The sequence below is a fragment of the Vreelandella sedimenti genome, from assembly GCF_013416325.1.
Classification (GTDB): Bacteria; Pseudomonadota; Gammaproteobacteria; order Pseudomonadales; family Halomonadaceae; genus Vreelandella; species Vreelandella sedimenti.
In genome coordinates, this window is record NZ_JACCGK010000011.1 from 1 (window position 1) to 55653 (window position 55653).

Below are 55653 nucleotides of genomic sequence, written 5' to 3' on the forward strand. Positions count from 1 at the left end.
TGGGGGCTAGACACCCCCGGCTACCCGATTAGGCTTGATACCCAAGTTACGATTTAACCAACGACACATATCGAAGACATTTCATTAAGTCCTCGGTGAAGATAGGTTTTATACGCTTCTTTAACTCTTCTTCGCTAATTGATTCACTGGTCTCGATACATAACGATGAATCATTTTGAGTAACCTCAATAATTTCGTCTATTTGTGTAAGGTCGTCGCGAAGTGCACCCAAATACATATCGTAGTCATCAGCTTCGGGCAAGAAAGGGTTAGATGAGGATAGATCTTTTTCATTAACCCGACGTATGTTGAGAATGAATATCATAAATCGTCCTTTGCGCTATTTTTCAAAAAGCTAATGTCGTTTTTGATAAATCGGTAACCCCAATAAGCAATCAAAGGAGACATGAAGACTAAGGCCGCAATAGGTGCATCGCTAGAACCTTCGAATAAAACTGCGAGTGGAAATAGGAAATACAAAATACTTACCACAATAGCGATTCTGTCTTTCTTGTTCATATAAAACTCCTAACGTTGAGTTGCTGGTTCTGAAGCCTAACAGTTTTATTCATGCGCATGCGCGTTTTTCTGGGAAGCCCCACCTTGCCAACAGGTGCCTAATTTACTGATAGAAAAGGGGTACATGCTTTTATTCTCGTAAGGCTCGTTAGAAAAATGCGCATGCGTGTTAACTTTATGACCGTTTGTTGAACGTCAACTAAACTCCCTAAAAAAGCCCTAATTCTCTTGTTTTGTTGATCATAAACCCGTACAACTATCTATGAACAAATTAGGTACCTTTTCTTATGATCATCGGTTACGCACGGGTCAGTACCCAGGATCAACACGCGGAGCTTCAGCTTGACGCTCTCAGCAAGGCCGCTTGTGAGCAAGTTTTTGAAGAGAAGGTGACGGGTAAACTCAGGGAGCGACCCCAGCTAACGCAGTGTTTATCGACCCTGCGCAAAGGCGATACCCTGGTAGTCTGGAAGTTGGATCGCCTCGCCCGGTCACTTAAAAACCTGGTTGAAATCATCGAAGATCTTCAACAACGCGGCATCGGGTTTCGCTCACTGACGGAAGCGATTGATACGACCAACGCGGGCGGCAAGCTGGTATTCCACATTTTTGGTGCGCTAGCCGAGTTTGAACACAGCTTGATAACTGAACGCACTAAGGCGGGTCTCGCTGCCGCACGTGCGCGTGGTCGCAAAGGTGGCAGGCGACCAGCGATGTCGACATCTGATACAAAAAAAGCAGCCGCACTGCTCGCTGACCCGATGATGACAAAAACTGAAGTTGCCAAACATTTTAAAGTAAGCCGAACAACACTGAACGCCTCGCTGAAACGTGAAGGCTTCTCTTTGTAATGCCTATCCCAAGAGAGAGTTTATGAACACCACGGAACAGCAATTTCTCAAGGAGCTGGATGACAAGCTCTGGAAGGCGGCGGACAAGCTCAGAGCCAACCTCGACGCAGCTAACTACAAGCACGTGGTGCTGGGGCTTATCTTCCTGAAGTATGTCTCTGACGCCTTCGAGGAACGCCAGCGTGAGCTACGCGAGCTGTTTCAGCAGGACAACGACGACAATATCTATTACCTGCCGCGTGAAGACTTCAATAGCGACGACGAATACGAACAGTCGCTGGACGAAGAGCTAGAGGTGCTTGACTACTATCGCGAAGCTAACGTGTTTTGGGTACCCAAGGAAGCGCGCTGGAACACGCTGAAATCAAAAGCCGCGCTGCCGACTGGCTCGGTGCTGTGGCGGGACGCCACTGGCAATGACGTCAAGCTGCGTTCGGTGTCGTGGCTGATTGACAATGCCCTGGAGGCCATCGAGCACTCCAACCCCAAGCTCAAGGGCATCTTGAACAGCATCAGCCGTTTTCAGGTGGAGGATGACAAGCTGATCGGTCTGATCAACTCGTTCTCCAACACCTCGTTCTCTACGCCTGAATACGAAGGGCAAAAGCTCAGCCTGCAGAGTAAGGACATTCTCGGACACGTCTACGAATACTTCCTCGGGCAGTTCGCTTTGGCCGAAGGCAAGCAGGGTGGGCAGTATTACACGCCGAAGAGCATCGTCTCGCTGATCGTGGAAATGCTGGAACCATACAGCGGGCGCGTGTATGACCCGGCCATGGGCTCCGGGGGCTTTTTCGTCTCCAATGACAAGTTCATCGAGGAACACGCCAAAGAATGGCACTACGACGCTGCTGAGCAGCGCAAACACATCTCCGTCTACGGACAGGAATCCAACCCCACAACATGGCGCTTGGCAGCCATGAACATGGCCATTCGGGGGCTCGATTTCAATTTCGGCAAGAAAAACGCCGACACCTTCCTGAACGATCAGCATCCCGACCTACGCGCTGACTTCGTGATGGCCAACCCGCCGTTCAACATGAAGGACTGGTGGAGTGAATCGCTCGCTGAGGATGCGCGTTGGAAGTACGGCACGCCGCCGAAAAATAACGCCAACTTCGCGTGGCTGCAGCACATGCTGTACCACCTTCGCCCAGCGGGCAGCATGGCACTGCTGTTGTCCAACGGCTCCATGAGCTCCAATAACAACAACGAAGGCGAGATTCGCAAGCGGCTGGTGGAAGAGGATCTGGTGGAATGCATGGTCGCGCTGCCGGGGCAGCTGTTCACCAACACGCAGATCCCCGCGTGCATCTGGTTCCTGACCAAGGACAAGACCGGCGGCTTATCACCTAACGGGGTGAAAAAGCGCGCGCGTAAGGGCGAGGTACTGTTCATCGACGCTCGCCAACTGGGCTACATGAAGGATCGCGTACTGCGTGACTTCGCCGCTGAAGACATCGCTAAGGTCGCGGACACCTTCCACGCGTGGCAACGCGACGAGAGTTACGAGGACGTCGCCGGGATCTGTAAATCCGCCAAGCTCACTGACATCCAGAAGCACGACTTTGTGCTGACGCCGGGGCGCTACGTGGGTGCGGCTGACGTGGAAGACGACGGTGTACCCTTCGCCGAGAAAATGGCAAACCTGACCGAGCAACTTCGCGAGCAGTTTGACGAGAGAGAGCGGCTGGAAGCTAAGATCAAGCGCAACCTTGGAGGGCTGGGGTATGAGCTCTAATTGGCCTCGGGTCACTATCGGCAGCTTGATTGATCGCGGTGTCATTACGGCTCATAAAGATGGCAACCATGGCTCAAAATACCCTCGTGCGGCAGAGTTTGGTAACGAAGGAGTTCTCTTCCTTACCGCAAAACTCCTTGATGACTCCGGGAATATTGATTTTGAAAGTGCGCCACGACTTTCGGAGGAGAAAGCAGACAAGTTTACTTTTGGCTTTTTGAAAAAGGGTGATGTATTGCTTTCCCATAATGCAACTGTGGGACGAGTTGCCATTGTTCCGAACATTGAGGAGAGAGTTCTCATTGGAACTTCTCTGACACATTACAGGTTGGACACTAGCAAGCTACTACCGGGGTATTTAGCTGCTTATTTTTCCGGCCGAGAGTTTCAAAACCAACTGGCTGCTGTCATGAGCCAGACTACACGAAACCAAGTTCCAATAACTTCTCAGAGGACGTTGAGTGTAGTTGTCCCAACAATTGTAGAGCAGCAAAAAATAGCTGATACGCTAGATTGCTTGGATAGCAAATTCCAGCTCAACCACCGCATCAACCAAACCCTCGAACAGATGGCCCAAGCCCTGTTCAAGAGCTGGTTTGTCGACTTCGAGCCGGTGAAGGTCAAGGCCGCAGCGTTGGAAGCGGGCGGCAGCGATGAGGATGCGCTACTTGCCGCCATGGAGGCGGTATCAGGCAAAACAACGGATCAGTTGGTCACGCTAAGCGCCGAACAGCCTGAACGCTATGCCGAGCTGCGTGCCACCGCCGCGCTATTCCCCTTAGCGATGCAGGACAGCGAGCTGGGCGAGATACCGGAGGGGTGGGAAGTCAGCCAGATTGGCGATGAGGTAACGGTTGTTGGTGGCGGCACTCCATCAACCAAAAAGCCTGAGTATTGGGAGGATGGCCACATTCATTGGACGACCCCTAAAGACCTGTCGAACTTGCCCGACAAGGTGCTGATTGATACCGAGCGCAAGATTACCTCGGTAGGACTCGCCAAAATTAGTTCAGGGCTGTTACCGGTCGATACCGTACTGATGTCCTCTCGTGCCCCTGTCGGCTATTTGGCACTGGCAAAAACGCCTTTAGCGGTTAACCAAGGCTACATTGCCATGAAGTGCGAGCATCGCCTGTCACCGGAGTTTGTTGTTCAGTGGTGCGCCGCTTTCATGCCTGAGATAAAAGGCATGGCGAGTGGCACCACGTTCGCGGAAATCAGCAAGAAAAATTTTAAAGTCATTCCGTTGGTAGTGCCTTCCGCTAATGTGGTCAAAGCCTACTCCCAGCATGTCGTACCGTTCTATTCAGCGATAGAGTCCAACTTTCGCGGGTCCCGCGCTCTCAGCGAGCTGCGTGACACCTTGCTCCCCAAGCTACTCTCGGGCGAGCTGACGCTGCCAGACGCCGACGAGGCGCAAGCCGAGCCTCAGGACGTGGCCCATGTATAAAATCGACTCCACCCAAAACCGCATCGCGCCACTGGAAGCCAAGCGCTTCGGCGAGCTGGGCTTTACCGAACGCAAACACCTGCAGGAGTGGCTGGAAAACTGCCCGCAGGCGCTGGCACAGGGCGACGGCGAAGAGCTGCTGATCATCCAGAAGGAGTTCGACGGCTTCGACGACACGCGCGAGCGGTTGGACCTGCTGGCGGTCGATAAAGACGGCAACTTGGTGATCATCGAGAACAAGCTCGACGACACCGGACGTGACGTGATCTGGCAGGCGCTCAAGTACGCCGGGTACTGTGCTAACCTGAGCAAATCGCAGGTCGTCGACATCTACCAGCGCTACCTCAACCAGAAAGCGCAGGAAACCGGACAACCACCTGCCAATGCCGCCGACAGCCTTATCGAGTTTCTGGAGGTCGATGGGCTGGAAGCCGCCCAGATCAACCGCATCAAGACCCAGCGGCTGATCTTCGTCGCGGCCCGTTACCGCAAGGAAGTCACCAACACCGCGCTATGGCTAAGCCAGTTCGGCATTGCCTGCCAGTGCTTCAAGGTAACGCCCTATCAGGCCGGTAACGAGCTGTTTCTCAACGTTGAACAGATTATTCCGACTCCTGAATCCAGCGAGTTCATGATCGGCATGGTCGCTAAAGAGGACGAAGAGAAAAGTGCTGACACCGAACAGAAACAACGCCATACCTTACGCTTGGCCTTCTGGGAGCAGACACTAGAGGCCTTCAGCCACAGCAACTGTGCGTTGTACAACAATATCAGCCCTGCCAAGGATCACTGGCTTAGCGCAGGCTCCGGTATCAGAGGGATGCCGTACCAACTGATCTTCGGAAAAAACGAGGTTCGCGTCGGCTTGAGCCTGCAAAACAGTCAGGCCGAGGCTAACACCTTCGTTTTTGAGCGCTTGGAAGCGCAGAAGGACGAGATCGAGGCGGCCTTTGGCCACCTATTGGTCTGGCTTCCGTTGTACAACAAGAAAGCCTGCCGAATTCAATACGCCAAGGCCGTGGACGGCTACGACAAGGCCAACTGGCCGGAGATGATCCAGTGGCTGGTTACCCACATGACGCAGCTCGAAGTCGCACTGCGCGATCCGCTTAAAACCATCAACCAAAAGCTCAAGCACAAAACATTCAAGGCCGTTGAGGTCGCTAACGACTGAGACGCGGAAAACGCTTAAGAGACAAAAACGAGAACCGGCGCGTACACAGAAGACTGTGAAGAGGCGCCGAGCATATTTCCGACAAGCATAACGCCGCTTCAGGGCATGTCCAATGATAGATATAACCCGTGCTGAAGGCGGTAGCAACGGAACAGGGAGCAAGGGATGACCGAGGATCAACTGGAGCAAACGTGCCTCGAATGGTTCGCCGATAACGGCTGGGACGTCGTCAACGGGCCGGACATTGCCCCTGACGGGACGCAACCGGAGCGCCGTGATTACCGGCAGGTGCTGCTGTTAGGCGACATTGAGCAGGCCGTAAAGCGTATTAACCCCCACCTACCCGAGGATGCGTTGGAACAGGTGGTCGCGCAGGTCAGCAAACCCGAAAGCCTCGACCTCACCATTAGCAATCGCGCTTTCCACCGCTTGCTGCTCGATGGTGTGCCGGTGAAGTACAAAGATGGCGATGACGAGGTTCACGACCGGGCGTTTTTGATCGACTTCACCCATATAGGTGAAAACCGCTTCCGCGCCGTCAATCAGTTCACCATTGAAGGCACCAAACAACTGCGGCGGCCTGATGTCGTGTGCTTCATCAACGGCCTGCCACTCGCGGTGCTGGAGCTAAAAAGCCCCAACGCGGAAAACGTCGATATCTGGGATGCCTACAACCAGATTCAGACCTACAAAGACGAAGTCAGCGAGCTGTTCGTGTACAACGAAGCTATCGTTATCAGCGATGGTTTCAACGCGCGCTTGGGTTCGCTCACCGTCAGTCAAGAGCGCTACATGCCATGGCGCACCATCAAGCATGAAGACGACAAGCCACTGCTGGAGTGGGAACTGGAGACCATGGTGCGCGGCTTTTTCGATCGCGAGCGGCTGCTGGATTACGTCCGTTACTTCGTGTTGTTTGAGACCGTCGCTGACCGGCTCATCAAGAAAATCGCCGGGTACCACCAGTTCCATGCCGTGCGCGAAGCCGTGCATGCCACCGTGATCGCGGCACAAGCACCGAAGGAGAACACACAGGGCGAAAGACGCGCCACTTATGGCGATGAGCTGAAGCCGGGCAGCAAGAAAGCTGGGGTCGTCTGGCATACCCAAGGCTCCGGCAAGAGCATCTCTATGTGCTGCTACGCGGGCAAACTGCTGCAGCAGCCGGAAATGCACAACCCGACGCTGCTCATCGTCACGGACCGCAACGACCTCGACGGCCAGCTCTTCGCCACCTTCAGCAACGCCAAAGAACTGTTGAAGCAGACACCGGTTCAGGCCCACGATCGGGATGAGCTGCGCCAAATGCTCGCTGAGCGCGAGTCGGGCGGCATTATTTTCACCACGGTGCAGAAATTTGCGCTGCTGGAAGGAGAAGTTGGGCACCCCATCCTCAACGATCGACACAATATCGTGGTGATCTCCGACGAAGCCCACCGCAGCCAGTACGGTTTGAAGGCCACGCTCAAAAAGGACGGCAGCTACAAATTCGGCTATGCCAAGCACATGCGTGACGCCGTACCTAACGCGTCGTTCATTGGCTTTACCGGCACACCCATCGCGAGCGAAGACAAGGACACTCGCGCGGTATTCGGCGACTACGTCTCGGTCTACGACATACAAGACGCCGTCGATGACGGGGCAACGGTACCGATTTATTACGAATCGCGCTTGGCCAAGCTGGACATCAATCGCGAAGATATCGAAGCGCTGTCGGACCAAGTCGAAGAGGTCTTCGAGGATGAGGAAGACGTCGGCACGCGCGAGCGCGCCAAAGGCATGTGGAGCCAGCTGGAAAAGCTAGTCGGGGCCGGGCCGCGTTTGAAGGAAGTCGCCGCTGATCTGGTCAACCACTTCGAGACGCGCAGCGCGTCTATCGAAGGCAAAGCCATGATCGTGGCCATGAGCCGGGACATTTGCGCTCACTTGTACAACGAAATCTCCGCCCTTAGGCCCGAGTGGCACGACGCCGACCCGGAAAAGGGCGCTATCAAGATCGTCATGACCGGCTCGGCGTCGGATAAACCCCTAATACAGCCGCATATTTACAACAAGCAGACCAAGAAGCGGCTGGAGAAGCGTTTTAAAAACCCTGATGACCCGCTCAAGCTGGTGATCGTGCGGGATATGTGGCTGACCGGTTTCGATGCACCTTGCTGCCATACCATGTACATCGACAAGCCCATGAAAGGCCATAACCTGATGCAGGCCATTGCCCGCGTGAACCGGGTGTTCAAGAACAAGCCGGGCGGCTTGGTGGTCGACTACATCGGTATTGCCAATGAGCTGAAGCAGGCGCTGAAGACCTACACCGACGCCAAAGGTAAAGGTCAGCCCGCCCACAGCGCGGAAGAGGCCTACGCCGTGCTATTGGAAAAGCTCGATATCATCCACAGCATGTTCGCCAAAGGCCCGAAGGGCGAAGGCTTCGACTACAGAGGCTTTGAAGACCACCCCAACAAGCTGCTGGTACCGGCAGCCAACTACATACTGGGGCTGGAGGATGGCAAGAAGCGTTTCCTCGATACCGTGCTGGCCATGAACAAGGCCTACTCCTTATGCAGCACCCTCGATGAAGCCCGCGACCTGCACAAAGAGATCGCCTTCCTATCAGCCATGAAGGCCGCCATTACCAAGTTCACCAGCGTTGACCGCAAGCTCACCGAAGACGAGAAGAACACGGCACTCAAGCAAATTCTGGACAATGCACTGGTCTCTGAAGGTGTTACTGACGTGTTTGCGCTATGTGGTCTCGACAAGCCCAACATCGGTCTGCTGTCCGATGAGTTTCTCGAAGATGTCCGCCAAATGCCGTACAAAAATTTCGCGGTCGAGCTGCTGGAAAAACTGCTGAAAGACGATATCAAGGCTAAGACCCGCAGCAACGTTGTACAAGAGAAGAAGTACGGCGACCGCCTGCAGGAAACACTGCGCAGGTACAACAACCGGGGCATCGAGACCGCGCAGGTGATTGAAGAGCTGATCGCCATGGCCAAGCAGTTCAAAGCGGAACTGGAACGCGACGCGGCATTGGGCCTGACCCCGGACGAGGTCGCCTTCTACGATGCGCTGGCCAATAACGAAAGTGCCGTGCGTGAACTTGGCGACGAGACGCTGAAAAAGATCGCGGTCGAAATCACCGACAAGCTACGCAAGTCCACAACCGTCGACTGGCAGGTACGCGAAAGCGTACGAGCGAAGCTCCGCATTCTTGTTAGGCGCACGCTGCAACGCTATAAGTACCCGCCTGACAAGGCCATAGAGGCGGTGGAATTGATACTCAAGCAAGCCGAGGTGCTGTCGAATGGATGGAGTCAGTGATCTGAACTGTTGGCATAGAGGGCACATTGGCTATCAGGTGGGATGAGAAATTACATACCATCGTACATGATGTGTAATCCATACTCTGTTGAGAAACCTATACCACTCGTGGCTTTCAGGTGTTTATGGGTCAGCTCTAAATGGTAATCCCGCCAAAAATGGGGGGATTGCCAAGCCACTGAATGCGGCGAAATACCATCATCAGCCCCTGGACTTAGTTCGTGTCCGTGGTAAATGGTTTTAGCGATGACAGACGTATTATCCTCATGCAACAGGAAGGGTCAATTTCACACCCGGCCCTCGGTTACGAAGAACTAAAATTAACACCTTCCTGCTGATATCTTCACGACAAAATAGTGCTTGGATTAAAGCGCTTACTGTCCTGCCGACGCTCTTGAAATATCAGATAGTTCTTTGCTCCATGTGTGAATTCTTCAAGAGCTCAGGCAGCGAAATGTACCGTCGTGCAGCGGAGGCCGGGGCGAGAATGCTTGCGGCCGCTTCCTCCCGATTCCCGATAAGTACGACCTGATCCACTGCACGGGTGATTGCGGTGTAGATCAAGGCCTGGTCGAGCAGGCGCGACCGACGAATCGGCACGATGACTCGCGAGAATTGTGACCCCTGCGACTTGTGAACGGTGATTGCATAGGCGTGACTGAGCGATTCAAGTTGCGTGGTCTTCAACGTGTACTCAACGCCTTCGAAATCGACCCGACAGCAGTCACTCTCTGCATCCACGACAGGCAGCGCCTCAATGATCCGGCCCAACGAACCATTGCGCAGCCCAAGCGTGTAGTCGTTCTTGGTGAAGATGACCAGATCACCGACCTTGAATGGCACATATTCAAGTGACTTGGCGGGCACTACGCCGAATTGCGGGTCGACGCAGCAAACTGGCGTGTCACCACGTCGATAGCAGTCATGCAAGCGCTGGTTCAGATGTTGAACACCGCCCTGGCCGCTGCGTGTAGTAGAGAGAATCTGAACGCTGTAGTCTGCACCATTGCCGCCAAGCTCCTCGTAGAGCCGCACTACGGCTTCATCGAGCGAATATTCCGAGCAGTCAATGAATGATACGCCACTGCCTCGCTCCTGATAGGTCGCATACTCGGGAATAGTATGCCCACGAACAGCCGCAGCTACAGGCAGAATCCCGCTTGTATCCGACTGCCGCTTGACCACTTTTAGCTCTGTTTGGGCAATGGCTGGGTGACCAGTGAGTGCGTGCAGGACAAGACCAGGGCCAATTGGCGGGAGCTGGCTTGGGTCGCCGACCAGGATCAGTCTTGTGCCCGGCGGAATGTCACGCAGGAGCCGATAGAAGAGAATGGCATCCACCATCGACACCTCATCAACGATGACCACCGCATCAATGCCGAGCGGCACTTCGGCAGCCTGCGCGAGAAAGGCGGAAATCGTGCGGCTCTCGCGTCCTGTCGCCTCTTCCATGCGTTGAGCGGCACGCCCCGCAAGTGCAAGCTGATGGATGGCAACGCCAGGCTGCACGGCCTCTAGCGCTTCGTAGAGCGCCTTTAGTACCGTGGTCTTGCCAGTGCCAGCACCGCCCAGAATTAAGCTGAGAGGGGTGCTTACGCTGCAAAATACGGCTTGGCGCTGCTCGGTTGAGAGCGCAAAGCCCTGCGCGCACTCATACTCATAAACAGCCACCTTCACTGTGTCATGATCGACCTCGTTCGCCATGAACATTGACGGTTGTTGGGCCACTTCGCCAGCGGCCATGCGCGATAGGCGCTGGACGATCCCAAACTCGATCAGATAGGTGCCGGTCGGTTGATAGAGGTCGCCAACCTTCCTGTACTGACTGCTCTCGCCGATGGCCAGCGCCTCCTCAGTCAGATCTTTGTCACCGAGCAACGTATTAAGTCGGCGCTTGACCTCCTTTTCCGGCAAGCAGGTGTGACCGTTCTTGAGGCCCCGGTAAAGTGTCTCTTCAACCGCTGCCTCAAGCCGTCTTGGATCATTTTCAGTCACGCCAAAATGACGCTGCGCCAGAGCATCAACCGTCTTCCAGTGAGCCTCAAAGCTGATCAGCGCATAGGGGTTGTCCTCGATTTTCTCCCGCGCCTTCTCGACATAACAGTCGACTACTTTCTGGCCGATCCGCCGCTGCATGCCCACTTGATCGAGCCAGACCAGCGTTTGCGCAACTTGGTATTTCTCAAGGGCATGGCACAGCAGATCTGCCGCTTCGGGGCTGACAACAGCGCTCAGGGCATCTATATCCTTCTGTTCGATGAGCGACACTAGGTCAGGCCCGAAGCAGTCGTAGAGCTTCTGCGCCTTGACCTGGCCCACGCCAGGAATGTCCGAACAGCCGGCAATCCAGGCGATCATGTTTTTGCCCGATGGTCGCAGTAGCTCGGCGTGTACGGCTTCGATTTGCTGCTCATGATTAAAGGTGCTTAGCGCACCACGCAGCTCCCAGCGCTGGCCTTTGCAAGGAAAGGATGCGTCGGATATAAGCGTCCAGCTACAGCGCGCAACGTAGCGACGCCCTTCGGTATCGACACCGGCCATAATGACGCCACCGCGCACTCCTCGACTCAGGACGGACGTGATGGTCAGTTCAACCGAAAGATCTGTCATGGCCGCACCATGCGCCCTGTCTGGGCGAGGTGGTCATCAATCAGCCGGTAGCGCTTGAGCTGCTCGCGCAGCTCTCGCACTTCAGCGCGTAGGGCAGCATTCTGCTCTTCGAGTGCATTTACGCGCTGCTCGGTGCGGTTGTTGATCGTGACAACACGCCGATCTACTGACGCCGAGGCCGCCTCATCTTGAGTCTGCGGCGATTTCTCTCCCTTGCTAGGAAGGGTGCCCTCAGCGCGCAAGCGCGCTTCCAGGGCCTCCAGGGCGGCTTTCACCGCTGGGTTCTGGCGCAGCACGGACTTAGCAAAGCCAAGCTCAGCAGCAACCTCAGTGCGGTTGAGTTGACCTTGCCGCATATAGTCGGGCCAGTCGCCGGCGGTCTGGCGTTCTGCAGCCCACACCTCGAACTTGGCTATGTTTGCTGCGGCTAGTGCTTTTCCGTTTGCCATATTATTGCCCTTACTTGGCCTAGTCGCGCCGGGCCTTAGGAAGAGGCTCCATTAGCCTCTGTTGGGAGAGACCAGCAATGCTGGCGTTGTAGATGAAGCGCTGGGCAATCTCAGCCATATTGGCTACTTCAGCCCTGAGTGCATCGTTCTCTTGCTGTAGCCGCGCAATCTTGTCCATCGCGTCCAGCATGCTTTGGGGCCTTGGAACACCCTCCACCTTGGCGATTGCGTCTTTTTGCTGCTTCTTTTTGACCTGGTAAGCGTTCTTCAGCATTAGCTTGGCGGAGAGTGCTTGGCGGGTCGGCACATAGCCCAGGATGCTTCTTGAGGCAGTGCAGATGTTGTTCCAGTTGAACGCCTCTTGCTGGGGCCAATCGCGGATCATCTTCGCCATTTTTTTTAGCTGTGAGTCGGTAATCGCCTTAGGCATTGTCGGGGCTTCTCAGTAGATCAAGGCAGGCCAGCAGCTCATTGCCGTACTCGATACCCAGCTCCTTCCTGTCCAGCAGCTTTACGCCTGCCGATGCGGCTTTATCATCAATAATTACCTGTTCATGGCTAAAGTTCGTACTATCGGTTAGCTCAATAGGGCTGCCATCAGGGATGCTAGCGTCTTCGAGGATGTTTAAAAGCTGATTGAGGCGCTCAATCTGAGGCTCGGCCACCTGCATCCAGCGCGAGGCAGTACGTTCGCCGTTGTCGACAGCAGCCTTGGCTGCATTGAGCGTCCGAACCAGATGCTCACGGTCCTTAGCTACGGCTCCCACTGCAAGCTTGTCGCCTTTGCAAATCAGTAGCTCTGAGCAATTGAGGCAGTCGGCGAAGCGGTTACACGGCCCAGCACGCCATGATCGACGACACAATCCGTACCGGCTCCTATGAAATGGCCCTTGGCTTTGAATCTCCGCCTCTTCGTTGGTGATCGGCACCTTGTGTGTCTGATCTTGTTGCATCCCCAGAAGTACGGCCCCTTTGCTTGCCGCTTCCTGCGAATCATCATTTAGATAGGTGAGGGTTGATTCGGCGGAATCGCGGCTGCTCCAGATGGTGATGGTATCAATAGCTACCCCGCAGCTACGTGCAAGGCGGTTTAGCAGGTGGCGAAGGCTGTGCGAGTTGAGCTTCGTTGCCTCATAACCATGTCGGGAGAAAAAGCACATTAACTTTTGGCGCCCCTCGGACGGAGCCTTCAAACGACCCGCAAAATAGCTTTGGTTGAAAGGGGACAAAAGGACGGGGCTAGTGCTGTTGCGAACCCCAAATTGGAAGCGTCGGCAGCACATTAATGACTCCGACATTTTGAGCGGTTTATTGCTGTTGCTATCGATTGGTTGCTGATAAGGAAAGTGAGGGTTCAGCAGTCGGTGCTCATCTAGAACGATTTTCCAAAGGGAATTAAGTGTGAATCCGGTAAGTGCGTAACTGCCTGTGCGTCTTTGCATAAAGATTTGACAGCCTTTGGTGTTCAGAAATCCTAGCGCTGCTACCATCTGATCCGGCGTTAGCTCTTGATCATCTGAAACCTCAGGGCAGTTCTCATGGCGGTAAAATTTTGTCGGATTACTTTCCATGTAGCGAGCTAGTCGGCGTCCCTCTTCTGTAATGCACTTTAGCCGCTCCACAGCCTCCACGGCGTTAGGCGCCATGATGGCTGGAATTGGCTTGGGAACGAACTCTTTGATTTTCGGTGTCCAATAGTTTAGGTGGTGCTGAATTTTACCGTCCTTATCAGTTCCATCTTGCAGGCAGTCGACTCGCAGCCTTAAGGTCTCACTGATCCGCATTGGTGTGCTTATTAAGAGACAAGTGATGCTAGTAACCATCGTGTCAACATCATCAAGCTTTTGAGTGTAGCCTCGCTTAAATACCTCTGAGATTGCAATAAGGGCATCTTGGTTAGGGAGCTTTGCCGATTTTGTCTCAGCATCTGCGTAGGCACCGTTGGTATACGCGTACGAGGATGTACCGACGTAGGGTTGAATCCAGTAATGAGCGCTGCTGGTCACTATGTAGTAGTCGGCGAGGGTTTTTAATATGTTCAGCAACTCAGTAGCGGTGGACTGGCGGTGTTTCACCGGCCGTAGTATAGACATCGCTTGATCAAAATGGCGCTGATCTACTCTAGTGATATCAGGAGTGCCCATATCTGTTCTGAGCACTACTTCTAAGATGCGAATGGCTGCCATCTCACGAGCTATGGCTTTATGCGGTTTAACCGTATGGCGGTAACGTAGATACGCCTTGGCGAGCTCAATGAACGCCGGATGCATCAATTGGTGCGACTCGGGCGTTTTACTCGGATGTAGGCTCCGGTGCTCATGGTTGATGAACCTGATATTTCCGTGAAGCGTGGGCCAACGGTTGTTTTTCCAGGAGAAGCCAGGTTGGTCAGCCCAAAGGACTAGATGGTCACGTGATAACGTGATCAAGTCTTGCAAATTTTTATGAGCGGTTAGCCCTTTCTTTGGAGTGAATTGTATTATCTGGGACATTATGCAATCCCCAGCTCTATCTTGCGTGTATTGCAACGGTCGATACAGTTCTGCACCGCGAGAATATCAGCTGAGAGATCGATGGGAATGAGCAGATTTCTTGCTCCACCGATGTGTAGCGCCCGGCTTTCTTCCTCCTGTCTTATCAGTAGCGCTTCCAACACTTCCTCATGGGGGGACGTCACCAGCGGCTCGAAATATCTGCAGCGGTAGCAGGGGATGGGGATAGAGGTGGTAGAACAAAAACTTTGCTTCCCACAGTTGCCGACATTTTTTAATTCGCTGCCTTTTGCAAATTCGAGTCGGCTTATCGGGTCGTTGTGGCGACTGGCTTGATCCTCATTATCGATAAGGTTGCCAGCGAATGCCATCGCAAGGGGCATCAGTGCCGGCGCTATCGCCTCGTCCAGTTTGCGAGCATCTTCTGCTGGATCATTGTAGTACTGAAGAAGGCTTCTCTCGTGTGTATGTCCCATCCAATGGGAGAGGACGTGCCGGGCTACTCCTTTCCGAGCCAGTTGGCGAGCGCGGGTGTGACGAAGACGCGTTGCATTAACCACGATTGGTAGGCCAGTGCGGTGGCTGAACGGTGGGACGGTCTTTCTGCGCCCTGTAGGCCGCCAAGACAGTACCTGTGAAACGCCCGCCGACTTCATGTGAAATTGCTGATGATCGAGATTAGTACGCCAGTCGAACCTATAATGTTCCGTCAGTTTGGATACGGCACCAGTTAGACGGTCTGATGTCGTAAATACAGGAAGCATCTCAATCTCGGAATCGGATAGGCAAATACAAAGTTTTAACTCGAAAAGGGTGCGTATCTCCTCGCGTTGAATCTCGAATAGCTTCCATATGTGGTCTGGCACAGGATGATGCTCGAACTTACTGCTGCGAAATCCGGTTTCGGCACTCAAATCCTTTACGCCTGGAAAGCTGACTACCATTCCACTTAAACCTGAGCTATCGTCAGGCGCTGCGATCCGAAAGTCTGAGATTTTTAAGTGAGCAAGCTGCAAAGGCCTGCGTGCGTACTGCATTGATAGCAGCAGCATGAGAGTGTCACTCGTTGAGAATAGGTCGTTCTGGTAGTTTCGCCATACGCTGGCAAGTAGCGCCTCATACTCCTCATCAGTCAGCCAACTCTTCTCAGGATCGTCTGATAGCACATTGAACCGTCGGCCCAAGCGAACCTTCACTATTGAGAGAAGCTGCAGGGCATCTTCGCTAATTGCCATAGGATCGCGCGCTTTCCAAAAAATAAAGAAATTCTTGATAGCACCGAACGCGGTCATGAATGAAGGGATTTTTATTGCTAGTGCAACCCAGGCTGTATCGAGTGAGCTTACTTCAGCGCCTTTCAACGATTTGTTAATCGCACTTACTATAGGGAGAATCATGCTCGGCGCGTAGTCACCCTTAGCCGAGAATTCAAGCATAGATTTCTTGAAGGACTCTTTTGTTTCAAAATTAAGTACGGATAGAGCCTTCGCCATTTTAACGCTTCCTTGACCTATGTGGCGAAAGGTATCTTGATCCCAAATATAATCCGAAGGAGGTAGTTCAGGGCACTTCGTTCTTTGAAGCTCGGGCACATCGTTGGGGCTTTTTGACAGTTCTAAATTCGTTTGCATTATTATTACCCTCGTTTAATGGTGTCCAACGCTATCTCTCTACCGATCTTATTTGCCTGCTCTTGGATATGTCGCTGATTATAAAGCAAAGACATAGTAGAATTCGGCTTCCAGCCCATTAACATCTCCCGCATTACTCGTTCGCTTTCAAAATCCAACCCCTCCTTGTCAGCTTTCTGTGAGAACCTGTAGTTCCAATCGTGGCGAAGAAGGTGAGGGTGTAATGGCTTCAGCATATGAAACATCTCTTTAAGCTTGTTCAAAGCTGAGTTGAATCCGGTCTCGGTGGTTGGCTTTCCTTGCGTGCGCCCAGCGCGATGGTTTACGAAGAATATGTCACTGCCCGAGTTAGGGCGCCAATGATTCAGGTAAGCAATAAGTTGCTGCTCGGCCTCAGGGGAAATATTCACGATGCGCCCAAGGGTTTTCGCCACCGGTTGTCGCACTCGCGAGTCGAACTGGTCGTGGTGGTTGCGCTCGATCCGCAACTGCGCGCTTTCACCTCCGATAGCTTCCACAAAGTTGCCGAGCTTTAGGCTGAGCAGCTCGCCTCGACGCATACCTGTCTCATATAGGATTCGTAGCATGATCACATTTCTCATGCGAGGCCCCTTATCAGCATTTTTATGCACTCCTTCAAGCGGGTCTTTGAAAAGACGTAGAAGTGTTGACTTTGTCTCATTTGAAAGCTTTAGTCCGAGGATACGTTGGGCGCTTGCCGACTTGGATCCGCTCTTACGTGAGACCGCCGACAATAAAGCATTATGTTGTTGATCAACCGCGGCGTTGATATCAGCGTTTAGCTCGGTGATTAGTTCGTTCGATAACCAGCGCAGATATTTGGCCGCGTACGCGATGTACGTATTCGATTTGTGGCGGCTGATGACCTCGCTCTTGCCCCCCCTGCGGCTGGCCGTAAGATGGTTTACCAATTCATCAATCTCGAACTGGCGTAGAAACTCTCTGCGTTGAAAGCGTACTATCATAGATATACCGCTTAGAGCCTCCCATTCGCACACACGTTTTATCGCCTCCAGGTGTACTTTCTGCGTCTCATGCGTGCAGCTGGGACGAACTGAGCGGGCGATGTAACCTGTGGGGTAGTACAATGGGAAACCACCAGTATCAACATCGAAAAGATGAGAAAAACGCTCGCCATCGGAGGCGATGAAATGTTTTATTTTAAAGGTCATGTTTACATTTTTCTCTAGTGTAATAAGAGCAATGTTGTAGTTTACACATTTTACTAACGAAAACCTCAGCTTTTAGGTGAGGTTGATTATTGAAAACATAAGGTTAAAAGGTTTTTTGATGTTATGAGTAGACATTTTTCAGGCTACCGTACCGTAATCTTAGATACTGAAACCACGGGTATCGACCCCAAAGATGGCCATCGCCTAGTCGAAATTGGTGCTATTGAGATGGTCAATCGACGCTTCACTGGTCGCACTTATCACCAATACATCAATCCTGAGCGGCATATCGATGCTGAAGTCGTCGCCGTTCACGGGATTGATGATGCCAGAGTCGCTAACGAGCCGGTCTTCGCGGCAATTGCCGATGAGTTTTGGGCATTTATCGAAGGCGCTGAGCTGGTGATTCATAATGCCCCCTTCGATGTGGGCTTTATTGACCACGAGCTGGGCATGTTGAATCGGCAGCGTAAATCCCCTGTGTTGGGGCCGGTAAGTGATCATTGCGGCATATTAGATACGTTGACCATGGCGCGGAAGATGCACCCCGGTCAGCGCAACAGTCTTGATGCATTGTGCAAACGCTACGATATCGACAATGGCCACCGGGTACTGCACGGCGCACTGTTAGACTCTGAAATCCTCGCCGAAGTGTATCTGGCGATGACCGGTGGGCAGACCGCGCTGACCTTGGACGCGGCCACTGCGGCGGAACAGGAGCAGGCGGACACCTCCAATGAAGGGATGTCGATTCAACGGCTTTCTCTAACGCCTGGACAGCTGCGCGTGGTGCGACCAACTGACGAAGAGCGAGCGGCCCATCAGGCCAAGTGCGAGGCGCATCAATTGAACTGGTTTGAGGGTGCGGCCAGCGATGCTTAGGCGAGAAATTCCCCATCACGAACAAGCAGGTCGGGTTATTCGGCTGTCGCGTAGCCTATTGGCGCCCGCACCGTTATACGGTAGTGAAGAATTGACCCCGCTGCAGCCCTATCAACCCTGGACAGAGCAGATGCAGCCGCTGTGTTACTGGGATGATGAGCCGGTGGCGCTGCTTGTAGAGTCCCAGGCTGGAAACGATTGGATTGATGGTCGGCAATGGATGAGCGAGCTTTCAACCGCTTGGTTTAGCCTGCTCTCTACGGCGCTGCAGGTAGGTGCTTGGTTAGAGAATCACCGTTTCTGCGGTCGCTGTGGTGCACCGGCCACCAAGCTCACTGCGGAATTCGCTATGCACTGCCACGCCTGTGGGCACCGCAACTATCCGCGTATCTCACCGTGTATTATCACGCTGGTGACCAGCGGGGAGGCGATGCTGTTGGCCCGCAGTCCGCGCTTTCCACCCGGGCGCTACTCCACCTTGGCGGGTTTTATCGAGCCAGGGGAGTCAGCGGAAGAGGCGGTGCATCGCGAGGTGTTTGAGGAAGTGGGCGTACTTATCGATCAACTGCGTTATCACCAAAGTCAGGCGTGGCCATTCCCGCACTCACTGATGTTTGGTTACTTCGCCGAAGCCACCACCCGGCGCATTCGCATCGATGGGGTGGAAATTAGCGATGCAGCGTGGTTTTCTCCCCGCCAGTTACCCTCTCTGCCGCCGCCTTACTCGATATCCCGGGAACTGATCGAAACCCATTTGGCACGCTGGCGCGAAGAATAAGCGGCGACGCGTGCCGATATGACGATTACTCGCTAGGGAATAAGCTAGTCAGCTTAGTGGCCAGCATGACATTACCGGTCGCTTTTAGCTTGCCGGTCATAAAGGCCGTCATGCCATTGATCTCACCGCTCATAATGCCTTTTAGCGTGTCAGTGGTTAGGCTTAAGCTGACAGAAGGATCGTCATGTTCACCCTCTTGTACGTGTAGCGTGCCATCTTGGATATTTAAGTAGTAGCTGCCCGCATCGGTAAAGTGAAACTGGAAAACTTCATCCATGCCCTTTGCCGCTTCTGGATTAAAACGCGCTTTTAGCTTCTCAAGGGTGTTGTTTGACATGACATATCTCTCGGTTAAGTAGATCAGGCTAAGGCTAGCGACCAGAGCCAAAAGAAACAATCGTAAAGGTAGGCGAGGTTATTTCATACGGGCGTTCCAATCAAGAGCGCTAGTCACTATCAGCAAACGCATATCGAGCTATAAAGGAATTAATCCTCTAATGGAGAACATCAATGAGTGAATGGGTAGCAGAAATAGGCACTTTTGTTGTGCAAACCACCATCGTGATGGCGCTGATAGGCATTGGCCTGCTGCTTATTGCGCGAACCAAACAGGACAAAGAGAGTGACCTGAAGCTCACGATCGAGCCACTTAACGATCAACGCCGCCGTCGTGACCGGCGTTTGCGGCTGGCTGCCACGCTTCCTGGTGCGCGCAAAAAACTGCTGAAACTATTTCGCAGCGAAGATAAAAAACGTCACAAGGGGCACAAAACGGAGCAAGACGGCGCCTCGGCGCCAAGGGTTTGGGTGCTCGACTTTCATGGCGATCTGAAAGCCTCGCAAACGGAGCATTTTGCTCAAGAGGTGTCGGCCATCATCGGTGTCGCCGTTAAAGAAGACGAGGTAGTGGTGCGTCTTGAATCCGCGGGTGGCCTGGTGCATGCCTATGGGTTGGCAGCGGCGCAGTTAGACCGGCTGCGCACGGCGGGGCTAAACACAACCGTCTGTATCGACAAGGTGGCGGCAAGCGGTGGTTACCTGATGGCCTGTACCGCAAAGCACATCAAGGCCGCGCCCTTCGCAGTGATTGGTTCCATCGGCGTGGTGGCACAGGTTCCCAATATTCATCGTCTGCTTAAGCGCCACGATGTTGATGTCGAACTGCTGACCGCGGGTAAATATAAACGTACCTTAACCGTTCTGGGTGAAAATACCGAAGAGGGTAAAGCGAAGTTCTTGGAGGATTTAGAGAATACGCACCGCTTGTTTAAAAGCTATGTGGCAGAACGGCGTCCCGCCATGGATATCGACACCCTCGCCACAGGCGAGATTTGGTACGGTAGCGAGGCATTATCTCTACAGCTTGTCGACAGCGTAGGGACTAGCGAATCTTATCTGGTAGAACGTATGACCGAGGCGCAAGTGTTTACAGTGAAGCTAGAAGCCCCTAAAACCGTCAGCCGTAAACTGGGATTGGCCATTTCAGAAGGCGTTGAAAAAGCAGCGCTGAAAGCGCTTGGCCTAATCGACGCCGCTGGGTGGCAGCGGCGCTGAGATTCAACCTTGAAGCGTTATGCAGCGTAATGGTGTGCCAAGGTATCGATCACGGCCTTGGCGCTTTCGCTGCTTAACGAATAATAGATGGTTTGTGACTCCCGTCGGGTATCGACGAGCTCATCACGCCGCAAAATAGCCAGATGTTGCGAAAGCGCCGACTGACTTAACGCAAGTTGTTGATTAATTTGCGTTACTGACAGCTCTTTCTCGGCAAGAAGGCAGAGTATTTGCAGCCGTTTCTCGTTGGCCAACGCTTTAAGCAGGTTAGTTCCCGCTTCAATCGCGCGACAGTTATGTTCAAGCAGACGTGTAGCGGCGCTTGTAGAAGCAGACATAATGATCTCCTTGCCTACACTGTTACATCAGCGTTTTATAAGCATTGTTTTAAAGGCGTCGTTTTAAAGGCATTGTTGTACGTTGTCGAGGCATCGTCGCGTCGCGAGGATCATGTTGTTTAATGATCAGTAATTTAGCGAGTTTTGTCCAAGCTGCTGTTTAACGGTTAATCAATGGTAGTCATTCGACACCTTGTCGACAATGTTGGTGCCTGTCTACCGCTTTGGTCGCTATTTAGCCCATAGTATGAGGGCGAAATATCGGTTTCCTTTATAAAGTGTCAACAATCCTCCGTGATCGTTACTACAAAAAAGATAGGGACACCATGAGCCGCTACCAACACACCTTCCAACGCTCCATCGAACATCCTGAATCGTTCTGGGCCGAGCAGGCCAAACGTATTCCCTGGTACACGCCGCCTAAAACCGTTCTCAGCTACGATGAGCAGAGCCCTGGGAAAGAGCATGCTCGTTGGTTCAGCGACGGCGAAATGAATCTTAGCTACGCTGCACTGGATTATCATGTCGAAAATGGGCGCGGTGATCAGGCGGCGATTTTCTGGGATTCGCCTGCCGCACAAGCCAAACTCACCCTTAGCTACCGCGAAATGCGCGATAAAGTGGCGTATTTTGCGGGAGCGCTAGCGCAATTAGGCGTCACTAAGGGGGATCGCGTGGTGATCTATATGCCGATGATCCCCGAAGCGCTGGTGGCCATGTACGCCTGCGCCCGGCTTGGCGCTATTCACTCGGTGGTATTTGGTGGCTTCGCCCCCCATGAGCTGGCGGCGCGGATTGAAGACGCCGAGCCTAAAGTGGTGGTTGCCGCTTCCTGCGGTATCGAGCTAGGCAAGGTGTTGCCCTATAAGCCTATGGTAGACCAAGCCGTTGAATTAAGCGCCCATAAGCCGGCTGCCTGTGTCGTTTATCAGCGTGAAGCGCACCGGGCTGAGTTGAGGGAAGGCGATTACGACTGGGAAGCGTTGGTTGCGAAGGCGCCGTTTGCTGAGTGCGTGCCGGTGAAGGGAACCGACCCGCTGTATATCCTCTATACCTCAGGTACCACCGGAAAACCCAAAGGCGTTATGCGCGATACGGGGGGATATGCGGTGGCGCTGGCCTATTCGATGCAGGCGATCTACGCCATGGAGCCCGGTGAAGTGTTCTTTACCGCTTCGGATGTGGGTTGGGTCGTCGGGCACTCTTACATTGTTTACGCCCCTTTGCTACTTGGTTGCACCACGCTGGTATACGAAGGTAAGCCGGTAAAAACCCCCGATGCGGGCAGCTTCTGGCGCTTGATCGAGGAGTACCGGGTGAAGAGTTTCTTCACAGCGCCCACGGCCTTCCGTGCGATTAAGAAAGAGGATCCCGAGGGCAAACTTCTACAGAACTACGATATCAGCAGCCTAAAGCACCTCTACGTGGCCGGCGAGCGCCTCGATCCACCCACGTTTCACTGGCTGGATGACCTTTTGGACGTGCCGGTGATTGATCACTGGTGGCAAACTGAAACCGGCTGGCCCATCGCCGCCAACTTGCCCGGCATTGAGGCCGTTCCAACCAAGGCGGGATCCGCAACGTTCCCCGTTCCTGGCTTCAATGTGCAAGTGCTCAATCGCGATGGAGAGCAGGCCAAACCCATGGAGCAGGGCAGTGTGGTGATCAAACAGCCCATGCCTCCAGGTTGTTTGACCGGCGTTTGGCGCGACGAGAAGCGCTTTCATAGTGCCTATATGGCGGCGTTCCCCGGTTATTATTTAACCGGGGATGGCGGTTATTTTGATGAGCAGGGCTATCTGTTCATTATGGGCCGCACCGATGACGTCATTAACGTGGCGGGGCACAGACTCTCGACCGGTGAAATCGAAGAGGTGGTCGGTGCGCATCCCGCGGTGGCCGAGTGCGCGGTGATTGGGATTCATGACGATCTTAAAGGACAATTGCCGATTGGCTTGGTGATTCCCAAAGATGGTTTTAACGGCGATGAAGCGACACTGGAGGCCGAACTGATCGCGCGTGTTCGCGAGCATATTGGCCCGATTGCCTGCTTCAAACAGGTATTAGTGGTCGACCGATTACCCAAAACCCGCTCGGGTAAGATTTTACGCAAGCTGCTGCGTACGATTGCTGACGGCAAAGAGTTTGGCATTCCCTCGACCATTGATGACCCCACCAGCTTGGCCGATGTCCACGCTGCCATGCGCGAACGCTCGGTAGGCGCTGCGGACAGAGCCACACCGCTAGATTGATGCGGCTACTTTTTTATTAGCCAAGTGCCAGGTCATGTAGATTGCCAAGGGGTGTCAGCGTCGATCCCTTGGCTTTTAATATCATGTAGAAACCGTATAATGCGCTCCCCAGAGCAGCGCCAGCTTCATCAGCGTTGATTTAGTGATGGGCTTACTACCCCGAGGGTTCCCTAACCCCTCTTATCTATTAAAAAAAGGTCTACCCGCATGTTTGCATTGAGTGAGACTCAGCACCGCCGTTGCCTAATGGTGATGGTGGCTTTCCATATCGGCATTATTGCCGCCAGTAACTATTTAGTTCAGCTGCCGTTTACGCTGTTTGGCCTTCATACCACCTGGGGCGCGTTTAGCTTCCCGTTTATCTTTCTAGCCACCGACCTAACAGTACGTCTGTTTGGTAAAGGGTCGGCGCGATCGATTATTCTGCGCGTTATGCTCCCCGCACTGCTGGTCTCCTATGTGGTATCCGTGGTATTTCCCCGCGGCAGCTTTGCCGGGATTGAGGCACTTTCGGAGTGGAACCTGTTTGTCGCCCGTATCGCCCTCGCCAGCTTCCTGGCCTATGTGATTGGCCAACTGCTGGATGTACAGGTGTTTGACCGCTTGCGCCAGTGGGCATGGTGGGTGGCGCCCGTTTGCTCAACGGTGTTGGGTAACTTGGCCGACACCTTTGCATTCTTCTCGGCGGCGTTCTATAACAGCCCAGACCCGTTTATGGCTGCCAATTGGGTAGAAATTGCCGCCGTCGACTATGCCATTAAGCTCGCTATCAGCCTGCTGTTTTTCCTCCCGCTGTATGGCTTGCTGCTTGCCTGGCTAACGCGCCGCTTGGTGGTTTGGACAGGCCAGGTGGATGCCGAGCCTCGTACGGCGTAATCGCATAAACACACAGAGTCCGCAAGGCTGAGGAGCTAGCATGACTGACGTTGCCACCGTTGATCTCCACTTTATCGATATGCCCGCCGACGAAGCCGCGGCGGATAAACCTCCGCTGGTGGTGATTCATGGCTTGCTGGGGAGTGCTGATAATTGGCGTTCGCACTTAAAAGTGTGGCAGGGCAGTCGCCGGGTGATTGCGCTGGATCTGCGTAACCATGGCCGTTCACCCCATGCAGAGGGAATGCGTTACGCCACCATGGCGGATGACGTGATAGCGCTATTGGACAAGCTCTCGATCGAGCGCGCTCATGTGCTGGGCCACTCCATGGGTGGCAAAGTAGCGATCAGCTTGGCGCGCTTGGCACCTGAGCGGGTGGCGTCGTTGATTGTGGCGGATATTGCCCCGGTGGCGTATGAGCACGGCCACGATGATGTGTTTGCCGCGCTCGATAATGTGCGGGAAGGCCAGCCCAAAAATCGTCGTGAAGCCGATGATCTGCTGGGCGAGCATGTTGAGTCGCGACCCACACGGCTGTTCTTGGCCACTAATCTGGTGCGCAATGACGATAACGTGATGGCAATTCGGGTAGGCTTAGATCAGATCAAGCGTGGTTATAGCGACATTATCGGCATTCCCGATGGTGAGCAGCCCTACGATGGACCGTCGCTGGTGCTGCGTGGCGGCGATTCCCACTATGTGGCTGACGATATGATCCCCGCGCTGCGTGAATTGTTGCCCCGTGCCCGTGTGGTAACGCTCAAAAATGCCGGTCACTGGCTACACGCCGACCAGCCGGAAGCCTTCCAGCAGGCCGTGACGGCGTTTGTAGAGGCGCAGTAGATGCGTGTTTAGTTGATAACTTAAGAAGCGCTGTTTTATCACAGTGGTGTGACCGTTAAACCGTGCTGCTCTGGGTAACGCAAGAAACGGTTCAAAATTCGGTAGCTATCCACATCAAAGCTTGCGGGTGCGTCCGCCAGCGTTTGCGCTTTGTTAAAACTTGCCGCACTGCCCAAGTAGCACCACTGTCGAACGACATGCCATGCAGGCGCTGTAGCGTCCGCTGACTGCTCCTCAATAGCAATGCTGCCTGGCCACGGCCAAACATTGACCTGAAGCTGGGTGAGGGCTTCCTGTGCCCGCTGGGTATGTGCTGCTATCGACTCCTGACCATTGCATGCTCCGCGGCACTTGCCCACCTGATTGGCAAAACAACGCCCCTTACCTTTTTCGAGCCCCAACACCCGAGGGCAGAGCTGCTGCTCTTCAGCAATAGCGCGCAATGCGCTCTTGGCTTCCCGCGCATTACGAAACAAACCATACAGCGTGCCACCTAGAGGCTGGGCCAGCGGTTGGCTCAAAGCGCTACCGCTGAGTAGCTCAGGGTGGTCGGCTTCCTCGGCCCAGTGCCAGGTCGTTAACTTACGCTGCTTGCGCAGTTGCCGGTTCATAATCGGCATTAGCGTTTTAACTAACTGCGCTTCACGCAACTGGGCGCCTAAATCGCCAGCGTCTCTTCCCATTCGATATGTTGCACCTGCTGGGCAAGACGCATCTCTTTATCGTCCTGGTGGTCGCGCTGAAAATGCCCTAGCACGCGGCTACGTAGATTGATGCTTTTGCCCACATACAGGGGCAGCCGGTTGTGGCCGTAAAACAGGTAGACACCGGGGCAGGCGGGCAACCGTTCCAGCTGCGCACTATCCAGATGGGCAGGAAGCGTGCGGTGGCGGCGCTCATCGCCCAACAGGCGCTGCCACGCTTCATCGCTGTGCTCAACCTGCCACGCTTGCCAGAGTGACCACAGCGCGTCCACATCGTCTCCGGCACGGTGGTGGCAGATGGGGGTGATAGCGTAGCGGTTAAGCAGTGCTTTCAGGTTATGTTGGCGCTCCTGGGGCGCTATCCGTCGGGATAAGCGCAGTGTGCATATCAACGATACTCGGTAATCCTGCCCGGCGCGCTTAAATTCGTTGCGCAAAAAGCTGTAGTCAAAGCGCGCATTGTGGGCTACCAACTGCCCGTCGCCCAACCACTCCCGGAGTGATTCGGCTATCTGCACAAAGCGTGGCGCACCAACCAGCATGTCGTCGCTAATCCCGGTCAACTGAGTGATTTGCGCGGGCACTTTGCATTCTGGGTAAATTAAGCTCGACCAACGATCCACTAGCTCTCCGTTGACGACTTTGAGAGCGGCTATTTCAGTAATCCGATCCCGCGTCGCCCGGGTGCCGGTGGTTTCAACGTCTATAAAAATTAAACCTGTTTCGCTCATGGGCCGCCATGGTAGTGGATGGAGAGCTATTAATGCTTGGTTATAAAGTGTGTGGATCTACCGCTAAACGCGATACGGGTAACGTTGCGTCAGTAAGGCCCATTTTGAGTAGAAAGGTTTCAAAGCCAGCGTAACGGCGGCTATCTAATGCCGCGGGGCTTAGCGCCATGCGGCGCAGGATATCCTCCCAGGCGTTGGCGTTAATGTCATTCTCGAGCACAGGGTGCGCGCTAATCAACAGCTCCCAGGCGGCGTCTGGGTTGTTGATAATCCAGTGGCTCGCTTGCTCAAGGGCAAGCACGAAGCGCGACCAGGTATCAGCGCGGCGAACAAGCGTATCGCTATTGGCCAATACCACCAGGCCGTCATTTCGGGGGATATCTAGCTCATCAAAGCGAATGACGTGGGTGTTAATGCCTTCTGTCGCCAACTGCTGGGGAAGGTAGTGGTAAAAGCCATCGGCGACCGCATCAATCTGACCTTCCCGCATTGCTCGAATGGGGTCGAAGTGCAGGTTGATAGGCGGGGTGAAATCATCTGTTTGTTGTACCGAACGGGGGAGTAAACGCGGAATGCTCAGGTCGCGGCCTTCTCCGGTGGTATAACCGTAGTGTAACCCTGCCAAGGTATTTTCAGTTTCCGCTTGCTCCTCGCCCGTCACAATGACCGCCGTCAGCGAGGTTTCAATCAGTGTTGCGATCCGGGTGATCGGCGCACCGTTATGGACTTGTAGATGAAGCAGTGGCTGGCGGGTTAGCGCCAAATCGACTTCACCTGCGGTTAGCAGCTTGATAGCGATGGAAGGGTCGGCCGGTGATTGAATCTCTACCTCAAGCCCCTGGGCAGCGTACAGCCCTCGCTCTTTAGCAATCACCAAGGCTGCGTGCTGCGGGCTCAAGTACCAATCCAGCATTAGCGTGATGTGTTTCATCGGCGGTGGTTCTAGTGGCGGTGCCGGGGTTTGCGCCATGGTGGGCACTTCCTCGACGCTTTCGCTGTCAATGGTTCGCCAAAATGCTTCCGGCACCTCAACATCTGTATCTAGCGTCAGTGGGGCCGTCTCTGAAGGGCTTTCTTCGCGCTCTTCATTTGCGTAAATAACTGAATTAGAAAACAATAAGGTAACGATGAGACTCAACAGAATAGGGTGCCAACAGCGTAAGAGGCAACGCAACATAGTCAGTAACTCCAGGGGTTGTAACGGCGAAGTGTAGCCGCCTGGGAAAGCTTCTGACCAGCCCCTTGAGCATAAGGGGGTGCTGAGAAGAGACAGTAAATTCAACGGTTACATGCAATAATAGCGCTGTATTGATGTAGAGACGGAGAGTCATGGACACAATTTATACGTTCTTTTTGGTAGGCGGTTCTCTTATGGCGCTCAGCATTTTGGCCAGCCGCTTATCGTCGATGATGGGTGTGCCGCTGCTGCTGATCTTCCTTGGACTAGGCATGCTAGCAGGTGAAGAGGGCGTACTGGGCGTCGTGTTTGACGATTACTCCATGGCCTTTGCCATCGGCCACCTCGCCCTGGCCATGATTTTGTTAGACGGTGGCTTACGTACTCGCCTCAAAACCTTCCGAGTGGGTTTTAAACCCGCGCTTTCCCTCGCGACCTTCGGTGTCTTTATCACCAGCGCCATTGTTGGCGTTATCGCGATGTGGATTTTTGACCTAACGATAGTACAGGGCCTGCTGGTTGGCGCCATCGTAGGTTCAACCGATGCTGCCGCGGTTTTCTCCATGCTCAGCGGTCGCGGTGTTAATCTCAACGAACGGGTAGGGGCGACGCTGGAGATCGAGTCGGGCACCAACGACCCGATGGCGATTTTCCTGACCCTGATGCTGGTTGAATTGCTCGTCGGTGATATTGGCGGCCCCGTTGAAACCCTGCTGTTTTTCCTTTCTCAGTTTGGTATTGGTTTGATTGTCGGCCTAGGGGGCGGTTGGCTGAGTGCCAAGCTGCTACGCTGGCTCGATTTAGCCCCAGGCCTTTACGCCATGCTAGCGCTGGCACTGGGTTTCAGTGTGTTCGGTTTAACCAGCGTGCTGGGCGGTAGCGGCTTTTTAGCGATCTATCTTGCTGGTTTGATGATTGGTAATCAGCCCGGGCGCCACCTCAACTTTATTCTGCCTGTGCACGACGGCTTGGCGTGGCTAAGTCAAATCGGCTTGTTCCTGGTGCTTGGCCTCCTGGTTACACCCAGTGAGTTATGGGACGTGGCACTGCCCGCGGGGTTGGTGGCACTGGCGCTCATCTTTATTGCCCGCCCGCTGGCGGTGCTGATCACCATCAAACCGTTCTTCAAATTCCGTTGGCGGGAAACCTTCTTCATTGCCTGGGTGGGCTTGAGAGGGGCGGTGCCTATCGTGCTGGCTATTTTCCCGGTTATCGGTGGGGTAGAAAACGCCTCGCTCTACTTTAATGTGGCCTTCGCCGTGGTATTGATGTCGCTACTGATTCAGGGTGGCTCACTGACGCTGATGGCCAAGTGGTTGAAGGTGGAAGTGCCGGTAGGCACCGTGCCTAACCGGCGCGGCCCGCTGGGCATCCTGCCGGAAAACGACTTTGAGCTATTTGTGTACGGGGTCGAAAACCAGGATTTAGAGGATGTGCCTATCCGGCTGCTGCGTTTTCCTTCAGGTGCTTTGATTTCCGCGCTGTTCCGCGACCACGCCATGCTGCACCCCAAGGGCAGCACGCGCTTGAAGCTGGGTGATGTGATTTGTGTGATCGGCCGCTCAGAGGACCTGTACGCGCTTAACCGACTATTCAATGGCGATGCCAAGCTCAAACAGGAGCGCGCCTTCTTCGGTACCTTTACCCTGGATGGTAGCGCGCAAATGCAGGATATCGCCCAAGCCTATGGCCTAACGCTCAGCCCCGGTGAACAGGACATGACGCTGGCGGAATTTATCGCCCTGCGCGTAGGTGGCCACCCAGTTATCGGGGACGACGTAGATTGGCACGGCATTCATTGGGTGGTCAGCGATATGGAAGGCGGAAAGATTACCCGCGTCGGGTTACGTTTGTACTAAAAGGCGTTGACTTCCAAGGAAAAGCTGTTAGTATACGCACCCATAAGCCGGAGGGATGGCAGAGCGGTTGAATGCACCGGTCTTGAAAACCGGCATAGGTTAATAGCCTATCCAGGGTTCGAATCCCTGTCCCTCCGCCACCTCGATACTAAAGCCCCTGATTCGTCAGGGGTTTTTTCGTTTCTAGACTTTCTTTTTCCTTCCACAGAAAACCCTCGGCGATGAAGGACAGTAGGTTTGCGCGTATCGGTGACGTCGTTTGAGCACGGCCACAGCAGACTCGCTGAGCGGTATCGTTATCGTTCGACGTTTTCCCGCTTTGCTGTCCTCTGGCTCTAAGGTAATCAGCGCATTTTTCCAATTTACACGGCACCACTACAGTTTTAACAGCTCGCCCTTGCATGCGCCTGGTTGGGCCAACTCTATAAAGTTGTCCCTGCGCTCGCCTTCGCGGATCGTTTGGCTTTCCCAATCAGTTTGCCTATCACCTTGTCGGCACCAAAGAAGTCATAGAGCTTGCCGGTACGCATCTTAATAACGGCCAATGACCGCTTATCCAGATTACCCTGCAGGTACTCGGCGACAGCTTCGGTCTGGGGTTTCGTCTCAATAGTACTGGCGGTAAACCTGAGCCTTACATTTCCTATCTGATACTTCCGCAGCTTGCTTGTCGATCATCTGAGTAGAGCGTCTAATTGGCTCAACGCCTCACACCGGGCAAGGGGATTTGCTCTGACTGGGTAAGCAGTTTCAGGATACACGTGTCGCTTGATCTGATATTAGCAAGTGGATGGATCAATCGCGTCAAAGCGTATAGATGAATCCTGACTACAAACGTCGTTAGCTTGAACGATTGCCACAGTGTTCAACCGGATTGCCGAAGTGCAGGGAAGGGAAGGGAAGGGAAGGGAAGTGTCAGTGATATGTCGAATTTTTCTCAATAACCGAGTGATCAGTTATGCTTGTAAAGACAAAAAGTTTGATTGATGTTATTAAGAACAGTGGTATAGATGCGCTTTAAAAGAGCCATTATCATCTTCCCAGATCACCAAGATACTTTTGAAGAAATATTTTCTGGTTCAGAAGATTTTATTAAGCGCATGTAGAAAAGCTTCTTAATTAAAAACAATTTTTTAGATGAGGCTAAATATGCAATATATGGTTATAATTTTGAATCTTCTGTCCAGGAAGGGTGGTTGGAGACATGATGCTAATGAGCAGCTAGCGAAAGACATAGAAAATAAGGTTGTTCAATAAATTAAAAGTAACTTTTATGAAGAAGGTGATTTGTCACCCGCAGGCTTTATCATTGAAGAGGCTTTGGAATGTTTTGGGCCATCTTTTGTGTATGAATTGATAAATAAAATATGGCAGAAATCTTATATTGACTCAATCCAAGAGTATCATGCCCATATTTTAAATGTAATTAAGAATATATCTTGTAAGATTGATGCTAGTCATTTTCTTCCGATAGCTATAGCCACTTACGCACACAATGATATTGTTATTAGAGGTGCTGGGTTGTCGTTGTTTGAAAGTTGGGATAATCCAGAATATAAATTTATGTTAGAAAATGTGGCTGATAGTGGCATTGATTGGTTAAATAAATACAAGCAAGAAGTTATAGATAATTTAGGCGAAGAACTATGACCTATCTCATTAGGAAATTTACATGTTCAAAATGGGATCCTAAAATCAACCGCCGGAAAGTGCAAGAGATCTTAATTCCGATGCTTTAACCTCTTGCTTAAGGACTTCAAGGAATACTCTTTTTGTTTGGGAAGCAAAAAGCTTAAACTGGGGCGACTTTGATAATATTCTTGCAGCGCTGTTTGTGTCTTCAGGTGGCCCTTCTAAAACTGATATGGTTTTGCTTGAAGAAGATAATATTACAAAAATAAAAGGGGTTAGTTTGGTTGAAACTGAAGCAATAACGCCAGCTATTGATGAAATAAATAAAAAACATCGTGATATTTCCAATCTGACTTTATCAGCCATAGAAAATGTAGCTGATGAGATTTTAAACGAACTCCGAAAGGGAATAACGGGAACGTCAAAAGGTATAGTGAAAAGGCAGTTTTACGTTTATTAAAAAATAAATTGATAGTGAAAGCATTAGCTCTGGAAACCTACCTATGCGATGGGATTAAAAATTAGCAGCTTTAGAAAAAAAATTAAATAATAATTAGAAGTTAGATAAAACCTTGATAAGATCGAATAATTGTTACCTACTTCGAAAATGCTGGATTGCATGTTGTTAAGTGGTTAAACCGTACAAGCAGTGGCGACGTAGTGAAGCATGGTGGCCGAACTAATAGCAGTGATTTAGCTGATTTACACATCGCGCGTGCGATGGGAACTAGGCGAGAGTTGTCTTGTGTGATTTGCTCGTTATGTCTTTGCCTGTATTTCAATAATCTAAAGATAAGCAAGCATGATAGATGGTAATCTCGTTTAACTGACATCAGGCCAGCTATTCTGGAGAGATAATCATGAAAAAGATATTAGTAGCGCTAATGCTGGCTGGGGTGTTCCTGAGTGCAGGTAACGTGTCCGCAACGACAGCTGTTCAGAGCGGGGAGGTTTTGGAACATGGCGGTCGAACCGACAGCAATGGTTGTCACCGGGATACTAAGCAAGGCACTCGTCATTGCCACTAAACTATAAAGTGAAACGCCTTCAACGATACTTTTAGTATGTGTTCGCGTTGTGACTATCAGCCTTCCCTGTGCAAGCCTCGGATTAACAAGTTGAGATTTCCAGCTAATCTTAGTAGATAGAGATCCATGCCGAATCAGTCATACTCGTTACCGCAGGGGAGATATCATCATGAGACAGCGCGATGAATTCGTTGAAGAAATGAAAGCCAGGCTCGATGAGTGGAATGCTGATATCGATAAGCTGACTGCCAAGGCTCGCCAGGCGAGCGACGAGGCGAGGGTGAAGTACCAGGAGGATATCGAGCGGCTCAAGAAGCGCCAGGCGGAGACGCAACAAAGGCTCGATGAGCTTCAGCATGCCAGCGAAGCGGCCTGGGAGACTGTCCGCCAAGGTATGGAAGACTCTTGGGAGTTAATGCGTAAAGCCTTCCGGGATGCCTCTTCTCGTTTCAAGTAGCTTATTCAACTATATGTTCAACTAACCATGCGTTTTACTTAAAAAAGCCTGAAGTTAATTGGGGTCGCGGCCCTCTTGTGATTGCGACTCGCTGCCTTCTTGAAGACGCGCGATGGACGCATTTCCCTGTTTTGCCAGGGTTGCCAGGCGGTCGATCTGCGCATCCAGGCGGGGTAGGGCTTCTTGCCGATAGCTTGATAGATCGTCGATGGCGCCCATCACCTCGCTGAAAGCCTCCTCAAGCACTTGCATGTCGAGCATTGCGGAGGAGGCCCGCTTCTGAATGTCCACGCCTTGCTGCCGCAGGGCCTTGGCAGTGCCGCCAATCATCTGCGATGTGGTCGTATTGAGGGCTTCGATGCGATCCAGCACCAGGCGCTGATTAGCCATTGCCATGGCCACCGTGACTGCGACGGTGAGCGCCGACACGGTGACGTTAATGGCCCTGTCCACACCGCGCATTAATTCCCGGTTGTTGCGAATGATCACCTCTAGCGCCAGTACGCCTTGCTGACTTACTGCCAGTTGCTGCTGTAGATCCACGATACGCTGACGCAGGGGGAAGAGCAGTTCTTCCTCAAGAAATTGACGTCGCGGATCATCGCCATCGCGAGCAGTGACCTCGTCCTGCAGGCGCCGATCGATCATGCGGCCCAGCGCAATTTGGCGGTTCAGCTCGCAAAGGATTTTAGTTAACGCCTGCTGGTCATCGTTCAAGGTGAGGTTGTCACGATGCAACATGTCGCGACCGCTTTCCAGATCCTCGATGATCGCATCCAAGGCTTTCTGGGTATTCTCGAACTTGCAAAAGTAGCGCTGCAAGCGGCTATCCAGGCCGGGAATGACCGCTAGAACACGATCCAATGTAGTCGGCGCCAAGCGATGGCGAGCGGGGTCGAGCCCTTCCATGCGCCCACGCAGATCGGTCAGTGCCTTGGCGACCGGCCCGCCTTCGTCGCCCTGGTGAGCCAACTTACGCAGCGGTGTTTGCAGCATGGCGCTGCGATGGGCGGCCTGTTGCTGCAGTTCAAGGCCCATCTCATCCACTGCACGGCGCTGGCGAACCACTGACTCCTCATCACCTTCGGCGAGGATATCCTCGACAAAGCGGTCGGCCAACGCCTCAAGCTCAGGGTCGATATTACGCTCATCAGGGGTTACCGATTCAGCCTGACGTGCACCCAATCGACTAGCTCCCAACTGGTCAGCGATCTCGTCCACCGGCGGCAGGGAGAGGCGACGTTTGTCATCGGATTGCTGAGCCATAGAGATCTCCTGGGCTATTAAAGCTATTTAAAGCTATTAAAAATGCGATGAAATAAAACGGTTTAAATACAACAGAGTGAAAATTGCACGATAGCACTGCCTGTCAGCTTAATCCTTGCGGGCATAACGATCTGCCCCTTCGACGAAGCGGCGCAGATCTTCCAGCGCTTTTTCGGTGGTGACCGACGCCTGGGGGCGAGCCGTCTCTATGCGCGCCATGGAAACGGCAGTATCGTCGAGCACGGTCAAGGCGGATTCGATGCGGGCAGAGAGCTTATTCAGCCGGTGTTCGGTCTCCACTAGCAAATCGAGGCGACGCACCAGAGCAGCACGCTCTTCATCGCTTAATCGTTTGCCCTCCCGCTCCAATCGGCCGCGTACGTAATTACCGTCCACGCTAACCACACCACGTGCTTGGGAGGCCATGGTCGTCAACGTATCCACCGCGCCGAAACAGACTTGGGTGACCAAGCCTTGCGAGCGCTCAAAGGCCAGCTCGCCAGTATGGAATCGGTCGCTCAGTACGTCCATCACATGGCGGTAGCGGCTGTAGAGGCGGTCGGTCAGGATTGCCAAATCGGGGCGGTGCACATCGAGCAAGTTCTGCTTGGCCCGGCACATGGCCATGACTAGATCGTCGGCTCCCACAGGTGGCCTTGCGGGGTCGAGTACCGACACCCCCGTTTCATAGGCGTTGCGCTCCTCTTCAGCACGGCGCTGCTGTGCTTCGGCCTCTCTTTGAGCTTTATGGCGACGCACGCGGCGACGGGCCAGCCAGCCGCGTAGCTTCCGCTCGATAGGAAGTGCTATAGGAATGGCGACGATGCCTGTCAACCAGCCAAACAGGCTGGGGCTGAAACCACCCCACAGGGAGGTCAGCCACAGCAACATGCTGATGGAGGGAACCACTAGGCAGTAGCGGGCGATTACCTGGAGACGACTGGTAGCCGACACCGGAAGTGCCAGGCCAGGATTGAAGAGGCCGACCAGTAGCCAGGGCAGGCAGGTCATAAACAGGCCATAGGAAAATCCCTGCAGGAATCCCAACATAGATACGGCTATCCTTCAGTCATGGAACGCAAATATTGTGTTTAGAATAACTGAGATAGGTCGCTAAGCACCAGCTGGGTAACTACAGGCTATTGGCTGGCTGTGAACTGCTATTTCACCTTTCTCTTAGAAATTATCCCCCATCTTTTAGCAAGATAACTTCTACAGAAATTTAACAAAAGCTTTACAGTTTAATTGCCATTTGTAACCGTATCGACTAGCTTAGTTACGACGGGTGCGCTAAATAACCCTAATGCTGGCTTACTCAATCGTTTCTGAACACCACCGACTGCGGCTTGGCTCACTTGGTGCGCTCCAATTTCAGCCCAGTCAATTTGGGTTAACCAGCAAGGAGGACATCAAATGTCGATAACATCAGAAAAGCAATTACCCGAAGCAGTAGCGGCCTGGCGTGATGCGGAAATGGACTCGGTGAAAGGTACCGAGACACCCAAAGATCCAAACAAAGGTTACATTGCCTTACTTGGATGGAGTATTAACGCGATTAAGGCGGCGCAAAAGTTTGACCGCCGTTATATCGTTGTTGCTCCCGAATGGGCTGAGGATTTCTGTGCCGCGAACAATATACCTTTTATCTCCTGGGATTTTATTCGCTTGAATGATCGTTCCATGGAGATTGCTGAAAAGTTGAAGGATGAAGGCGTAGACGTCGCCATCCCACTGTTTGAAGAAACCGTTGAGTGGTCAGGTGCCATCAACTCCGTGCTTCTCGACAGCCCACGTATGTTTGGTCAGTCAATTCTATTCCGTGATAAGGCCTTGATGAAGCGCCGTGCCCAGCTTGGCGGTATCCGCGTTGGGATATTTGAAGAAGCGCACGAAAAAGAAGACATTGTCCGCTTTATGAAGCGCGTCAATCAAACGCTGCTCAAGCTTGATGGTGATCCGGATGACCCGATACACGTCAAAGCATTCGATAAAGCCGGTTGTCTTGGCCACCGGATGATCCGCACGCTAGAAGAAATTGATAACATTCCGGATGAAGAGTATCCGCTGCTGATGGAAAGTCACTTGAGCGGCTGGGAGTTTGCCGTTGAAGCCTGGATACATGATGGCAAAATTCAGTTCCTGAATATTTCGGAATACGTGACGTTAGGCTACTCGGTGTTCGTGCCTGCTACCCAGGAGCTTGAGAGCTGGCGCAATGCGATCACCAAACAGATCGAGCTGTTGATCAAAACCTTCGACATCCAGTTCGGTTTGATTCACCCCGAGTACTTCGTGACAGCTGACGGTGAGATGTATTTTGGCGAAGTTGCCTACCGCCCACCCGGCTTCAAAGCTTTCGAACTGATCGAAAAAGCCTACGGTTTTAACGCCTATCAAGCGTCAATGTTGGTGTTCGACCCGAAAAGTACAAAAGAGGAAGTAGCGGCGTTCTTCCCCCGCGAAGTAGTCGATGCGAAGGGCTACGCAGGCTGTTTCGGTGTGTACCCACGCCGTCGTGTTGTCAGCAAGCTGGAAATGCCCGAAGAGACGATTAATCACCCGTACTTCGAGTCACACGAACTGGTCGCACCGGCAGAAGAGACAGTGCCTGACCGGTCTGCTTTCGGGACTCATTGGGGGCTCATCTTCTTCTTTGGCGACGATCCCATCAAAATGCGCGATCTGCTAAAAGCCCAAGAGGATCTGGACTTTTACGTCTAACGTTCGATAGCGCAATACGCTGAGTTATGGGCGCGTATATAAGTGTCAGGAGTACTCCATAATCCCGATACTGATATAGGCGCCCTTTATTTTGCCAACGCTGCGGGAGTGGCCCCACCAAAAGGCCAAGGTAATTATCCCAGGCACGATTTAATAGGCAGCAGACAGCAAAATGATGACGCCTACACCAGCAAGCAGGAACCCGCTGATTTGGCTAATCCGTTCTGCTTGGGGGAGTAGCTTCTCTGCTAGAAAATAAAGGGCTAGCCCCGCCATCCAAACTAGGCTCATAACGCCGCCGACAAACATCAGCAGCATCAAGGCCCAGCAGCAGCCGGTGCAGTAGGCGCCATGGCGGAGCCCCATGATCAGCGCTCCGCCGTTGCCTTCGCGCCACTCGGTCATCAGAAAGCTCAAGGGCGATCGGCACTTGTTCAGGCAAGCCTGTTTAAGGTCGCTGAACTGGAAGGCACCTGCGGTTACCAGCAGGGCGCCTCCTAACAGTGGGGTCACGTGGCCCAAGGATGAGCTTAACAGCGCACTCTGCTGCAACGCCCATTGCATGACGGCGGCTGCCCCCGCAAACGCCAGCCACACGGCAAGGTAACCTGCCATGAAAACCCAGGTGGCTGTGCTGGCACCTGCCTCTCGTTCGCGCTGCTGGTGGATGCGCAGGAAAGTAAGCAGCATGGGGCTAGCGCTGGGTAGCATCATGGCTACCATCATCACGCTCCACATCACAGTGGCCGTGACCAGCACGCTCATGTCGTCGCTTGTGCTGGTCATCTCTCCATTCATCGGCATTTGCGCGTGCATGCCGTGCATGATCAGGTAACCCCACGCCAGTATTGACACGGTTATCAGTGCTAACCAGGTCAGTAAGCGTTCCCGGGCATGGAGAGTGCTCATCGTCAGTTCCATCGCCAATGCCCCCTCAAGACCCGCTGTAAGCGAAGGGTGAATAAGATGCACTGCGTTCGCTGAGATCAACGTTGATGCCGTAAGCACGGTGTAGCAACGATTGCGACTTGGCCACCACCAGAGACTCGCCCGGCGCTATCGCCAGCGGATGGTTGTGGATGGTCACCTCAGCGCCGTTCTGACCTTCCAGAGCGGTAATTTCCGTGTTGGCGGATTGGCCAAGTTTCAAATGTCGACGCCCCTTTTCCACTTCAAACTGGATGGGAAGGTGCTCTACCGCGAGCACCTCGCCGATAAAGGTGGCCAACAGTGCTGGGTGGCCACCGGCCTGGCCGCCGAATATGCGACTTAGCGCTTCCAGCTGGGCCTCGTCTGCCCGCTGGTCGATATATAGCACGACTTTCCAGTTACCCTCAGCCATAGGGCCAGGGGAATGCAGGGCGATGGCCACATTTCTATCGTCGAGATCCACCGCTTCGAACTGGCCTTGAGTAATGTGCCAGCCCACCAGGGCGGTACATTCACCCTCGGTAGGGCTGCCGAGGTAGATACACGGACAGGCGCCTTTGCAATTGCAGCTTTCGAGGTAGTCGCCTTTCAGGCTCCATTGGGGATTCATTTCGTCTCCTCCTAACGTCGTTGGATGGCTTTGTAATATTTCTTTTGGGGGTGTCTCTTGTTATAGCGCTGAATCGCCCGCCGGATGTGAGGAGCTGATGAGAATTACGTGAGAATTGCATCTGAGTGTCATCGTTCGGCGCGCAACTAATGTGTCGGGTGGTATTTGTAGCTATGCTGAACTCAGGTATTAGCTAAGCATGACACGTTGAGAAATCAGCCATGTGGCAATGGACGTCGGATTTGACGACCAACCGGGCCTACCAGGGTTTCGTTGGCCGCACTAATGAGCTTGATACTCTTCGCGGTGTGCTTGCGACGGAAGGGCCTCGGGTGGTGCATGTCTACGGCATTACCGGCATTGGTAAGACGGCGCTGCTGGACATATTGGCGGCCGAGGCGAGGGACGCAGGCGCTAGCGTCATCCGGCTGGACTGCCGCCACATAGAGCCCACTGAACCTGGATTTCTACATGCGCTAGGCGACGCCATTGGGGATGGTGGGCCGGGGGTGGATACGCTGGTGGAGCGATTGGGCCTGCTGGGCAGCACGGTTCTGCTCGCGCTGGACACCTACGAAGTGTTCAGGCTGCTCGATACTTGGCTGCGTCAGGTATTTGTCCCGTTGTTGCCGGATAACGTACGCATCGTCTTTTTTAGTCGCCAACGCCCTTTGGATGTCTGGTTTTCGGCGCCGGACTGGGGGCGGCTGGTTCAGAGTGTGCCGGTACAGCCGTTGAGCCCAATAGAGGCACAAGCGCTCCTTAACTTGCATGGCATACAGAAGGAAGATGCGGCATCCCTGATCCGGGCTTCCCATGGTCATCCGCTGGCGCTAAAACTGGCCGCCACTGCCAGCCGGGAAAACCACGCCCGTTCGTGGCCGCAAGAGACGGTGCTACAGCATGCGGTTGATGAGCTGAGTTGGATGTTTCTTGCTGATGTGGAGGATTCGGCGAGCCGACATATGCTGCAGGGCGCCGTGGTGCTGCGACGGGTAACGGTCTCTCTGTTGCAGGCACTGTTTCCGGAACTCGCTCCCCAGAATGCCTACGAGCGGCTGCGCAGGTTGCCCTTTGTGGATGGCGGGCATGATGGGCTGATTATTCATGAGGCCGTGCGCGATCCGCTTGCCCGCTCCCTGCATGCCAGCGACCCCAGCCGCTATCTGGACTATCGTCGGGCGGCCTGGCGACAACTGGTCAGCGAGTCGCAATCCGCCGCCAGCGACGATCTCTGGCGCTATACGGCGGACATGCTCTACCTGATTGAAAACCCCGTTGTGCGTGAGGCGTTTTTCCCCACTGTGACGGCGCTTCACACCGTGGAAGCGGCACAGCCTCAAGACGATGAAGCCATTACCGGGATTGTCCGCGCCCATGATGGCCGTCAGGCCAGCGAGCTGCTGCTGCAATGGTGGCGGCGCATGCCGCAGGCGTTTTCCATCGTGCGGGGCGCGACAGGAGAAGTAGAAGGGCTGTATTGCAACCTGCGTTCAGATCAGGTTGAGCCTAGTTGGTTACTCAATGACCCGGTGACCGCCCTGTGGTATTCCCATCTTGAACAGTCGCCTATGCGATCGGGCGAGGTGGCGTTATTTTGTCGCCGCTGGCTAAGTCGCAATGAAGGTGATTCACCCAGTGAAATACAGGCGGCTATCTGGCTGGACCTCAAGCGCAGCTATATGGAGCTGCGCCCTGGGCTGCGGCGGGTCTATCTAACAGCGATCGATCTTGGCGCCTACCAACAAGTGGCGCACCGGTTGGGGTTTGAAGTCCTTGGCGGATGGGAGGTCGAGCTGGATGGTCTTTGCTATCCAAGTGCGGTGCTTGATTTCGGGCCGGCGTCTGTGGATGGCTGGCTGGCGGAGCTTGCCGCGGCCGAGCTGGGCATAAAGCGTGACCCTGCCTTGTTAGATGTCGAAGCCCGGCAACTGATGTTGGCGGAAGGCCGCGTTGCGCTGACGCCCCTGGAGTTCGGTGTCATGCGCTACCTGGTCGAACACCAGGGTAAGGCCGTGTCCCGGCGTGAGTTGTTGCAGCATGTCTGGGGTACCCGATATCAGGGAGGCAGCAATGTAGTAGATGCCATTGTACGCACCTTGCGCCGAAAACTTGGCAGCCAGTCTGCACGGATAGAGACGTTGACTGGAGTGGGTTATCGGCTGAGATAATCGATTATCGTCTATCAGTAAGTGGTTACTCATACGTCGTTTCCCCTGGGAAAACATCAAGGTTTGCTGGCCCCTTGGCGTTATCGGTCAATGACTCCTATGTTGTTGGAAAGATACGGGAGGAATAATAATGGATGCACTAGCGAGAAAACTGGGCCTCAAAACGGATCCCATCATTTTTTTTACATCCGCAGGGATCATGATCCTTTTTCTTGTGGTGCTGCTGATTGCGCCGGGCCCCATCGGGGCAGCCTTTGGTGCAGGGCGGGAATGGATTGTTACCAATCTTGGCTGGTTTTTTATTTTAGGGGTGACGAGTTGGGTAGCGTTTCTGCTGTGGGTGGCGCTTAGCCGTTACGGAGCGATCCGCTTGGGGGGCAATGATGCAAAACCTGCCTACGATAATATCTCCTGGTTCACCATGCTGTTCGCAGGCGGCATCGGAACGGTGCTGATGTTCTGGGGCGTGGCCGAACCCATCTCTCACTTTTCTAATCCACCCAGGCCGGATGTTGTGCCTTTCTCTGTGGAAGCCGCCGACGATGCCATGAGTTTTTCGATCTACCATCTGGGGCTACATACCTGGGCGATTTTCGCTATGCCCGGACTGGCTTTTGCTTACTTTATTTACCGTTATAACCTGCCGATGCGTTTTAGCTCAGTATTCTATCCGCTGTTAGGCAAGCGTATTTATGGCCCTCTCGGCAAATCTCTGGATGTCTTCGCGATACTTGGCACCTTGTTTGGCGTGGCAGTCTCTATCGGCCTGGGGACCCAACAGATCAATGCGGGGCTAACGGAGTTGTTTGGTATTCCAGATGCCGTCATCACCAAGGTGTTCATCATCGCCATACTGACGGCTGTCGCCGTGGGATCGATCGTGGCGGGGCTGGATTCAGGCGTGAAACGGCTTTCTAATATCAATATCGCCATGGCCGTCGGCCTGTTGCTGTTTGTGCTCTTTACCGGGTCGACCGTTTTCCTTTTGCGCGCGGTGGTCGAAACCTTTGGCCTCTACATAACGAACCTGCTGCCCATGGCTTTCTGGAATGATACGCTGGCAAGCTATTCCAGGGATGGCGGTGCCTGGGGATGGCAGGGTAGCTGGACGGTATTCTATTGGGCCTGGACAGTGACGTGGTCGCCTTTCATCGGGATCTTTGTGGCGCGAATTTCACGCGGGCGCACTATCCGCGAGTTCGTCCTTGGTGTGCTTTTTGCCCCCTCTATCTTCACACTGGTCTGGTTTGCAATCTTTGGTTGGTCGGCAATGGAGATCGACGGGATTGGGCCCGATGCTCGAGAAGCACTGGGAGAGCAGGCCGGTATCTTGTCTGCCGCCGTAGGTGAAAGTATTCCTCTCGCTATGTTCGCATTCTTCGAGAGCTTCCCGGCCGCTACGTTAATCCAGGGCTTGGCCGTTGTGATCGTTGCGATCTTCTTTGCCACGTCATCAGACTCTGCGTCCCTGGTTGTCGATATGCTGTGTACCGGCAGTGCGGATCCCGGCCCATGGCATCAGCGTGTTTTTTGGGGTGTTTCGGAGGGTATGCTGGCAGCGATGCTGATTGTGCTTGCTGGCGAGGCCGGGCTTACTGCTTTGCAGGAGGTGATTACCGTTGTTGGCCTACCGATGTTCATTTTGGTGTTTGCAATGATGTTCGCGTTATACCGCGGCCTGTCCCAGGAAGATCTTAGCGAAGTGCAGGTGGGGCGCCCGCCCAAACGTGAGGAGTTAGCACCGGATGAGTAGGTAAGCGGTGGATCAGAACTATCATAAGAACAAAAAACCACGTTGTTAACTTTCCTTGCTGAGGAGCTCGCTCAGTTGCTGCTGGGAAAGACGTCTATCAGCCATGTAGTAGAGTATGTCACCATCTTCAAGTGGGCGGTCGTTGGCGGGATTGAGCATATTACCTTCGCCGTCATCACTGCTATTAGCGAGCCCCAGTACGGTGGCGTTATAAACCTTTTTTGCTTGCATAAATAGGTCGCTAAAGGTGGCGCTGGCAGGCGGTTGGTTTAACCTGGTTTGGTACTGGGTAGCGCCGCGGTCGACCGCAAGCAGTTCGTTAACGACTCGCGAAATTCCCGCATCAGAGGCTGAGCGTACCAGCATTTCCAGCGCTAAGGCTTGGGTGCATTCGATGCCGGGCAAGGTGCGTCGTAACATCGCTGCGGTGTCGGGATTGGCGCAGTGGGCAACGATATGAGCGTTTTTTGCTTTAAGGCTGTACGCGCTTAGCGCTACGGTGGCCACTCGGTCATCGCTGGTGTCGTATATGATGATGCGGCTGGCGCTTTCGACACCCGCTCGCTTGAGAAGCTCGGCATTAGAGAAGCTTTCCCCTTTAATAAATTTTAAATCCGCCGGGCGTGGGTTGCTCATCTCTTTGGTAACGCAGAGCACGACTTCATCCGGCAGGCCCTTATCGGCTTTAAGAATGTCCAAAATGCGCTCGGTAGTTTCACCGTGCCAGCCAATGACAAGGGTGTGACCGGATAAGTGGCTAAAATCGCCTTTACCTTGCATCTGCAATCTCCAAAAATTTGAAAGTGTGACGGTGGCTTTACCGATCAAGGCAGCGAACAGCGAGATGCCGCCTGGAATGAGATAGATCGTAGCGATCCACTTCCCGAGCACGGTTGTCGGGCTGAAATCACCAAAACCTACGGTACTAGAAACAACGACATAAAAGTAAACCCAGTCGGTAGCGGAGTCGGCCACCGCTTCGCCGACCAGTGAGAAAAACACCCAGGTGGTGCCCATATGGGCGAGCACAATAAGAAGCAGAAATGTCCACGAAATTTGTAGCGTAGAGGCTTTAAGAACGCGGAGCAGTCGCTGAATAACAGGCATGGTGGTCTCTTACGGTGATGGTGTGTCAGCCCAGTTTTTCGGCATGGGAATTGATTGATGATCGTATTAAACAGTGACTCGGTACCTTCGCTGTCGCTAGCCCTATCACCACCTTTAAAATGAGCTGTTGAAGAGAAACAATACGCGCCTGCTAGCGTACTCTTAATAAACAAAAGGGCCGCTATTCGCGACCCTTTCATATTTGCTAACTGGATTTATTAAGCAAAGCGTTTGGCAATCCAGGAAAATGCACTATCAGTTAGCGATTTTTTTCCGTGATGTTCTCGGTGCTGGCTCCATACCATGCCGCCTGACACGACCACTAGGCTCATCAACATACCGGCAAGGATAAGTTCATTCATGGCTTATCATCCTCATCTGAGGTTTTATCACGCTCTACGTAACCATAGCCGAAAGACCCTACAAAGATCAAGATTATACCTAGACCCACACCGAGCCAAACGTTATCGGTATTCAGGCTGGGGTTAGTGACTACCCAGCCAGCAGTGAAGCAGGTCGCGACCACAATAACCCCAACGTTGCGAGTCGCCTCTAAAAACTGTTGACGAGTCGCACGAGCGCCAATTCTACGGCGATGGGCCGAGGCCCTGCGTTCTTGTAAGCTTTTCGTTAGCCTGGCACGCAGGGCCTCTTGTGGGTCTTTACCGCCATGAGGTTCTTTCAAGCCATCACCTGCCATTAATCCAGCAAAATCAACGTGAAAACAATGCGGTATTAAAACCCTGCCTTATTCACTTGGGTGCCACGTATGCAGTCACCGTAGACCATGGTGTCGCCAGCTTCCTCTGCCAGTTGGCGACAGTCTGCGGTTCTTGATGAAGTGGGGCCTGCACTGCAGCCTGCAAGTATAAAGGTACCCAGGCAAAGGGCGATGAGTGCTTTCATTGATAACTCCTTGTCAGCAAATAATCCACCCGACATTTAACCTTATAGGCGTTGCCTATGTCGATGTAATGCGAGGGAACATCGTGCTGAATCTGAATGTCATAACTGAAATTTATTTTTTAGGATAGGCATATGGATCGTGTATTCGCATGGGATCACCACCACAGTCAGGTTGTTTACCGCATTCCCGGACATCAGTATGAAGATGGCCGGGAAGATAGCGATCTCTCTCCTGTATGGCTGCCCGCGGAGGAATCAGATTTACCCGAGGGGGTAGCGATTGATGATCTGCGCAAAGTATCCGTTAAGGATTAGCCGCGGCGTGTTCTGAATTGCAGCTTTACGCGCTATTCAACGCTTTCAAACAGGGTATTTTCAGGCGCACAAAATAGATTGTGTTTGGCTAGCAATCGGCTAATATGCTGATGTTAGCCCCCATATCTGGATATGCCGCCATGTTAAAAGGTTTGATCGTTTGTTTTGCTGTTTTGTTTGCTCAACTGGCGGTACTGCATGTAATTGATGCTCGTCTCTATAATTCTCCTCAAGATGCGCGTCAAACGGCTGTGACTTCCGTTACGCCACATAAAGATGAAAAAGAAGACGAAGAAGACGTGCAAAGCTAAGCAGTGGTTATTCTCGATCCGGTTTTTGAAACCGGTGAAGATATAACCTAGCACTGCTAGCAACCCTTTGGCGGCGCTGGGCGTCGCCAAAGGGGGCGGCTTAAAGCATTTCATCCAACCAAACGTTAAAGGCTTGCCAAGAGCGCTGGTCGGCACGCTCGTGATACGCGTCGCTGCCAAACACGCTGAAAGCATGGGGCGCACCGGAATAGATACCTACTTCGTAGGTCACGCCAGCGGTTTCTAACTCGTCAGCCAGGGTGGCGACGTCTTCTAAACTCACTGAACTATCAGCGCCGCCGTGGGCAATAAAGATAGGTGCGGTTTCACGTGAGTAATCCTGGCCATCGGGCGTTGTTAGACCACCATGAAAACTGGAGTAAGCTGCTATGTCGTTAGCTTCACCGGAACGGGCCATCTCTAGCGCCACTGCACCGCCGAAACAGTAACCCATGATTACCGTTTGCTCCGCAGCGCCTTGTGCTTTTGCCTGGGCTAAACCGCCCAAGATCAGGGTGCGCATCCTTTCTCTATCTTGGTAGAGTCGATTAGTAGCCGCTCGCTTATCGTCGACTGCTTGGGGGCGCTTGCCTTCACCATAAAGGTCCACAGCAAATACATCATAGCCTTCATCGGCCAACATATCGGCACGCTGGCGTTCGTAATCATCCAGCCCATCCCAGTCATGAATGATCAATACGCTGCCCTTGGCGCTGTTACGCGCAGAGACAAAATAGCCCTGAAAATCCTCTTCATTCACGCTATAGGAAATATCTTCTCCTGCAGGGGAGTAAGCCATGGCTGGCAGTGCCAACGTAAAAAGTGTTAATACGCTGGCAGGGAGTAGAATTTTTTTCATCGTTGCGGTGTCCAAAGGAATGTTCAACAAGCATAGACAATGCTCGCTGAGCTGACTCAACGTTGAATAACCATTTACGAGGAGGTCTTTGTGAAATAGACAAAGGCTTGCGTCTGGAACTCGGTAACGGCATGCTTGTCAGTTGTTGGAAATACCATTAGGGAGCATGAACACATGGCTTACAACGATTTACGTACGGCACGTCCTCAGTCGAGTGGCGTTGCCAATAGTGTTAGCACTAACAAGGTATTGCGTAACACCTACGCACTACTGGCAATGACGCTGCTGTTCTCAGCAGTCACCGCGGGTGCTGCTGTAGCCCTCGGCATCCAACAGATGAACATCTTCGTGTTCTTCATTGGTGCCTACGGCTTAATGTTCCTGGTACATAAAACCGCAAATTCTGCAGCCGGCTTATTGGCAACGTTCGCCTTTACCGGCTTTATGGGGTTCACGCTTGGGCCGATTCTTTCTGCCTACCTGACTCTGCCTAATGGCGGTGCGTTGATTATGAACGCGTTGGCCATGACCGGTCTGACGTTTGTTGGTCTTTCCGCGGTAGCGCTAACTACCAAGAAAGACTTTAGCTTTTTGAGCAACTTCTTGATGGCGGGCGCCATTGTTTTGATTCTGGCCATGGTGGCTGGGTTCTTTTTTAACATACCGGCACTTTCACTGATGGTGTCAGCTGGCTTTGTGCTGTTTGCTTCAGCAGCCATTCTGTATCAAACCAGTGAGATCATTCACCGCGCTGGCGAAACGAACTACATTCTCGCTACGGTGACGCTCTACGTATCCATCTACAACCTGTTTGTTAGCCTGTTGTCGATTTTGGGTATTATGAGCAGCGATTGATCTAAGTAAGCAATAGACGCTATGACAGGCCCTATTTGATAGGGCCTGTCTTTTTTTAGGGTAACCGTTACCAGGTATTATGATCATGCAGTACGGCTTATTGGTGATGGGGGCGCCTTATAGCAGCCCAGCACCGCACTCTGCATTGCGTTTTGCCCATGCCGTTCTAGCGCAAGGGCATCAGATTGCCGGTGTTTTTTTCTATCACGACGGCGTTCATAATGCATCATCGCTGATGGCTCCTCCCCAGGATGAACTCAACCTCAGAGAAGCCTGGAGTGAACTGCATCAGCAGCATGCGATTCAATTAGATGTCTGTATTGCCGCTGCGTTGCGACGAGGTTTGATGAGCGAATCGGAAGCACAGCGACATGGCAAGCAGGCCTTTAATGTAGCACCTCCTTTCGAGTTGACAGGGCTAGGGCAACTGCTTGAGCTACAGCAACGCGCTGATCGCCTGATTACCTTTGCTTAGAGGAGAGCCAATGGCGACACCTGATGCACTATTAGTGATAATTCGCCACGCGACCCACAGCTCAAATTGGTTACGTGAAGGGTTGGATGCCGCATTGGTAGCGGCTGCCTTTGGCCAGCCCGTGCATTTGCTGTTTATGGGGCAGGGTATAATGGCACTGCTGAAAGAACAGGGCAGTGGTGCGCCGGGGCAAAAAGCCACGCTGCCTACCATCGACATGTTGGAAATGTACGATATTGACAAGCTTTGGGTAGCCGAAGAGGCGCTGCAAGGGATGCACCTATCCGCCGATTCACTGGTAGAGGGCATCACCCTGATAGCGGATCAGGAAATACCTGGGCTGTTACAGCAGCACACCCAGATACTTAACTTTTAGGGCCTAGTGAGAGAATTATGATCTTACACATCCTCACCAAAGCGCCTGATAGTATTGTCGCTACTCAAATGCAGCAAGCGATAGGGGGGCAGGATGCCGTGCTACTGATCGAAGAAGCGGTAACCGCTGCCCTTGATCCCTCCTGGCAGGCATGGCAGCAGTGTCAGTCGCGCATATTCCTTCTATCGGAAGACCTTATAAGCCGTGGGCTTGCCAGCATTGCCACGGATAATGAGCTGCCCACGCTAGAGATGGATGGTTTTGTGGCGCTCACCGAGCAGTATGAAAAGACAGTTACTTGGTACTAGGCATGTCAGAGACAAAAATATACCGTTATCTTGATTCGCAAAATATGTATCCGCTCGACCCAGAAGGATATCTTGTTAATCAGTCGCAGTGGGACGAATCCGTTGCTCGTTTAATGGCGGAAGAAGAGGGCTTAATGCTTACCGCTGAGCACTGGGAAGTTATCAAAGTCGTACGAGCATTTTATCAGCGTTACGAAATGGCACCGGCTATGCGGCCGCTTGTGAAAGCAACCAAAAACGCATTGGGCGAAGAGAAAGGGCGTTCTATTTACCTGATGCAGCTCTTCCCCGGCAGCCCGGCAAAGCGAATTGCCCGCCTAGCCGGTTTGCCAAAGCCTACCAACTGCCTATAACCCGTGTGAATGGCTCGCTGGTTTTCGAACAGCTTTAGGCCACATCACCGCGCGTACAGACCGACAAAACAACGGCATCGTCTGGACTGGTGGATACCAGGGCGTGGCCCATATCACTATCAAAATAGATGCTGTCGCCCTCGGCTAGCACTAACGGGGCGTAAAATTCAGTGTAGAGCATAATATCGCCATGCAGCACCATCAAAAACTCTTCGCCATCATGGCGTACCCACTGGTGATACTCGTCAAAGCTGCGTGCACGTACGATGGTTTTGAAGGGAATCATACGTTTTTGGGCGAGTTGATGGCCCAACAATTCGTGCTCGTACGTGGGCGTGGGGTGCAGTTGCCCTTTGCCTTTACGGGTTAGATCGCGCCGCCCCATGGTATAACGTTCCCGCTTGGGGGGCGTGAGCAATTGAGGCAAGTCGATGTTGAGCCCGGTGGTGAGTTTTTGCACCACGCTAAAGGTGGGGGAGACTTGATCGTTCTCAATTTTAGAAAGCGTAGAGCGGGCAAGCCCGGTGCGCTGGCTAACCTCTTCCAACGTCCACTGATTAGCGAGACGAATTTGTTTGAGCCGCTCGCCTAAACGCAATGGCTCAACAAAGGGTTTGCTTCCCGATGCAATACGCAGCGCGGCATGCTCTTCAGTCGTAGCGGTCATAGGTCGTCACATTGGCTGCGTTGTCTAACGGTGCGTGTCTATAGGCGCGCGTAAACGAACATGATATCACAGCAAAGAAGCGGCTAAGAACGGCCGACAGAGGCAAGAGCGCTGACGCTTACTTAGGGCACTTCAGTAAACGGCAGCCCCAAAAGCGCTTTTAGATGTGCCTCAACGCCACTTGCCAGCGACTTCGGGTTATAGCCGCCTTCAAGCACCGATACAATGCGGTTGTCGGCATACAGGGTGGCGATCTCCATGGCTAGATGGGTAATCCAGTAGAAGTCTTCATCCTCTAAACAGATATCACCCATGGGGTCATCACGGTGAGCGTCGAAGCCAGCGGAGAGCATCACCAAGTCAGGTTTAAAGGCGTGCAGGGCAGGTAACCAGTGGTTTTCGATGATACGCCGGAACTCTGGGCCATTGGTGCCCACTTCCAGCGGGGTATTCACAACGTTTTGCCACTCGCTGCGTAGATAGCGCCAGGGGTAAAACGGGTACTGGAAGCTGGTGCAGATCAGTATCTCAGGATCATTTTTAAAGATATCGATGGTGCCATTGCACTGGTGAACATCAAAATCCAGTATGGCGATACGCTTTGCGCCGTATTTGGCTCGCGCATGGGCCGCCCCCACGGCGATATTATTGTAAAAACAGAATCCCATTGCTTCGCTGGCTTCCGCATGGTGGCCTGGTGGCCTAACCGCACAAAAGACGTTATCCGCCTGACGCTTAAATACCTGATCTACCCCACGAATAACCGCTCCCGCTGCAACCCGTGCGGCTTGTAAGCTGTCAGGGTTCATCATGGTATCGCTATCTAGCGTAACGATGCCTTCGGTGGGCAAGCACTTCTCTAGGGAGCGCAAATGACGCAAGGGGTGTACTCTGGCAAGAGACTCCTCGCAGGCTGCCTTGGCATCGGCCTGCATGGTTTGCTGTAATAACCCAACAAGCGATAGGCGAGCGCGAATAGCCTCCAGACGCTGAGGGCTTTCAGGATGCTCCGGCCCCATGTGGTGCAATGAGCAGTATGGGTGGGTAAGGTAGGCGGTAATCATTCCAACGCTCCATTATCATTGAGGCCACCTTAATCGCCTTCAGGGCCTGGGCGACAGTGTCAATAAGTCGTACAGCCGCGATTCATGTCAGGGGAGACGCATTTTGAGTACGCGCTTTTTACACCATTTTTTCGAACCTCGCACACTAGCGGTGTTTGGCGCCTCTGAAAAACCCGCGTCGTTGGGCGGTTTAGTGCTGAGAAATATTCAGGAGGGTGGCTTTAAAGGGCCGCTCTGGGCAGTCAATCTTAAAGGCTACTCCCAGGTTTTCGGTGTGCCGTGCGTCAGCCGCGTAAGCGAGCTACCCGAAGTGCCCGACTTGGCCGTGGTCTGCTCGCCGATTGAAGGCGTGCCAAGCCTGATTAAAAAGCTTGGGCAATACGGTGTCAAAGCGGCCCTGGTGCTCTCGGGCGGCGCTTACCTGGATCGAGATAAAGGCAATCAGGGTTCCATTCGCGAACGAATGTTGAGTGCAGCACGCGTCTCGGGTATTCGTGTACTTGGCCCCGAGTGCATGGGGCTAATTGTACCGGGCAAAAAGCTTAACGCCTCTTACGCCAGTCAGCCGGTGAAAGCGGGCCGCGTCGCTTACCTGGGCCAGTCCGGCATGCTGGCCAATGCGATGATTGATTGGGCCGCCGGGCGTGATGTGGGCTTTTCGCACTTGATAACCGTTGGCGACAGTGTCGATGTGCTATTGCCAGACCTGATCGATTACGTTAATCAATTCTCGCCCGCTCAGGCCATTATGCTGCACCTTGAGCGAATCAGCGACGCCCAGCACTTTATGACCGCCGTGCGTGATGCATCACGTAATCGCCTGGTACTGGCGATTAAAAGCGGCCGCACCCCAGAATCGGATATATCCGGCATGGCACCCACACCTGGGATTGCTAACCGTGACGTGGTGTTTGATGCCGCTTTTGCCCGGGCAGGGGTGGTGCGGGTAGATGACTCTGATGAACTGCTCGATGCGCTGGAAACCCTGTCGCGCATGAAACCCCTGAAGGGCGATCGTCTGGCCATTGTGTCTAACGGTTTAGGGCCCGCCATGCTGGCCATCGATAAGCTGATTAGCGCGGGCGGCAAATTGGCTGAATTTAGCGACGAAACCCAGGCAGCGCTGCACCGTAGCGAGGTCGATATGAGCAAGCCGGGTGAGAATCCGGTGGATCTGGGCGGCAACGCCTCGCCCGAGCGGTTTGTTCAAGCACTGGAGATTGTCGCTGCTGACGCTAATGTGGATGCCGTTCTGGTGGTACACGCTCCCACCCGAATGGCGCCATCGCTGGTGACTGCCCAAGCGCTGATCGATAACCGTAAGAAATTTCGCCGCAACCTGCTCACCAGTTGGATGGGCCTAAAAGAGGCGCTTAATGCGCGCCATATCTGCAATTTAGCCGGGATTCCGACCTATATTTCACCCGAAAAGGCCGTTAAGGCGTTTATGCATATGGTGATTTATCAGCGCGTTCAAGCGCTGCTTCAGGAGATCCCACCTAGCCTGCCATTTTCCACCAGTCCAGAAATACGCGCCCAGTGCCGTACACTGATTAAGCAGGCAAAAGAGCAGGGCAGGCAAACCTTGACCCACTCTGAAACTGCCCAAGTGCTCGAGGCTTATGGTATTCCCACAGCACCCAGCGTGTATTTGACCAGCCCCGATGAGGCGCTTGCTCGCGCTGCGGAGATACCTGGCACCAAGGCGCTGAAAGTGGTTCATGAAGGCAACTGTCGCCCCTACCGCTACCGTAAGCACCCGCATAAAATTTCAGCAGGCTTACTACAGGATCTGGACACGCCAGAACAGGTAGCGGAAGGCGTTCGCCAGCTAGGTGAAAAAGTCGCTGAGAAATTTCCCGAGTATGCGATCCGCGAGTACTGCTTGCAGCCCATGCAGCGTGGCAAGCACTCGATGCAGGTTTGCGCGGGCATTACCCGTGATCCGGTATTCGGCCCACTTATCGTCTTTGGTATCGGTGGCTATAAGGTCAACGTACTGGCTGACCGCCAGGTGGCGCTGCCGCCGCTCAATATGAGCCTGGCTGCCGATGTGGTAGGGAGAACCCACGCCGCCTCATTAATTCGTGAACACTCCGCCGACCCAGAGCGTGACATTCAGCATTTATGCCAAATGCTGGTCAAACTATCGCAAATGGCCTCCGATCTAAGCGATCTACGGGGTTTGGAAGTGAATCCTCTGCTGCTGAATCGTGACGGTATGGTCGCCGTCGATTTCGCCCTGGATCTTGGTTCGCCATCGCGCTTTGCGATCATGCCGTACCCTGAAGAATTGCGTGAATGGGTAACGCTGAAAAATGGCTGGCAGGTCGAGGTAAGGCCTATTCGTGCCGAAGATGCCCACCTAATTACCACCTTCCACCGCCAGCTCTCGGAAGAGAGTATTCGTTTCCGCTATTTCCACAATAAGTCCAACTTAACCCAGCGTGACCTGTCGATCCTGTCGCATATCAATTACGACCGTCAGATGGCGTTTATCGCTGAATATTTAGGCGATGATGGCAGTAAAGAGATGCTTGGCGTTGTCCGGGTATGGAACGACCCAGACAATATTCGTACGGAGTTTTCGGTGATTATTCGCGACGATCTGCAGGGGTTGGGTATTGGCAGCCTGCTAATGAAGAAGATGATTGATTACTGCACTAACATAGGCACTCTGGAAATGATCGGCAAAATTATGGTCGATAACCATCCAATGCGGGCGCTAATGAAACACTTAGGCTTTAAATGCCGCTACAACATGGAGGAGCAAGTGATTGATGCCGTGCTGCGTCTCAACGAGCCCGAAAGTGAATGGCAGCGGCACCGCCTTGAGAGCCTACCGGATTAGGCCTCAAAAGCTTAATAATAACTATAAGGCCTGCATATTTAACCGCAGGCCTAAGCAGTAAGCATATTTCTTTCGTTATGGCGCCATGCGGAAACGGCCCCATTCACCGCCGTCGCGACGCTCAAAGCGTAGGCGGTCGTGTAGGCGGCTAGGCTGCCCCTGCCAAAACTCGATCATTTCCGGGGTGACACGGTACCCCCCCCAGTGGATCGGGCGGGGAATATCCTGGCCATTGTAGGCTTGCTCAAAGCGCTTTTGGCGCTCCTCGATCCAGTTGCGGTCGGGAATCACCACACTTTGAGTCGCAATCCATGCGCCCAATTGGCTACCCCGTGGTCGGCTGGCAAAGTACTCATCAGACTCATCGGCTGAAACCTGCTCAACGGGACCTTCTATGCGTACCTGTCGTGAAAGCGAAGGCCACCAGAAGGTCATGGCCGCGAAGGGCACATTGCTCAGCTCGCTCCCCTTATGGCTATGGTAATTGGTGTAAAAAACCATGCCGCGCTCATCAAATCCCTTTAACAGCACCACCCGAGCGTGAGGGCGGCCTTGGCTATCTACGGTGGCTAGTGTCATGGCGTTGCCATCTTTGCCCTCTTTTTCCAGGGCAAGGCTAAACCACTCCTCGAATAGCACGAATGGATCCTCGGGTGTCTGAGACTCATCAAGCCTGCCGCCTTCATAATCACGCCTGATATCGGCTATGTTACGTGTCATCGAATACTTCTCCCTGGAGTTTCATCCATGTTCGCCGGTCTGTCTTTAAAGCTCAAGTGACCGACATCAATGGATGTTTAACGCGTTGACTCACTGCTTATATTTTCGGCGGTGTTGCAACTAACCGTTCCGACTGACGATTGCGGCTAACTGTCTCGCATTCTATGAGAAAGGCTCAATTAATGCGAAGCTATCTCACCACTGGGGCTCATCACTGCTGAGAGAGGACATGTTATGCGCGACAAGCTAGCGATTGAGGTATGGGATGGTTGGATTCGCCTGTTTCACTGGGGGTTAGTGGCGGCGGTGTTGATTTCATTTTATACCACCAAGACTAGCGGAGCGCCTTTCCTATTTCCAATTGAAGTGCATGCCCAGGCGGGCTACCTGGTAATCGGTCTACTCGTTTTCCGATGGCTGTGGGGCGCCTTGGGCAGCGTGTATGCGAGATTTAAAACGTTTTTATATCCACCCGCTGAAACAGTCGCCTACGCCAAGTCACTTTTTAAGCGCCAAACCAGCGTTTATGCCAGCCATAATCCGCTCGGCGGCTGGATGGTGTTGTTAATGCTTCTCTCGCTTAGTTTTCAAGCCGTGAGCGGGCTGTTTTTAAGTGACGATGTCTTTTTTCAGGCACCGCTCTATGGCGTATTTGGCGAAGCAGTAGGTAACCAATTGAGGACACTGCATCAGCTCAACAGTGATTTGCTCATCATTTTAATTGGGCTGCACCTGGTAGGATTGATTATGCACCGGCTGCTGGGTGAACCGCTGGTAGTAGCAATGTTGGTAGGTACCAAACGCCTTCACCAGCAGCCTGTCGATGCGCGTAAGGAGCGACTGCAGGCTGCCACGCTGCGCTTACGTGCGCTGGGTGCGCTATTGATCGCAGCGGGCGCCGTACTATGGCTCTGGTTTTAAAGCGGTGTTTATTGATTCAGCTGTCGACTGCGAAAGCGCGCATAGCTCATACAGCCGGTAAATAGCACCAGTGCGACAACGGCCTCTACCACTCCACGCAAGCCCTGCCCAGGCAGAGTGACCAGCATCACACCTTGCGTGAAGTAGAGCAGGCTAACAAAGGCGAGCCAGGCGTGGCCTCGAGCACGTTTACCAATGATGGAGGGTAAAAACAGTACCAGTGGCAGCACAAACGCAACCACCGGCCGCCAGTTAAAATCGTCGTCTTGGAGTAAAAAGCCACGGTAAATAACCAGTACCAGCAGAAGAGCAAAGCTGGCTAGCACCACCTGTCGACTTCTAAGGGTAAGCTTATCAAGCCCATGTTGTTCCTCTACCTTCTCCAGCCATTGCCTCATAATGCCTCCTGACGCATGGCGTGCAGCGCTAGAGCAAGTCGTGCCAGTCGTTTGCCCTGGGCAACACACAGCGCGCGTTCATCCTCATCGACAGAGCGGTCACTACGCGTTCCTGCTAAGTGGCTTGCACCATATGGCGTGCCACCAGTACGCGTTTCCAGCAAGGTGGTTTCACTATAAGGAACCCCTGCGTAGACCATGCCATGATGCAGTAGCGGCACCAGCATAGTGAGCAGGGTGCTCTCTTGCCCACCGTGCAGGCTGGAGGTCGAAGTGAAGGCACTGGCGGGTTTGTCGATCAAGGCACCGTTCATCCACAGACTGCTGGTGGAGTCGATAAAATACTTAAGCGGAGCGGCCATATTGCCAAACCGGGTGGGGCTACCCAGTGCTAACGCGCTGCAGTTGCGCAGGTCGTCTAGCTCAACGTACACCGCGCCCTCTGCAGGAATTTCTGGCTCAATAGCTTCACAGGTCGTTGAAACCGGCGCCACTGTGCGTAAACGCGCTTGAATGCCCGGCACGCTTTCTACACCAGCCGCAATTTGCTGCGCCATGGTGGCGGTCGCGCCAGAGCGCGAGTAGTACAGAACCAAAACGTACGGTGTCATTTCACTCATCACTATTCCTGAATGGGTTCATAAAAGCTGTCCTGGCAATAGGGCTTTGCATTAGGGCAAAGCAAAAGCATGGTGTCTATGGTATCAGAGCGAACGGGAAGTCCGCGTGAGGTACAAACGCATTTTGCTCCTCAGTTAAACGCAGGTAGACCCAGGCGCGGGTACCATCATCGAGGGTTATTGTCCTGCGCTCATAACGAACCCCCAGTCGTTCGTAGCGATCAAGACGAGACAGCTCGTCGGCATCCACTCGTAACAGTAGGCCCTTAACGTTGCTCCCCGGCTGGGGTGAAAGGTCGAGACCGTTGCGTTGGTACCCCTCTAGCACCGCATCTTTAGGGGCGCCGAAACTTCCCATGACCACTAAGCGAACGGGGGCATAGCGTAGTGTGCCATATACAAAGACCTGATGAGTGCGCTGTTCGATAGTAGGAAGATCGTCAGGTCGGTCATAAAACCACGGACTCAGCATGGTTAACCAGAGCCACCCGACTAGGCTAAGCAGACCCACACCGCTTAAAATCAAAAGGCGTTTTAGCCAAACCATTTTAAT

The 55653-nt window shown here is 53.2% G+C and carries 55 protein-coding genes, 1 tRNA gene and 1 pseudogene; 30 read left to right on the forward strand and 27 right to left on the reverse strand.

The window, feature by feature from the left end:
• Nucleotides 1-321: 321 nt before the first annotated feature.
• Nucleotides 322-519, reverse strand: coding sequence for a hypothetical protein (locus HZU72_RS13140; protein WP_180092814.1), 198 nt, complete (start codon nt 517-519; stop codon nt 322-324).
• Nucleotides 520-806: 287 nt separating this feature from the next.
• On the opposite strand from HZU72_RS13140, the gene HZU72_RS13145 reads away from it, so the two are divergent.
• From HZU72_RS13145 to HZU72_RS13165, 6 genes and pseudogenes are all read left to right on the forward strand, one after another.
• Nucleotides 807-1370, forward strand: coding sequence for a recombinase family protein (locus HZU72_RS13145; RefSeq protein WP_180092817.1), 564 nt, complete (start codon nt 807-809; stop codon nt 1368-1370).
• Between the two features lie 22 nt (nt 1371-1392).
• Nucleotides 1393-3111 (forward strand): class I SAM-dependent DNA methyltransferase, encoded by a 1719-nt coding sequence (locus HZU72_RS13150; RefSeq protein ID WP_180092819.1) that lies wholly within the window; start codon nt 1393-1395, stop codon nt 3109-3111.
• Nucleotides 3101-3619 (forward strand): annotated as a pseudogene (locus HZU72_RS24215) (restriction endonuclease subunit S); the annotation flags it as partial. The gene HZU72_RS13150 and the pseudogene HZU72_RS24215, both read left to right, overlap by 11 nt.
• A gap of 9 nt (nt 3620-3628) precedes the next feature.
• The gene (locus HZU72_RS24220) at nt 3629-4561 is read left to right on the forward strand and encodes a restriction endonuclease subunit S (RefSeq protein ID WP_235976113.1); all 933 of its coding nucleotides are present in this window, start codon (nt 3629-3631) and stop codon (nt 4559-4561) included.
• Nucleotides 4554-5735, forward strand: a complete 1182-nt coding sequence (locus tag HZU72_RS13160; RefSeq protein ID WP_180092823.1) for a DUF4268 domain-containing protein — start codon at nt 4554-4556, stop codon at nt 5733-5735. Before HZU72_RS24220 ends, HZU72_RS13160 begins: the two co-directional genes overlap by 8 nt.
• A gap of 165 nt (nt 5736-5900) precedes the next feature.
• A complete protein-coding gene (locus HZU72_RS13165) occupies nt 5901-9056 on the forward strand; it encodes a type I restriction endonuclease subunit R (RefSeq protein ID WP_180092825.1) in 3156 nt (1051 codons plus the stop codon).
• 402 nt (nt 9057-9458) lie between these two features.
• On the opposite strand, the gene HZU72_RS13170 is transcribed toward HZU72_RS13165, so the two are convergent.
• The 6 genes from HZU72_RS13170 to HZU72_RS13195 are packed head-to-tail and all read right to left on the reverse strand — an operon-like array spanning nt 9459 to nt 17431.
• Complete coding sequence (locus tag HZU72_RS13170; RefSeq protein WP_180092828.1) at nt 9459-11615, reverse strand: AAA family ATPase; 2157 nt, start codon at nt 11613-11615, stop codon at nt 9459-9461.
• Nucleotides 11616-11662: 47 nt separating this feature from the next.
• Nucleotides 11663-12115: a VPA1267 family protein gene (locus tag HZU72_RS13175; protein ID WP_180092831.1), complete on the reverse strand. Its 453-nt coding sequence runs from the start codon at nt 12113-12115 to the stop codon at nt 11663-11665.
• 19 nt (nt 12116-12134) lie between these two features.
• Nucleotides 12135-12545 carry a hypothetical protein gene (locus HZU72_RS13180; protein ID WP_180092834.1) on the reverse strand — a complete coding sequence of 137 codons (411 nt, stop codon included), beginning with the start codon at nt 12543-12545 and terminating at the stop codon, nt 12135-12137.
• On the reverse strand, nt 12538-14607 hold the full coding sequence (locus HZU72_RS13185) for a site-specific integrase (RefSeq protein ID WP_180092837.1): 2070 nt from the start codon (nt 14605-14607) through the stop codon (nt 12538-12540). Before HZU72_RS13185 ends, HZU72_RS13180 begins: the two co-directional genes overlap by 8 nt.
• A complete protein-coding gene (locus HZU72_RS13190) occupies nt 14607-16238 on the reverse strand; it encodes a site-specific integrase (protein ID WP_180092840.1) in 1632 nt (543 codons plus the stop codon). The genes HZU72_RS13185 and HZU72_RS13190 overlap by 1 nt, the downstream gene beginning before the upstream one ends.
• 5 nt (nt 16239-16243) lie before the next feature.
• Nucleotides 16244-17431, reverse strand: coding sequence for a tyrosine-type recombinase/integrase (locus HZU72_RS13195; RefSeq protein WP_180092843.1), 1188 nt, complete (start codon nt 17429-17431; stop codon nt 16244-16246).
• 123 nt (nt 17432-17554) lie between these two features.
• On the opposite strand from HZU72_RS13195, the gene dnaQ reads away from it, so the two are divergent.
• Both dnaQ and nudC read left to right on the forward strand, forming a co-directional pair.
• Nucleotides 17555-18313, forward strand: coding sequence for a DNA polymerase III subunit epsilon (dnaQ, locus tag HZU72_RS13200; protein WP_180092846.1), 759 nt, complete (start codon nt 17555-17557; stop codon nt 18311-18313).
• Complete coding sequence (nudC, locus tag HZU72_RS13205; protein ID WP_180092849.1) at nt 18306-19091, forward strand: NAD(+) diphosphatase; 786 nt, start codon at nt 18306-18308, stop codon at nt 19089-19091. Before dnaQ ends, nudC begins: the two co-directional genes overlap by 8 nt.
• Nucleotides 19092-19116: 25 nt before the next feature.
• Here nudC and HZU72_RS13210 read toward each other — a convergent pair whose 3' ends face one another.
• On the reverse strand, nt 19117-19428 hold the full coding sequence (locus HZU72_RS13210; RefSeq protein ID WP_180092852.1) for an SCP2 sterol-binding domain-containing protein: 312 nt from the start codon (nt 19426-19428) through the stop codon (nt 19117-19119).
• A 173-nt stretch (nt 19429-19601) separates the two neighbouring features.
• On the opposite strand from HZU72_RS13210, the gene sohB reads away from it, so the two are divergent.
• Nucleotides 19602-20645, forward strand: a complete 1044-nt coding sequence (gene sohB, locus HZU72_RS13215) for a protease SohB (RefSeq protein ID WP_180092855.1) — start codon at nt 19602-19604, stop codon at nt 20643-20645.
• Between the two features lie 17 nt (nt 20646-20662).
• On the opposite strand, the gene HZU72_RS13220 is transcribed toward sohB, so the two are convergent.
• Nucleotides 20663-20983: an ArsR/SmtB family transcription factor gene (locus HZU72_RS13220; protein ID WP_022523354.1), complete on the reverse strand. Its 321-nt coding sequence runs from the start codon at nt 20981-20983 to the stop codon at nt 20663-20665.
• Nucleotides 20984-21261: 278 nt separating this feature from the next.
• On the opposite strand from HZU72_RS13220, the gene HZU72_RS13225 reads away from it, so the two are divergent.
• The 3 genes from HZU72_RS13225 to HZU72_RS13235 all read left to right on the forward strand — a co-directional run bounded on the left by HZU72_RS13225 (nt 21262) and on the right by HZU72_RS13235 (nt 24955).
• A complete protein-coding gene (locus tag HZU72_RS13225) occupies nt 21262-23235 on the forward strand; it encodes a propionyl-CoA synthetase (RefSeq protein WP_180092858.1) in 1974 nt (657 codons plus the stop codon).
• 207 nt (nt 23236-23442) lie between these two features.
• Nucleotides 23443-24111, forward strand: a complete 669-nt coding sequence (locus HZU72_RS13230) for a 7-cyano-7-deazaguanine/7-aminomethyl-7-deazaguanine transporter (RefSeq protein WP_180092861.1) — start codon at nt 23443-23445, stop codon at nt 24109-24111.
• 40 nt (nt 24112-24151) lie between these two features.
• On the forward strand, nt 24152-24955 hold the full coding sequence (locus HZU72_RS13235; RefSeq protein ID WP_180092864.1) for an alpha/beta fold hydrolase: 804 nt from the start codon (nt 24152-24154) through the stop codon (nt 24953-24955).
• A gap of 38 nt (nt 24956-24993) precedes the next feature.
• On the opposite strand, the gene HZU72_RS24310 is transcribed toward HZU72_RS13235, so the two are convergent.
• From HZU72_RS24310 to HZU72_RS13245, 3 genes are read right to left on the reverse strand one after another with little or no spacing between them, the layout of a single operon-like run.
• Nucleotides 24994-25638, reverse strand: coding sequence for a hypothetical protein (locus HZU72_RS24310; protein ID WP_443089496.1), 645 nt, complete (start codon nt 25636-25638; stop codon nt 24994-24996).
• Nucleotides 25614-26390, reverse strand: a complete 777-nt coding sequence (locus HZU72_RS24315; RefSeq protein WP_443089497.1) for an exonuclease domain-containing protein — start codon at nt 26388-26390, stop codon at nt 25614-25616. Before HZU72_RS24315 ends, HZU72_RS24310 begins: the two co-directional genes overlap by 25 nt.
• Nucleotides 26391-26430: 40 nt before the next feature.
• Nucleotides 26431-27567 carry an ABC transporter substrate-binding protein gene (locus HZU72_RS13245; protein WP_180092867.1) on the reverse strand — a complete coding sequence of 379 codons (1137 nt, stop codon included), beginning with the start codon at nt 27565-27567 and terminating at the stop codon, nt 26431-26433.
• A gap of 152 nt (nt 27568-27719) precedes the next feature.
• Between HZU72_RS13245 and HZU72_RS13250 the strand changes: the two genes are divergently transcribed.
• The 6 genes from HZU72_RS13250 to HZU72_RS13275 all read left to right on the forward strand — a co-directional run bounded on the left by HZU72_RS13250 (nt 27720) and on the right by HZU72_RS13275 (nt 32543).
• The gene (locus tag HZU72_RS13250) at nt 27720-29426 is read left to right on the forward strand and encodes a potassium/proton antiporter (protein ID WP_009287833.1); all 1707 of its coding nucleotides are present in this window, start codon (nt 27720-27722) and stop codon (nt 29424-29426) included.
• Nucleotides 29427-29475: 49 nt separating this feature from the next.
• Nucleotides 29476-29566, forward strand: a tRNA-Ser gene (locus HZU72_RS13255).
• A gap of 1147 nt (nt 29567-30713) precedes the next feature.
• A complete protein-coding gene (locus HZU72_RS13260) occupies nt 30714-31076 on the forward strand; it encodes a hypothetical protein (RefSeq protein ID WP_180092870.1) in 363 nt (120 codons plus the stop codon).
• A 184-nt stretch (nt 31077-31260) separates the two neighbouring features.
• A complete protein-coding gene (locus tag HZU72_RS13265) occupies nt 31261-31518 on the forward strand; it encodes a hypothetical protein (protein WP_180092873.1) in 258 nt (85 codons plus the stop codon).
• Nucleotides 31519-31918: 400 nt separating this feature from the next.
• Nucleotides 31919-32086 carry a YHYH domain-containing protein gene (locus HZU72_RS13270; protein WP_180092876.1) on the forward strand — a complete coding sequence of 56 codons (168 nt, stop codon included), beginning with the start codon at nt 31919-31921 and terminating at the stop codon, nt 32084-32086.
• A 169-nt stretch (nt 32087-32255) separates the two neighbouring features.
• Nucleotides 32256-32543: a sll1863 family stress response protein gene (locus HZU72_RS13275; protein WP_027959459.1), complete on the forward strand. Its 288-nt coding sequence runs from the start codon at nt 32256-32258 to the stop codon at nt 32541-32543.
• Nucleotides 32544-32597: 54 nt separating this feature from the next.
• Here HZU72_RS13275 and HZU72_RS13280 read toward each other — a convergent pair whose 3' ends face one another.
• Both HZU72_RS13280 and HZU72_RS13285 read right to left on the reverse strand, forming a co-directional pair.
• Nucleotides 32598-33809 carry a toxic anion resistance protein gene (locus HZU72_RS13280; RefSeq protein WP_180092880.1) on the reverse strand — a complete coding sequence of 404 codons (1212 nt, stop codon included), beginning with the start codon at nt 33807-33809 and terminating at the stop codon, nt 32598-32600.
• A 108-nt stretch (nt 33810-33917) separates the two neighbouring features.
• Nucleotides 33918-34859, reverse strand: coding sequence for a cobyrinic acid a,c-diamide synthase (locus tag HZU72_RS13285; RefSeq protein ID WP_180092883.1), 942 nt, complete (start codon nt 34857-34859; stop codon nt 33918-33920).
• Between the two features lie 363 nt (nt 34860-35222).
• Between HZU72_RS13285 and HZU72_RS13290 the strand changes: the two genes are divergently transcribed.
• On the forward strand, nt 35223-36530 hold the full coding sequence (locus HZU72_RS13290) for an ATP-grasp domain-containing protein (protein WP_180092886.1): 1308 nt from the start codon (nt 35223-35225) through the stop codon (nt 36528-36530).
• 150 nt (nt 36531-36680) lie between these two features.
• On the opposite strand, the gene HZU72_RS13295 is transcribed toward HZU72_RS13290, so the two are convergent.
• Nucleotides 36681-37439: a DUF2182 domain-containing protein gene (locus HZU72_RS13295; protein WP_180092889.1), complete on the reverse strand. Its 759-nt coding sequence runs from the start codon at nt 37437-37439 to the stop codon at nt 36681-36683.
• A 25-nt stretch (nt 37440-37464) separates the two neighbouring features.
• On the reverse strand, nt 37465-38070 hold the full coding sequence (locus HZU72_RS13300) for a DUF1326 domain-containing protein (protein WP_180092891.1): 606 nt from the start codon (nt 38068-38070) through the stop codon (nt 37465-37467).
• A 221-nt stretch (nt 38071-38291) separates the two neighbouring features.
• On the opposite strand from HZU72_RS13300, the gene HZU72_RS13305 reads away from it, so the two are divergent.
• Together HZU72_RS13305 and HZU72_RS13310 are read left to right on the forward strand one after the other, a co-directional pair.
• Nucleotides 38292-40241, forward strand: coding sequence for a winged helix-turn-helix domain-containing protein (locus HZU72_RS13305; protein ID WP_180092894.1), 1950 nt, complete (start codon nt 38292-38294; stop codon nt 40239-40241).
• A 130-nt stretch (nt 40242-40371) separates the two neighbouring features.
• Nucleotides 40372-41994, forward strand: coding sequence for a BCCT family transporter (locus tag HZU72_RS13310; RefSeq protein WP_180092897.1), 1623 nt, complete (start codon nt 40372-40374; stop codon nt 41992-41994).
• A gap of 45 nt (nt 41995-42039) precedes the next feature.
• Here the strand turns inward: HZU72_RS13310 and HZU72_RS13315 are convergent, their stop codons facing one another.
• The 4 genes from HZU72_RS13315 to HZU72_RS13330 form a co-directional block, all read right to left on the reverse strand.
• Nucleotides 42040-43101: an ion channel gene (locus tag HZU72_RS13315; RefSeq protein WP_180092900.1), complete on the reverse strand. Its 1062-nt coding sequence runs from the start codon at nt 43099-43101 to the stop codon at nt 42040-42042.
• A gap of 218 nt (nt 43102-43319) precedes the next feature.
• The gene (locus tag HZU72_RS13320) at nt 43320-43463 is read right to left on the reverse strand and encodes a hypothetical protein (RefSeq protein ID WP_180092809.1); all 144 of its coding nucleotides are present in this window, start codon (nt 43461-43463) and stop codon (nt 43320-43322) included.
• Nucleotides 43460-43786, reverse strand: coding sequence for a hypothetical protein (locus HZU72_RS13325; RefSeq protein ID WP_141224391.1), 327 nt, complete (start codon nt 43784-43786; stop codon nt 43460-43462). Before HZU72_RS13325 ends, HZU72_RS13320 begins: the two co-directional genes overlap by 4 nt.
• A gap of 50 nt (nt 43787-43836) precedes the next feature.
• Nucleotides 43837-44007 (reverse strand): hypothetical protein, encoded by a 171-nt coding sequence (locus HZU72_RS13330; protein WP_180092902.1) that lies wholly within the window; start codon nt 44005-44007, stop codon nt 43837-43839.
• Between the two features lie 132 nt (nt 44008-44139).
• On the opposite strand from HZU72_RS13330, the gene HZU72_RS13335 reads away from it, so the two are divergent.
• The gene (locus tag HZU72_RS13335; RefSeq protein WP_180092905.1) at nt 44140-44322 is read left to right on the forward strand and encodes a hypothetical protein; all 183 of its coding nucleotides are present in this window, start codon (nt 44140-44142) and stop codon (nt 44320-44322) included.
• Between the two features lie 104 nt (nt 44323-44426).
• Nucleotides 44427-44633 carry a hypothetical protein gene (locus HZU72_RS13340; protein ID WP_180092812.1) on the forward strand — a complete coding sequence of 69 codons (207 nt, stop codon included), beginning with the start codon at nt 44427-44429 and terminating at the stop codon, nt 44631-44633.
• A gap of 100 nt (nt 44634-44733) precedes the next feature.
• On the opposite strand, the gene HZU72_RS13345 is transcribed toward HZU72_RS13340, so the two are convergent.
• Nucleotides 44734-45492: a dienelactone hydrolase family protein gene (locus HZU72_RS13345; RefSeq protein ID WP_180092908.1), complete on the reverse strand. Its 759-nt coding sequence runs from the start codon at nt 45490-45492 to the stop codon at nt 44734-44736.
• Between the two features lie 174 nt (nt 45493-45666).
• Here HZU72_RS13345 and HZU72_RS13350 point away from each other — a divergent pair, with 174 nt between their 5' ends.
• The 5 genes from HZU72_RS13350 to HZU72_RS13370 all read left to right on the forward strand — a co-directional run bounded on the left by HZU72_RS13350 (nt 45667) and on the right by HZU72_RS13370 (nt 47859).
• Entirely contained in the window at nt 45667-46347 is a 681-nt protein-coding gene (locus HZU72_RS13350) for a Bax inhibitor-1/YccA family protein (RefSeq protein ID WP_027959444.1), read from the forward strand.
• Between the two features lie 85 nt (nt 46348-46432).
• Entirely contained in the window at nt 46433-46822 is a 390-nt protein-coding gene (gene tusD, locus HZU72_RS13355; protein WP_180092911.1) for a sulfurtransferase complex subunit TusD, read from the forward strand.
• 10 nt (nt 46823-46832) lie between these two features.
• Entirely contained in the window at nt 46833-47198 is a 366-nt protein-coding gene (gene tusC / locus HZU72_RS13360) for a sulfurtransferase complex subunit TusC (protein ID WP_180092914.1), read from the forward strand.
• Between the two features lie 17 nt (nt 47199-47215).
• Complete coding sequence (gene tusB / locus HZU72_RS13365; RefSeq protein WP_041159476.1) at nt 47216-47506, forward strand: sulfurtransferase complex subunit TusB; 291 nt, start codon at nt 47216-47218, stop codon at nt 47504-47506.
• A gap of 2 nt (nt 47507-47508) precedes the next feature.
• Entirely contained in the window at nt 47509-47859 is a 351-nt protein-coding gene (locus HZU72_RS13370) for a TusE/DsrC/DsvC family sulfur relay protein (protein ID WP_180092917.1), read from the forward strand.
• A gap of 34 nt (nt 47860-47893) precedes the next feature.
• Here the strand turns inward: HZU72_RS13370 and HZU72_RS13375 are convergent, their stop codons facing one another.
• A complete protein-coding gene (locus HZU72_RS13375) occupies nt 47894-48526 on the reverse strand; it encodes a helix-turn-helix domain-containing protein (protein WP_009287864.1) in 633 nt (210 codons plus the stop codon).
• A 122-nt stretch (nt 48527-48648) separates the two neighbouring features.
• Entirely contained in the window at nt 48649-49590 is a 942-nt protein-coding gene (locus HZU72_RS13380; protein ID WP_180092920.1) for a histone deacetylase family protein, read from the reverse strand.
• Between the two features lie 103 nt (nt 49591-49693).
• Here HZU72_RS13380 and HZU72_RS13385 point away from each other — a divergent pair, with 103 nt between their 5' ends.
• The gene (locus HZU72_RS13385; RefSeq protein WP_180092923.1) at nt 49694-52441 is read left to right on the forward strand and encodes a bifunctional acetate--CoA ligase family protein/GNAT family N-acetyltransferase; all 2748 of its coding nucleotides are present in this window, start codon (nt 49694-49696) and stop codon (nt 52439-52441) included.
• A 75-nt stretch (nt 52442-52516) separates the two neighbouring features.
• On the opposite strand, the gene pdxH is transcribed toward HZU72_RS13385, so the two are convergent.
• Nucleotides 52517-53161, reverse strand: coding sequence for a pyridoxamine 5'-phosphate oxidase (gene pdxH, locus HZU72_RS13390; protein ID WP_180092926.1), 645 nt, complete (start codon nt 53159-53161; stop codon nt 52517-52519).
• Nucleotides 53162-53395: 234 nt separating this feature from the next.
• Here pdxH and HZU72_RS13395 point away from each other — a divergent pair, with 234 nt between their 5' ends.
• Nucleotides 53396-54082: a cytochrome b/b6 domain-containing protein gene (locus HZU72_RS13395; protein ID WP_180092929.1), complete on the forward strand. Its 687-nt coding sequence runs from the start codon at nt 53396-53398 to the stop codon at nt 54080-54082.
• A gap of 8 nt (nt 54083-54090) precedes the next feature.
• Here the strand turns inward: HZU72_RS13395 and HZU72_RS13400 are convergent, their stop codons facing one another.
• From HZU72_RS13400 to HZU72_RS13410, 3 genes are all read right to left on the reverse strand, one after another.
• Entirely contained in the window at nt 54091-54480 is a 390-nt protein-coding gene (locus HZU72_RS13400; RefSeq protein WP_180092931.1) for a DUF2069 domain-containing protein, read from the reverse strand.
• Nucleotides 54477-55100: an NAD(P)H:quinone oxidoreductase gene (gene wrbA, locus HZU72_RS13405; RefSeq protein ID WP_180092933.1), complete on the reverse strand. Its 624-nt coding sequence runs from the start codon at nt 55098-55100 to the stop codon at nt 54477-54479. The genes HZU72_RS13400 and wrbA overlap by 4 nt, the downstream gene beginning before the upstream one ends.
• A 76-nt stretch (nt 55101-55176) precedes the next feature.
• Nucleotides 55177-55647: a gamma-glutamylcyclotransferase family protein gene (locus HZU72_RS13410; RefSeq protein ID WP_180093149.1), complete on the reverse strand. Its 471-nt coding sequence runs from the start codon at nt 55645-55647 to the stop codon at nt 55177-55179.
• Nucleotides 55648-55653 lie beyond the last annotated feature (6 nt).

Bases quoted from the DNA above. Each gene is read 5' to 3' on its own strand.
- HZU72_RS13140 (WP_180092814.1), bottom strand. From the start codon at position 519: ATGAACAAGAAAGACAGAATCGCTATTGTGGTAAGTATTTTGTATTTC.
- HZU72_RS13145 (WP_180092817.1), top strand. From the start codon at position 807: ATGATCATCGGTTACGCACGGGTCAGTACCCAGGATCAACACGCGGAG.
- HZU72_RS13150 (WP_180092819.1), top strand. From the start codon at position 1,393: ATGAACACCACGGAACAGCAATTTCTCAAGGAGCTGGATGACAAGCTC.
- HZU72_RS13160 (WP_180092823.1), top strand. From the start codon at position 4,554: ATGTATAAAATCGACTCCACCCAAAACCGCATCGCGCCACTGGAAGCC.
- HZU72_RS13165 (WP_180092825.1), top strand. From the start codon at position 5,901: ATGACCGAGGATCAACTGGAGCAAACGTGCCTCGAATGGTTCGCCGAT.
- HZU72_RS13175 (WP_180092831.1), bottom strand. From the start codon at position 12,115: ATGGCAAACGGAAAAGCACTAGCCGCAGCAAACATAGCCAAGTTCGAG.
- HZU72_RS13180 (WP_180092834.1), bottom strand. From the start codon at position 12,545: ATGCCTAAGGCGATTACCGACTCACAGCTAAAAAAAATGGCGAAGATG.
- HZU72_RS13185 (WP_180092837.1), bottom strand. From the start codon at position 14,607: ATGTCCCAGATAATACAATTCACTCCAAAGAAAGGGCTAACCGCTCAT.
- HZU72_RS13190 (WP_180092840.1), bottom strand. From the start codon at position 16,238: ATGCAAACGAATTTAGAACTGTCAAAAAGCCCCAACGATGTGCCCGAG.
- HZU72_RS13195 (WP_180092843.1), bottom strand. From the start codon at position 17,431: ATGACCTTTAAAATAAAACATTTCATCGCCTCCGATGGCGAGCGTTTT.
- dnaQ (WP_180092846.1), top strand. From the start codon at position 17,555: ATGAGTAGACATTTTTCAGGCTACCGTACCGTAATCTTAGATACTGAA.
- nudC (WP_180092849.1), top strand. From the start codon at position 18,306: ATGCTTAGGCGAGAAATTCCCCATCACGAACAAGCAGGTCGGGTTATT.
- HZU72_RS13210 (WP_180092852.1), bottom strand. From the start codon at position 19,428: ATGTCAAACAACACCCTTGAGAAGCTAAAAGCGCGTTTTAATCCAGAA.
- sohB (WP_180092855.1), top strand. From the start codon at position 19,602: ATGAGTGAATGGGTAGCAGAAATAGGCACTTTTGTTGTGCAAACCACC.
- HZU72_RS13220 (WP_022523354.1), bottom strand. From the start codon at position 20,983: ATGTCTGCTTCTACAAGCGCCGCTACACGTCTGCTTGAACATAACTGT.
- HZU72_RS13230 (WP_180092861.1), top strand. From the start codon at position 23,443: ATGTTTGCATTGAGTGAGACTCAGCACCGCCGTTGCCTAATGGTGATG.
- HZU72_RS13235 (WP_180092864.1), top strand. From the start codon at position 24,152: ATGACTGACGTTGCCACCGTTGATCTCCACTTTATCGATATGCCCGCC.
- HZU72_RS24310 (WP_443089496.1), bottom strand. From the start codon at position 25,638: ATGGGAAGAGACGCTGGCGATTTAGGCGCCCAGTTGCGTGAAGCGCAG.
- HZU72_RS24315 (WP_443089497.1), bottom strand. From the start codon at position 26,390: ATGAGCGAAACAGGTTTAATTTTTATAGACGTTGAAACCACCGGCACC.
- HZU72_RS13245 (WP_180092867.1), bottom strand. From the start codon at position 27,567: ATGTTGCGTTGCCTCTTACGCTGTTGGCACCCTATTCTGTTGAGTCTC.
- HZU72_RS13250 (WP_009287833.1), top strand. From the start codon at position 27,720: ATGGACACAATTTATACGTTCTTTTTGGTAGGCGGTTCTCTTATGGCG.
- HZU72_RS13270 (WP_180092876.1), top strand. From the start codon at position 31,919: ATGAAAAAGATATTAGTAGCGCTAATGCTGGCTGGGGTGTTCCTGAGT.
- HZU72_RS13275 (WP_027959459.1), top strand. From the start codon at position 32,256: ATGAGACAGCGCGATGAATTCGTTGAAGAAATGAAAGCCAGGCTCGAT.
- HZU72_RS13280 (WP_180092880.1), bottom strand. From the start codon at position 33,809: ATGGCTCAGCAATCCGATGACAAACGTCGCCTCTCCCTGCCGCCGGTG.
- HZU72_RS13285 (WP_180092883.1), bottom strand. From the start codon at position 34,859: ATGTTGGGATTCCTGCAGGGATTTTCCTATGGCCTGTTTATGACCTGC.
- HZU72_RS13290 (WP_180092886.1), top strand. From the start codon at position 35,223: ATGTCGATAACATCAGAAAAGCAATTACCCGAAGCAGTAGCGGCCTGG.
- HZU72_RS13295 (WP_180092889.1), bottom strand. From the start codon at position 37,439: ATGAGCACTCTCCATGCCCGGGAACGCTTACTGACCTGGTTAGCACTG.
- HZU72_RS13300 (WP_180092891.1), bottom strand. From the start codon at position 38,070: ATGAATCCCCAATGGAGCCTGAAAGGCGACTACCTCGAAAGCTGCAAT.
- HZU72_RS13305 (WP_180092894.1), top strand. From the start codon at position 38,292: ATGTGGCAATGGACGTCGGATTTGACGACCAACCGGGCCTACCAGGGT.
- HZU72_RS13310 (WP_180092897.1), top strand. From the start codon at position 40,372: ATGGATGCACTAGCGAGAAAACTGGGCCTCAAAACGGATCCCATCATT.
- HZU72_RS13315 (WP_180092900.1), bottom strand. From the start codon at position 43,101: ATGCCTGTTATTCAGCGACTGCTCCGCGTTCTTAAAGCCTCTACGCTA.
- HZU72_RS13320 (WP_180092809.1), bottom strand. From the start codon at position 43,463: ATGAATGAACTTATCCTTGCCGGTATGTTGATGAGCCTAGTGGTCGTG.
- HZU72_RS13330 (WP_180092902.1), bottom strand. From the start codon at position 44,007: ATGAAAGCACTCATCGCCCTTTGCCTGGGTACCTTTATACTTGCAGGC.
- HZU72_RS13335 (WP_180092905.1), top strand. From the start codon at position 44,140: ATGGATCGTGTATTCGCATGGGATCACCACCACAGTCAGGTTGTTTAC.
- HZU72_RS13340 (WP_180092812.1), top strand. From the start codon at position 44,427: ATGCTGATGTTAGCCCCCATATCTGGATATGCCGCCATGTTAAAAGGT.
- HZU72_RS13345 (WP_180092908.1), bottom strand. From the start codon at position 45,492: ATGAAAAAAATTCTACTCCCTGCCAGCGTATTAACACTTTTTACGTTG.
- HZU72_RS13350 (WP_027959444.1), top strand. From the start codon at position 45,667: ATGGCTTACAACGATTTACGTACGGCACGTCCTCAGTCGAGTGGCGTT.
- tusD (WP_180092911.1), top strand. From the start codon at position 46,433: ATGCAGTACGGCTTATTGGTGATGGGGGCGCCTTATAGCAGCCCAGCA.
- tusC (WP_180092914.1), top strand. From the start codon at position 46,833: ATGGCGACACCTGATGCACTATTAGTGATAATTCGCCACGCGACCCAC.
- tusB (WP_041159476.1), top strand. From the start codon at position 47,216: ATGATCTTACACATCCTCACCAAAGCGCCTGATAGTATTGTCGCTACT.
- HZU72_RS13370 (WP_180092917.1), top strand. From the start codon at position 47,509: ATGTCAGAGACAAAAATATACCGTTATCTTGATTCGCAAAATATGTAT.
- HZU72_RS13375 (WP_009287864.1), bottom strand. From the start codon at position 48,526: ATGACCGCTACGACTGAAGAGCATGCCGCGCTGCGTATTGCATCGGGA.
- HZU72_RS13380 (WP_180092920.1), bottom strand. From the start codon at position 49,590: ATGATTACCGCCTACCTTACCCACCCATACTGCTCATTGCACCACATG.
- pdxH (WP_180092926.1), bottom strand. From the start codon at position 53,161: ATGACACGTAACATAGCCGATATCAGGCGTGATTATGAAGGCGGCAGG.
- HZU72_RS13395 (WP_180092929.1), top strand. From the start codon at position 53,396: ATGCGCGACAAGCTAGCGATTGAGGTATGGGATGGTTGGATTCGCCTG.
- HZU72_RS13400 (WP_180092931.1), bottom strand. From the start codon at position 54,480: ATGAGGCAATGGCTGGAGAAGGTAGAGGAACAACATGGGCTTGATAAG.
- wrbA (WP_180092933.1), bottom strand. From the start codon at position 55,100: ATGAGTGAAATGACACCGTACGTTTTGGTTCTGTACTACTCGCGCTCT.
- HZU72_RS13410 (WP_180093149.1), bottom strand. From the start codon at position 55,647: ATGGTTTGGCTAAAACGCCTTTTGATTTTAAGCGGTGTGGGTCTGCTT.